This is a genomic window from Nocardioides aquiterrae (assembly GCF_039526625.1).
Classification (GTDB): Bacteria; Actinomycetota; Actinomycetes; order Propionibacteriales; family Nocardioidaceae; genus Nocardioides; species Nocardioides aquiterrae.
This window is the reverse complement of sequence record NZ_BAAAJE010000010.1, coordinates 62,875-117,234: the sequence shown is the minus strand read 5'-3', so window position 1 is coordinate 117,234 and position 54,360 is coordinate 62,875. Positions and strand designations below refer to the sequence as shown.

Here is a 54,360-nt window from a genome sequence, read left to right as displayed (position 1 = left end):
CCAGCGTTCGTCCTGAGCCAGGATCAAACTCTCCGTTGAAAACAACACCCAACCAACCCCCACAAAAAGGAGCCAGCCGGAAAAAGAGATGCCTGACAGGAGACACTGACAAGTTGTCAGAATCATTGTCAAAGAAATCCGAAGACATCAACCCACCCGAAGGCAAGGTTTCAGTCAACGGGGCATTACAAACTAATTCGTCGACTATGACACACTGTTGAGTTCTCAAGAATCAGACGCACCCGTCCCGGACCCTTGCGGGCCAGGCGGCGGGGCAACCTGCAAAAACTTACCGGTTCGGTCCAGCCCCGTCAACTCGGGGCGATCCTCGCCGGCGCCGGGCGCGACAACTCCGTCCGATTTGGCCTTGCGGCCCGAGGAGGGAGTCGCTCACCGCGACGAGAAGAACAGTACCAGCGGTCCGGTCAGGTGCCCAAATCGGGTCGCCGCCGGCTCCGCAGCGGGCTCGCCGGGCGGTACGCCGACACGGTCGGCTCCCCCGTCGCCCAGAACCGCCAGGGGTGGTCGGCGGCCGCGCGGAGCCCGACCCGGGGGCCGGTGGAGACGTCGGCCGGCGGGGTGTCCAGGGTGAGCGTGACCGGGCCGGCGGCCAGGTCGGTGCCATCGTGCTCGAGCGTGATCCCGAGGGCGTTGCACAACCGCGCCGGGCCGCGGGCCAGGTCGCGGTCGGACGACCTCGGTCGCCGCTCGCGGGCCAGCTCGATCCCGTCGACGACCTCCCCGGCGCGCAGCAGGACCGCGCTCGCGGTGCCCTCGGGGCCGCAGACCACGTTGCAGCACACGTGCATGCCGTAGGTGAAGTAGCAGTAGAGCCGACCGCTCGGGCCGAACATCACCGCGTTGCGGCGGGTCGGGCCCCGGAACGCGTGCGAGCCGGGATCGTTCGCGCCGTCGTACGCCTCGACCTCGGTGAGGCGCACCGCGACGTCACCGTGCCGGAGCACGGCGTTCAGCAGCCGGGGGGCCTGCTCGAGGACCGGCCCCGAGAGGTCAAGCGATCCGGGCACGATGTCCGTCGACGCGGGAGGTGAGCTCGGCCAGCTGCTCGCGGACCCGCACCGGAGCGGTGCCGCCGCGGCCGTCCCGGGAGGCGACCGAGCCCTCGACGGTGAGCACCTCGCGCACCGCCGGGGTCAGCGCCGGAGAGACGTCGGCGAGCTGGTCGTCGGTGAGCTCGTCGAGCTCGACTCCGAACTCCTCGCAGCGGCGGACGCACGCCCCGGCGACCTCGTGGGCGACCCGGAACGGCACGCCCTCACGGACCAGCCACTCGGCGACGTCGGTGGCCAGCGAGAACCCCTGGGGGGCGAGCTCGGCCAGGCGCGCGGTGTCGAAGGTCAGCGTCGCGACCATGCCGGTGAACGCCGGCAGCAGCACCTCCAGGGTGTCGACCGCGTCGAAGACCGGCTCCTTGTCCTCCTGCAGGTCCCGGTTGTAGGCGAGCGGGAGCGCCTTGAGCGTGGCGAGCAGCCCGGACAGGTTCCCGATCAGCCGACCGGCCTTGCCGCGGGCGAGCTCGGCGATGTCGGGGTTCTTCTTCTGCGGCATGATGCTCGACCCGGTCGACCAGGAGTCGTGGAGCGTCACGAACGCGAACTCGCGGGTCGACCACAGGATCACCTCCTCGGCGATCCGGCTGACGTCCACGCCGACCTGTGCCGTGACGTAGGCGAACTCGGCGACGAAGTCCCGGGACGCCGTGCCGTCGATGGAGTTGGCACTCGACCCGGTGAACCCGAGCTCGGCGGCCACCCCCTCCGGGTCGAGGCCGAGGCTGGAGCCGGCCAGCGCCCCGGAGCCGTACGGCGAGTCGGCGGCCACCCGCGCGTCCCAGTCACGGAGCCGCTCGACGTCGCGGAGCAGCGCCCAGGCGTGGGCGAGCAGGTGGTGCGACAGCAGCACCGGCTGGGCGTGCTGCAGGTGGGTGCGGCCGGGCATCACCACGTCCAGGTGCTCGCGCGCCTGGGCCGTGAGCGCGTCGACGAGGTCGAGGACCTGACCGGCGACCACGCGCGCGTGGTCGCGGAGGAAGACCTTGAACAGCGTGGCGATCTGGTCGTTGCGTGACCGCCCGGCCCGCAGCCGGCCGCCCACGTCCGCGCCGACCTCCTCGACCAGCAGCCGCTCGAGCGCGCCGTGCACGTCTTCGTCGGCCGGGTCGGGGACGAGGTCACCGGCGGCGTACCGCTCCCCCAGCGCGGCCAGGCCGCGCAGCAGCGCGGCGTGGTCGTCGTCGGTCAGCAGCCCGGCGCGGTGCAGCGCGTTGGCGTGCGCGCGCGAGCCCGCCAGGTCGTACGGCGTGAGCCGCCAGTCGAAGTGCGTCGACCTCGAGAGCGCCTCGAGCTCTGGCGACGGGCCGCCCGCGAAGCGGCCACCCCAGAGCTTGCCGGTGTTGGTGCCACCCATCAGTCGGTCCCGAACTCCATGGCCGCATTCTCCAGGGCGGCCTCGTCCGGCTCCGCGGCGGCCGCCGGGTTGGAGGCGATCCGGTCGGCGCCGCCCGCCTCCAGTTCGCCGTAGAGGGTGCCGTGCTCGACGAGCACCTGGCCCTGGTCGAGCGGCTGGGCGGCGTACTGCTCGAGCTTGGCGCGCGAGTCGGCGATGTCGAGATTGCGCAGGGTGAGCTGCCCGATCCGGTCCAGCGGGCCGAAGGCGGCGTTCTCGGTGCGCTCCATCGACAGCTTGTCCGGGTGGTAGGAGAACGCCGGGCCGTCGGTGCGGAGGATCGTGTAGTCCTCGCCGCGCCGCAGCCGCAGGGTCACCTCCCCGGTGACCAGCGAGCCGATCCAGCGCTGGATGGCCTCGCGCAGCATCAGCGCCTGCGGGTCCAGCCAGCGGCCCTGGTAGAGCAGCACGCCGAGCCGCCGGCCCTCGGCGTGGTAGCTGGCGATCGTGTCCTCGTTGTGGATCGCGTTCAGCAGCCGCTCGTAGGCGATCCAGAGCAGGGCCATGCCCGGCGCCTCGTAGATGCCGCGGGACTTGGCCTCGATGATCCGGTTCTCGATCTGGTCGGACATGCCCAGGCCGTGCCGGCCGCCGATCGCGTTGGCCTCCTGCACCAGCGCCACCGGGTCGTCGTACGACGTGCCGTTGATCGAGACCGGGCGACCCTCGCGGAACGCGATGGTGACGTCCTCGGTCTCGATCTGCACCGCCGGGTCCCAGAACTTCACGCCCATGATCGGCTCGACGGTCTCCAGCGAGACGTCGAGGTGCTCGAGGGTCTTGGCCTCGTGGGTGGCGCCCCAGATGTTCGCGTCCGTCGAGTACGCCTTCTCCTGGGAGTCCCGGTACGGCAGGTCGCGCTCGGTCAGCCACTGGCTCATCTCGGTGCGGCCACCGAGCTCGGTGACGAAGTCGTGGTCCAGCCACGGCTTGTAGATGCGCAGGTCGGGGTTGGCGAGCAGCCCGTAGCGGTAGAAGCGCTCGATGTCGTTGCCCTTGAAGGTCGAGCCGTCACCCCAGATGTCGACCCCGTCCTCGTGCATCGCACGCACCAGCATGGTGCCGGTGACCGCCCGCCCGAGGGGGGTCGTGTTGAAGTACGCGCGGCCGCCGGACCGGATGTGGAAGGCGCCGCACGCGATCGCGGCCAGGCCCTCCTCCACCAGCTGGCGCCGGCAGTCGACGGCGCGGGCGATCTCGGCGCCGTACTGGAACGCCCGGCTCGGCACGCCGGAGATGTCCGGCTCGTCGTACTGGCCGATGTCGGCGGTGTAGGTGCACGGGATCGCGCCGTGGGCGCGCATCCACGCGACCGCGACCGAGGTGTCCAGCCCACCCGAGAACGCGATGCCGACGCGTTCGCCGACCGGGAGGGACGTGAGGACCTTGCTCAAGATGGTGTTCCTTACTGGGAGTGGGACTCGGCGAGGGCGAGGAAGCGGCGGGCGAGGTCGTCGCCCCCCGCCGGCTCGCGGCCGATCACGAGGACGGTGTCGTCCCCGGCGATGGTGCCGAGGACCTCGGGGAACTCGGCCTTGTCGAACGCGGAGGCGAGGAACTGGGCGGCGCCCGGCGGGGTCCGCAGCACGACCAGGTTGGCACTGGCGTCGGCGCTCACGAGGAGCTCTCCGCACAGCCGGGCCAGCCGGTTCGCGGCGGCGGCCGTCTCGACGGGCGCCGCGGGTCGTCGGTCGCCGCCCTCGGCCGGCACGGCGTAGATCAGCGCGCCGGACGGGGCGCGGACCTTGATCGCGTCCAGCTCGACCAGGTCGCGCGAGAGCGTCGCCTGGGTCACCCGGATGCCACTCTCGGTCAGCAGGTCGGCCAGCTCGGCCTGCGAGCGGACCTCCTGGTGGGTCACCAGCTCGACGATCCGCTGGTGCCGGGCGTTCTTGGTGCCGGGGCGGAGGGCGGTGTTCACGTCGCCTCCTCGATCAGGAACGTCAGGATCGCCTTCTGGGCGTGCCGGCGGTTCTCGGCCTCGTCCCAGACCACGCTCTGGATGCCGTCGATCACCTCGGCGTCGACCTCCTTGCCGCGGTACGCCGGCAGGCAGTGCATCGCGATCGCGTCGGGCTTGGCGTGGTCGAAGAGGGCGGACGTCAGCGAGAACGGCGCGAGGACCTGCTCGCGCGCGGCTGCCTCCTCCTCCTTGCCCATGGAGACCCAGGTGTCGGTGACGACGACGTCGGCGCCGGTGACGGCGGCGACCGGGTCGGTGCTCACCGACACCGAGCCGCCGGTCGTCGCGGCGATCGCGGCCGCGCGCTCGACCATCGCGGGCTCCGGCTGGTAGCCCTCCGGCGACGCGATCCGCACGTGCATCCCGGCGGTGGCGCCGGCGACCAGCCAGGAGTTGCCCATGTTGCACGCGCCGTCCCCGACGAAGGTGACGGTGAGGCCGGCGAGCTGCGGCTTGTGCTCCCGGATGGTGAGCAGGTCCGCGAGCAGCTGGCACGGGTGGAAGTCGTCGGTGAGGGCGTTGACGACCGGGACGCCGGCGTTCTCGGCCATCTCCTCGAGCCGCGACTGGGCGTAGGTGCGCCAGACGATGATCGAGGCCTGCCGGCCGAGCACCCGGGCGACATCGTGCACGGACTCGCGCACGCCGATCCCCGCGAGCGCGCCGTCCACCAGCATCGGGAAGCCGCCGAGCTCGGCGATGCCGGCCGCGAACGACGCCTGGGTGCGCAGCGTCTGCTTGTCGAAGATCATCGCGACCGTGCGCGGCCCGGCGAGCGGCTTCGCGTCGTACGGGGCCTGCTTGAGCTCGAAGGCGAGGTCGAGGACCCGCGCCTGCTCCTCCGGCGTGAGGTCGTCGTCGGCGAGGAAGTGCCGGATCCGGGGGGCGGTCACGACCGCTCCCCCATCGCCGCGTCGAGGATGCCCGGCCAGGCCGCGAGGAACGCGTTGACGTCGTCCTCGGTCAGCACCAGCGGCGGGGCCAGCCGGATCCGGCTCGGCGTGGGGCTGTTCACGATGAAGCCCGCCTCCTGGGCCGCCGCGACCACGTCGGCCGCCGACTCGGCGGACAGGTCGAGCCCGATCAGCAGGCCCTCGCCCCGGACCTCGGTGACCCGCGGGTCCGCGGCGAGGCCGTCGCGCAGCTTCTGGCCGAGCACGGTGACGTGCTCGAGGAGGTCGTCGTCCTCGATGGTCCGGATCACGGCGAGCGCGGCCGCGCAGGCGACCGGGTTGCCCCCGAACGTCGTGCCGTGGTTGCCCGGCTGGAGGAGGTCGCCCGCGGCGCCGACGCCGATGCAGGCGCCGATCGGGAGGCCGCCGCCGAGGCCCTTGGCGATCGTGACGACGTCGGGGGTCACGCCGGCGTGCGCGAACCAGCGGCCGGTGCGCCCGATGCCGGTCTGCACCTCGTCGAGCCACAGCAGGGCGCCGTGCTCGTCGGCGACCGCCCGGGCGGCGGCGAGGTAGCCCTCGGGAGGCACGACGACGCCGGCCTCGCCCTGGATCGGCTCGAGGAGGACGGCGGCCGTCTCGTCGGTCACCGCGGCGGCGAGTGCGTCTGCGTCGCCGTACGGGACGAACGTGACGTCGCCCGGCAGCGGCTCGAACGGCGTCCGGTAGGCCTCCTTCGAGGTGAGCGCGAGCGCGCCCATGGTGCGGCCGTGGAAGGAGCCCTCGGCGACGACCACGTGCGTGCGGCCGGTGCGCCGGGTCAGCTTGAACGCCGCCTCGTTGGCCTCGGTGCCGGAGTTGGTGAAGAACACCTTGCCGCCGCCGGCGCCGACGCCGAGCAGCTCGAGCAGCTTCTCGGCGAGCTCGACCTGGGGCGCGGTCGTGAAGAAGTTGGAGACGTGGCCGAGCGTCTGCAGCTGGGACGTGACCGCATCGACCAGCGCCGGGTGCCCGTGGCCGAGCGCGTTGACCGCGATGCCGCCGAGCAGGTCGACGTACTCCTTGCCGTCGGCGTCCCAGACGTGCGCACCCTCGCCCCGCACCAGCACCAGCAACGGCTTGCCGAAGGTGTTCATCAGGCTGGCGGCGTAGCGCTCCTGGTAGTCGGTCACTGCCTCGTTCACTGGGAGTCCCTCGCCTTCCGGGTCTTCGTCTCGACGCCGGGCAGCACCTGGGTGCCGACGCCTTCCTTGGTGAAGAGCTCGAGCAGGACGGCGTGCTCCTCGCGGCCGTCGACGACGGTCGCGCGCGGGACGCCGTTCTGGACCGCCTGGAGGCAGGCGTTCATCTTCGGGATCATCCCGGAGGCCAGCGTGGGGATGATCTCGGCGAGCGCGCCCGGGCTGATCTCGCCGATCACGTCGTCGGAGTCCGGCCAGTCGAGGTACAGCCCCTCGACGTCGGTGAGGACCAGCAGCTTCTCCGCCTTGAGCGCGACCGCGAGGGCCGCGGCGGCGGAGTCGGCGTTCACGTTGTGCACCCGGCCGGCGGCGTCGGGGGCGACGCTCGAGACGACCGGGATCCGGCCGGCCTCGATCAGGTCGAGGACCGACTCGGGGCGGACCTCCGTGACCTCGCCGACCAGGCCGAGGTCGACCTCCTCGCCGTCGATGACGGTGCCGGTGGTCGTCGCGGTGAACAGGCCGGCGTCCTCGCCGGAGCAGCCGACCGCGAGCGGCCCGTGCTCGTTGATGAGGCCGACCAGCTCGCGCTGGACCTGCCCGACGAGCACCATCCGGACGACGTCCATGGCCTCGGGGGTCGTCACCCGCAGGCCGCCGCGAAACTCCGACTCGATGCCGAGCCGGTCGAGCATCGTGGAGATCTGCGGGCCGCCGCCGTGCACGACGACCGGCTTGAAGCCGGCGAAGCGCAGGAACGCGATGTCCTCGGCGAACGCCCGCTTGAGGGTGTCGTCGGTCATGGCGTTGCCGCCGTACTTCACCACGACGATCTTGCCGTGGTAGCGCTTGAGCCAGGGCAGCGCGGCCGCGAGGGTCCGGGCCTTCGCCGGGTCGGGCTTGCTGGGGTCGTGGTGGACGTGTTCGATCGTCATGAGGAGTACGCGCTGTTCTCGTGGACGTAGGCGTGGGTCAGGTCGTTGGTCCAGACGGTGGCCCGCTCGGAGCCGGACTTCAGGTCGATGGTGACGCTGACCTCGCGCGGCTTCAGGTCGACGGTGGCGGGGTCGGCGTGCGGCGTGGACTGCTTGCACACCCACACGCCGTTCATCGCGACGTCCAGGTCGGCGGGGTCGAACTGGGCGCTCGTCGTCCCGATGCTGGCCAGCACGCGACCCCAGTTCGGGTCGTTGCCGAACACCGCGGCTTTGAAGAGGTTGGAGCGGGCGACGCTGCGGCCGACCTCGACCGCCTCGTCCTCGGTCGCGGCGTGCAGGACGGTGATCGCGATCTCGTGGTCGGCGCCCTCGGCGTCCTCGAGCAGCTGCATCGCGAGGTCGGTGCACGCCTGGGTCAGCGCCGCCGTGAAGTCCTCGGGGGTCGGCGTGATGCCGCTGGCCCCGCTGGCCAGCACGGTGACGGTGTCGTTGGTCGACATGCAGCCGTCGGAGTCGAGCCGGTCGAAGCTGACCCGGGTGGCGGCGCGCAGCGCCGTGTCCAGGTCCCCGGCCGGTACGACGGCGTCGGTGGTCAGCACGACCAGCATGGTCGCGAGCTGCGGGGCGAGCATGCCGGCGCCCTTGGCCATGCCGCCGATCCGCCAGCCGGCGCCCTCGACCACGACCTGCTTGCTGACCGAGTCGGTCGTCATGATCGCGTGGGCCGCGTCGTCTCCCCCGTCGGCGTCGAGCGCGTCGAAGGCGGCCGCCGCGCCGGCGAGGACCTGGTCGCGGTCGTTGGTGAGGCCGATCAGCCCGGTGGAGCAGACGACCACGTCGATCGCGCCGATGCCGAGCTTGGCGGCGACCTCCTCGGCGACCGCGTGGGTGGTCTGGAAGCCCTCGGGGCCGGTGTAGCAGTTGGCGCCGCCGGAGTTGAGGAAGACCGCGCGGACGGTGCCGTCCTTGACGACCTCCTGGCTCCACAGCACCGGGTTGGCCTTGCAGCGGTTGGCGGTGAAGACGCTGGCGGAGTCGAAGCGCGGGCCGTCGTTCACGACGAGCGCGACGTCCTTGGCGCCGGTGGACTTGAGGCCGGCGGCGACGCCGGCGGCCCGGAAGCCTGCGGGGGCGGTGACGGTCATGGGGCGATTCCTACGGTGGTGAGGCCCCGGCCTTCGTCGAGGCCGAGCGCGAGGTTCATGCACTGGACGGCGGCGCCGGCGGTGCCCTTGGCCAGGTTGTCCACGGCACCGACGGCGACGAGTCGTCGGGCGTCCTCGTCGACCGTGACCTGGACGTGGACGGCGTTCGACCCGGTGACGGACTTGGTCTGCGGCCACTGGCCCGGCGGGAGCACGTGCACGAACGGCTCGTCGGCGTACGCCTTGGCGTAGACGTCGTAGGCCTCGTCGGCCGTCAGGTCGGCGGTGAGCCGCGCGCTGCAGGTGGCCAGGATGCCGCGCGGCATGGGCACCAGCAGCGGCGTGAAGCTGACCCGGACGGCGCCGTCGACCAGCGAGGAGAGGTTCTGGGTGATCTCGGGCGTGTGCCGGTGGACGCCCCCGACGCCGTACGCGCTCGCGTTGCCCATCACCTCGCTGCCCAGCAGGTGCGGCTTCGCGGCCTTGCCGGCGCCGCTGGTGCCGGAGGCGGCGACCACGGTCACGTCGGGCTCCACGATGCCGGCCGCGACGGCCGGAGCCAGGGTCAGCGTGGACACCGTCGGGTAGCAGCCGGGCACGGCGATCCGCGTCGCGCTGCGCAGCACGTCGCGCTGCCCGGGCAGCTCGGGGAGCCCGTACGGCCAGGTGCCCGCGTGGTCGCCCCCGTAGAACTTCTCCCAGGCGGCGGCGTCGGCGAGGCGGAAGTCCGCGCCGCAGTCGATGACGACCGTGTCGTCGCCGAGCTGGGCCGCGAGGGCGCCGGACTCGCCGTGCGGGAGCGCGAGGAAGACCACATCGTGGCCGCGGAGGGTTTCGACGGTCGTCTGGTCGAGCACCCTGTCGGCGAGGGGCACGAGGTGCGGCTGCAGCGCTCCGAGCGGCTGGCCCGCGTTGGAGGCGCCGGTGAGGGCGCCGATCTCCACGTCGGCGTGGCCGAGGAGCAGGCGCAGCAGCTCGCCCCCGGCGTACCCGCTGGCTCCGGCGACGGCGATCCTGGTCGGCATGTGCATGACTATACAGTCATCCGTATCTCTATGTAACTCGGGTGCGCGTGTCGACGCTCACCCCTAGGTTCGCGACCATGGCGCGCCTCTCCAACGACGACTACCTCCGGCACATCCGGGCCGACTCGGCGCGCTTCCGCGCCGTGCTCGCCGACTGCGATCCTGCCGCACGGGTGCCCAGCTGCCCCGACTGGGACGCGGCCGACCTGCTGTGGCACCTCGGCGAGGTGCAGCACTTCTGGGCCACGATGCTGCGGCAGCGCCCGGCCGGACCCGACGAGTACGCCGAGCCGGCGCGCCCGGACTCCTACGCCGGCCTGCTCGACCACTTCGACCGCGGCTCGGAGCTGCTGCTCGGCGAGCTCGACGGCGTCGACCCGGCCGCGGAGACCTGGACGTGGTCGCAGGACCACACCGCCGGGTTCATCTACCGGCGCCAGGCGCACGAGGCACTGATCCACCGCCTGGACGCCGAGCTGACCACCGGAGCGGTGACCGCGCTGGACCCGGCCCTGGCGGCCGACGGGGTCGACGAGGCGCTCGACGTGATATTCGGCGGCTGCCCGCCGTGGGGCACGTTCACGCCGGACGACCGGTTTGTGCGGGTGGACGTCACCGACACCGGCGACACCGTGTGGGTGCAGCTGGGGCGGTTCACCGGCACCGATCCCGACGGCCGGGAGCACGACTCCGCGGACCTCCACGTGGTCCCCGCGCCGGACGCCGAGCCGGGTGCGGTGGTCAGCGGCCCGGCGGGAGCCCTCGACGCCTGGCTGTGGCGCCGGGGCGACGACCGCGAGGTGACCGTGACCGGTGACCCCGAGGTCTACGACCACTTCCGGGCGTGCGTTGACCACCCCATCAACTAGCGGAACCGAGGTCGGTCAGCTGCGCTGGACGGCCCCGGTCCGCTCGGCGGCGAGCGCCACGGCCGCGTCGCGCGCGGCCGCCGTCTCCTCCTCGGTGAGCGTCCGGTCGGGGGCGCGGAAGCGGAGCGCGAAGGCCAGCGACTTGCGGCCCTCCCCCACCTGGTCGCCCGTGTAGACGTCGAAGAGTCGCACCGACTCCAGCAGCGGGCCGGCGCCCTCGCGCAGGGCGGCCTCGACGTCGGCCGCGGGGACGTCGTTCGCCACGATCAGCGCGACGTCCTCCTTGGCCAGCGGGTACGTGGAGAACTCCGGACCGGGGACGACGTCCCGCGCCCGGCGCATCAGCGCGTCCAGGTCGAGCTCGACCGCCGCGCTGCGCGCCGGCAGGCCGAACGCCTGGCAGACCTTCGGGTGCAGCTCGCCGGCGTACCCGATCGGCTCGCCGGCGACCGCCAGCTGCGCGCAGCGCCCGGGGTGCCACGGAGCGCGGGTCGAGGCCGAGACCTCGACGTCGAGCCCCAGCTCGGTGCCGAGACGGCGCACCAGCGCGACCGCGTCGGACCAGCCGGCCGCGCGCCCGCCGCCCCACCAGCCGGCGCGCTCACGCTCGCCGGCGAGCACCACGGCCAGGTACAGCGGCTGCTCGGGGATCGCGTCGAAGAGCTTGGCGAGCTCGTCGTCGCTCGGCCGCCAGTCGACGCCGTAGATCGGCGCGGGACCGCGGTCGACCGGGAACGCCACCGTGCCGGTCTCGAACAGCGACACCCCGGTGGCGCCGCGGCCGATGTTGCGGGCCGCGGCCTTCAGCAGGCCCGGCAGCAGCGTGGTGGTGTACGACGGCTCCTCGCTGGAGAGCGGGTTCGCCAGCCGGACCGTGTGGCGCCGCGGGTCGTCGGCCGGGAGGCCGAGCGCATCGAAGGCGGCGTCGCCGACGAACGGGAAGCTGATCACCTCGACGCAGCCCGCGCCGGCCAGGGTGCGCCCGACCCGCCGGCGCAGCCGCTGCTCGCGGGACAGGCCGCGGCCCGCCGCCTCGCGCGGCAGCACCGACGGCACCCGGTCGTAGCCGACGATCCGGGCGACCTCCTCGACCAGGTCGAACGGGTCGACGAGGTCGGGCCGCCACGGCGGCGGCGTCGCGGTGAGGGTGGAGTCGGCCTTGTCGAGCGTGCAGCCGACGGCCTCGAGGTTCGCGACCGTGGTGGCCGCGTCGATCGCGATCCCGGTCACCCGCGCGGGCAGGTCGTAGGAGATGGTGATCCGCGGCTGCGGCGGGGGCGAGCCGACGACCGTGACACCCGGGTCGGCCGTGCCGCCGCCGTACGTCACCAGCAGCTCGACGACCCGGTCGGCCGCGGCGGGGGTGATCACCGGGTCGACACCGCGCTCGTTGCGCTTGCCGGCCTCGGAGCTGATCTTGTGGCGCTTGCCGGTGCGGAACATCGAGACCGGGTCCCAGTGGGCCGCCTCGACGAGGACGTTCGTCGTGGTGTCGGACATCTCGGTGGTCTCGCCGCCCATCACGCCGCCGAGGCCGATGATCCCGGAGTCGTCGGTGACGACCAGGTCCTCCGGCGACAGCACCCGGTCGGTGCCGTCCAGCGTCCTGAGCCGCTCGCCCTCCCGAGCCCTCCGCACCCGGATCGGACCGGCGAGCTTGTCCGCGTCGTACCCGTGGATCGGCCGGCCGGTCTCGAGCATCACGTAGTTCGTCACGTCGACGGCCAGCGAGATCGGGCGCATGCCGGCCTGCTGGAGGCGGCGCGCCATCCAGTCGGGCGTCGGCGCGGCCGGGTCGAGGCCGGTGACCGTGCGGGCCACGAAGACCGGGCAGCCGGCCGGGTCGTCGACGAACACGGGGTACCCGGCGTCGTTGGGCGCGGGCACGGGGCGGTCCGCGGGGTCCCGGAACGGCGCGCCGAACGCCAGCGCGGCCTCGCGGGCGATGCCGCGCAGCGACAGCGCGTAGGCGCGGTCCGGGTTGATCTCGAACTCGATGACCTCCTCGCGGAGGCCGAGCACGTCGAACGCGTCGTCGCCGGGCTCGCCGGCGTCGGCCGGCAGCACGATGATCCCGTCGTGGTCGTCACCGAGGCCGAGCTCGCGGGCCGAGCAGATCATGCCCGCGGATAGGTGGCCGTAGGTCTTGCGCGCGGAGATCTCGAAGTTCCCTGGCAGGACGCCGCCGGGCAGGATCACCACGACCAGGTCGCCGGGCGCGAAGTTGTGGGCGCCGCAGACGATGCCCTGGGGCTCGCCGGTGCCGTTCGCGGCGCCGACGTCGACCGTGCACCAGTTGATGGTCTTGCCGTTCTTCTGCGGCTCGGGCTCCATGGTGAGCACCCGGCCGACCACCAGCGGGCCGCTGATGCCCGCGCCGGCGCTCTCCACGCCCTCGAGCTTGAGCCCGAGCGCGGTGAGCCGGCGGGTGAGCTCGTCCGTGGTGACGTCGGCCGGCAGGTCGACGTACTCGCGGATCCAGCTGACGGGGGCCTTCATGGGGTCACAGCTCCGTTCCGAAGGCGGTGGTGAAGCGGACGTCGCCCTCGAAGAGCGCCCGCAGGTCCTCGATGCCGTGGCGGAACATCAGGGTCCGGTCGATGCCCATGCCGAACGCGAAGCCGGTGTAGCGCTCCGCGTCGACGCCGCACGCGGTGAGCACGCGCGGGTTCACGACGCCACAGCCGCCCCACTCGATCCAGCCCTCGCCGCGGCAGGTCCGGCAGGTCGCGCCGTCCAGCTTGCCGGCGCCGCGGCACACGAAGCAGACCAGGTCGACCTCGGCGCTCGGCTCGGTGAACGGGAAGTACGACGGGCGGAACCGCGTGCTGATGCCCTCGCCGAACATCTGCGCGGCGAAGTGGTCGAGCGTGCCCTTGAGGTGGGCCATCGTGATGCCCTCGTCGACCGCCAGCCCCTCGACCTGGTGGAAGACCGGGCTGTGCGTGGCGTCGTACTCGTCGGTGCGGAACACGCGGCCCGGGCAGACGACGTAGATGGGGGGCGTGCGGGAGAGCATGGTGCGCGCCTGGACCGGGCTGGTGTGCGTGCGGAGCACCAGGTGGTCCTCGGGCGGGTCGGTCCAGAACGTGTCCTGCATGGTGCGGGCCGGGTGGTCCGGCCCGAGGTTGAGCGCGTCGAAGTTGAGCCACTCGGCCTCGATGACCGGGCCCTCGGCGACCTCCCAGCCCATCGCGACGAAGATGTCGGCGATCAGCTCGGAGCCGGTGGTGAGCGGGTGCCGGGCGCCGGTGGGGACGCGGTCGGTCGGGAGCGTCACGTCGACGGTCTCCTCGACCAGCATCCGCTGCTCGTGCTCGGCCTCGAGCACCTCCTGGCGAGCGGCCAGGGCCTGGTTGACGGCACCGCGGGCCTGCCCGATCCGCTGGCCGGCCTCCTTGCGGGCGGCCGGCGGCAGCGCCCCGATCTCGCGGTTGGCCAGCGCCAGCGGCGAGCGGTCGCCGGTGTGCTCGATGCGCACCTGCTTCAGCTCGTCGAGGTCGGCGGCGGCCGCGATCGCGGCGAGCGCCGCGTCGCGCGCGGCCTCGACCTCCTCGGGCTTCAAGGGGGTGACCTCCACGGGGTCGTAGTCGGTGTTCGGGCCAGACACGAGGACGAGTCTAGGAAGGCGCGCCCACCGCACGCGAACCGGTTCACAATCGTCGGGTGAGGACTCCTCGTGTGGACACCCGGATCGCACCCCCCGCTCTCGTCGTCGCGCTGCTCTGCCTGCTGGGCGGGGCCGGCGCCGCCGCGGCCCTGGAGTCGGACACCGTGCCGAGCTTCTGGGGCGGGCTGTGGTGGGCGGTCTCGCTGATGACCAACCTCGGGTACGTCTACGGAACGCCGCACACCACCACCGCGACCGTCATCTCGGTCGTGCTGATGGTGACCGGCTTCCTGCTCATGTCGCTGCTCAGCGCCACCCTGGCCGCGCGGTTCATCCGGTCCGACGCGGAGCCGGCCGAGCGGCTGAGCACCGACCTCGAGCGCGAGATCCTGACCCGCCTCGAGGAGATCTCGCAGCGGGTCGAGGCGCTGGAGCGGCGACTACCCCGCCGGGAGTGAGTCGACCGGCAGGGTGACGGTGATCCGCGCCCCGCCGGCGTCCGCCTCCCCGATCGCCACCGTGCCGCCGTGCGCCTCGACCAGCCCGTTCACGAGGTAGAGCCCGAGGCCCGACCCGCCCGTGTGGCCGGACTTCCAGAACTTGGTGAAGACGCGGCGGCGCAGGTCCGGCGCGATCCCGTCCCCTTCGTCCTCGACGGCCAGCCGCAGGCCGGTGCGCGCCTCGGCCGGGCCGACCGGGTCGAGGGTGACCGTGACGGTGCCGGAGCCGTGGCGGACGGCGTTCTCGACGAGGTTGGTGACGACCTGCACGAACTTGTCGGGGTCGACGGTGACCTCGGGCAGTCCGGCGGCGGCGTGGGCGACGACCGTCCGGCTCGTGGCCGCGGAGACGGAGTCGACGACGCGCCGGACCAGCACCTCGGCGTCGACGGGCCGCGGGTACAGCTGGAGCCGGCCGGTGTCGATGCGGGCGACGTCGAGCAGCTCGGCGATCAGCCGGCTGAGCCGGTCGGAGTCGGCGCTGACCGTCCGCAGCATCAGCTTCTTCTGGTCGTCGTTGAGCTTGTCCCAGCGGTTGAGCAGCGCCTGCACGAAGCCCTTCACCCCGGTCAGCGGCGACCGCAGCTCATGGGCGACGGTCGCGACCAGGTCGGACCGCTCGCGGTCCAGCCGGGCGCGGCCGCGACCCGACCGGATGCTCACGGCGATGCAGTCGACCGGCTGGTGCAGCGCGGCGCGGTGCAGCCGGGCCACGACGAGCACCTCGGTGCCGTCGGGCAGCAGCCAGGACTGCTCCGGGACGGCGGTGCGGGTCGGGAGCCCGTCGTACGGGCGGTTCGTCGAGAACCAGTCGCGACCGTCCTGGTCGCGCAGGGCCAGCACGTCGGCCAGCGGGCGCCCCACGGCGTCGTCGACGCCGAGGAGGCGGCCGGCCGCGGCGTTGATCGCGGTCACCCGGCCGTCGGGCCCGGCCAGCACGGCCCCGTCGGCGAGCGCGTCCAGGCCATCCACGGGCCCACCCTAGTGGCGGTGCTGCACCCGGGCGGAGGCGTAGAGGCACAGTGCGGCCGCCGTCGACAGGTTCAGGCTCTCGGCCCGGCCGTGGATCGGGATCCGCACGCGGTGGTCGGCCAGGCCGGCGACATCGGGGCTGAGCCCGTGCGCCTCGTTGCCGAGCAGCCAGGCGGTCGGCCGCGCGAGGATCTCGTCGGCCTCGAAGAGGTCCACCTCGCCGCGCGCGTCCGTCGCCAGCACGGTGTACCCGGAGGCCTGCGCGGCGCGGACCGCATCGGCGGCGGCGGCGCCGGTGGCGATCGGCAGGTGGAAGGCGCTGCCGGCACTGGCCCGGACGGTCTTGCCGTTGTACAGGTCGACGGACTTCCCGGCCAGGACCACCCCGCCCGCGCCGGCGGCGTCGGCGCACCGGATGACGGTGCCGGCGTTCCCGGGGTCACTGACGTCGGCACAGATCGCGACGTAGCCGCCGACCAGTGCCTGCTCGACCGGGACGTCCATGAACCGGCACAGGGCCACGACACCGGCGGGTGAGACGGAGTCGCTGAGCGCCTTCAGGGCGCGCTCGTCGACGAACGTGAGCGGCACGCCGTCGGGGATCGGCGGCAGCAGGTGGTCGCGGTAGGGCTGCGCGAACACCTCGAGCACGGCCCCCGCGTCGATCGCCGCCTCGACGGCGTTGCGGCCCTCAGCGAGGAAGAGCCGCCGCTCGGATCGCTCCGAGCGGCGGCTCAACCGACGCAGCTGCTTGACCCGAGCGTTGCTCGCGGTCAGCACCGGGACGCTCAGGCCGAGACCTTGGGCGCGTTGACGTCCTCGGGCAGGGCGGCCTTGGCGGTCTCGACGAGCGCGTTGAACGCGGCGATGTCGTTGACAGCCAGGTCGGCCAGGATCTTGCGGTCGACCTCGACACCGGCCAGGTTCAGACCCTGGATGAACCGGTTGTAGGTCAGGCCCTGCGCACGCGCGGCGGCGTTGATGCGCTGGATCCACAGGCGACGGAAGTTGCCCTTGTTCTTGCGGCGGTCGTTGTAGCTGTAGACCAGGGAGTGGGTGACCTGCTCCTTGGCCTTGCGGTAGAGCCGCGAGCGCTGGCCGCGGTAACCGCTGGCGCGCTCCAGGACGACCCGGCGCTTCTTCTGGGCGTTCACTGCCCGCTTGACGCGTGCCACTGTCTTACTCCTTGTTGCTGATTACAGATCGGGGGCGGGCGAGGGTCAGAGACCCAGCATCTTCTTCGCGCGCGGGACGTCGGCCTTGGCGACCTCGGTGGTGCCGCTCATGCGCCGGGTGACCTTGGAGGGCTTCTTCTCCAGGTTGTGACGCTTGCCGGCCTTCTCGCGCAGGATCTTGCCCGAGCCGGTCACGCGGAAGCGCTTGCTCGCACCGGAGTGCGTCTTGTTCTTCGGCATCTCTGTCGTATCTCTCTGTCTCGTCCTGCTGGGCTGCGCAGGCGGGACCAGGGGTCCCACCCGTGCGGCGTGGTGGTCTCAGGCCTCGATCTCAGGATCGAGGTTCTCGGAGCGGCGGCGCTCCTTCTTCTGCGCCACCGGTCCGGCGGCGTGGGCGGCGTCGCGCTCGGCGCGCTCCTCGGCCTCGAGGGCGGCGCGCTCGGCGGCCCGGGTCTCCTTGGCCGCCTGCATGTCGACCTTGGCGTCGGCCTTCTTCTTGTGCGGACCGAGGACCATGATCATGTTGCGGCCGTCCTGCTTGGGCGCCGACTCCACGAAGCCCAGGTCGGTGACGTCCTCGGCGAGCCGCTGGAGCAGCCGGAAGCCCAGCTCGGGGCGGTGCTGCTCGCGACCGCGGAACATGATCGTGATCTTGACCTTGTCCCCCGCCTTCAGGAACCGGACCACGTGACCCTTCTTGGTCTCGTAGTCGTGCGCGTCGATCTTCGGACGAAGCTTCATCTCCTTGATGACGACGTTCGTCTGGTTGCGGCGCGCCTCACGGGCCTTCTGCGCGTTCTCGTACTTGAACTTGCCGTAGTCCATGAGCTTGCAGACGGGCGGCTTGCCCTGCGGGGCGATCTCGACGAGGTCGAGGTCCGCCTCCTGGGCGAGCTTGAGCGCCTGGTCCGTGGGAACGATGCCCACGGTCTCCCCGTTGGGTCCAACGAGCCGGACCTCCGGAACCCGGATCCGATCGTTGATTCGCAGCTCGGTGCTGATGTGTCCTCCTGGTGGCAATGTGGCCGGTCGCCTCCGCGTCCCGCCGCCCCCGAGGGCCCCGAAATCGACAAAGGCTTCCGCTGTCAGCAAGCGGAAGCCAGTCCGACGTCTCCCACACAGGGGCACGCCACCATCCGAGGCCGTAGCCTCTTCAGGACCGGACCCGACGACCTGTGGAGCAGGGCGGTCGATGCGGGTGGGAGGCGATCGTGCGAGCCTCCGCTTGTGGATCCGTCCCGTCACGGGTGTGGCGGAACGTATCGGTCAACGCTCGATGGTAGCCGAAGATTCCCCCTCCGGCCGAATCCAGAGGACCCGCTCCCCCGCCTGCGCGAGGGTCCACCCACCGGCCAGCCGGTCGAGGTCGTCGCCCTCGACGACGAACCGCACCGGGCCGGCGACGTCGACCACCAGCGCGACCGCGCCGTCCTGGAGCGCGGACCGCGCCGCGAGCGCGGTCGCCACGGGCACCGGGCGGCCGTCCGGGTTCCAGGCCCGCAGCGCCTCGGTGCCGGTGAAGGCGAGCAGCGCGAGCCGCCCGTCGGCGCCCTGCAGCAGGACGGTGGCCATGTCGCTCGTCTTGTCGTGGGCGAGACCGGCCTCGTCGTACTCCACCTCGCCGAGCACCGCGACGACCGGCACCAGCAGCCGGGCCTGCGCCAGCGCGGCCAGCGCCTCGGCGTACGACGCGCCGCCGGCGGCCCACGCCGCGAGCGCGTCCACCACTCCGGCGGGCGCGGAGCCGTCGTCCCCGGCGAACCCGGGGTCCGGGATCACGCGGTCCTCACCGGGCTCGATCACGCGCCCATTGTCCCGTGCCGACCCGGCCGCTCCAATTCGGGCGGTGTGGGATTCTGGACGCGTGGACGACGCAGCCTGGGCAGCCCTCACGCTGAGCCTCACCGTGCTCGGCGGCGTCTGGACGTGGCTGGCCTTCCGCCGGCACGGTGCGGTCGCCGCGCTGCGCGCGCTGGGCTTCACGCTGCTGCCGCTGGCGGCGTACCTGACCAAGACGCTGCAGATGTTCACCCGCATCGTGAACGCCGTCACCGACTGGGCCACGAACGTGGCGTTCAGCCCGGTGGTGTGGCTCGGGATGCTGCTCGGCGGGGTGGGCATCGTGCTGATCGTCGTGTCGGGCATGATCCGGTCGCGCCAGCTCGGGAAGGGGCCGGACGGCACGGCGAAGGAGCTGCCCGCAGCGCGCGGGTCGCGGTCGGCGCCGGTCGTCACCGACACCGACCCCGAGATGGCGGAGATCGAGGCCATCCTGCGCAAGCGGGGCATCAGTTGAGCTCGAGCCCCGTCGAGCGGAACCGGCTCTGGTCGCGGCTGAACGACGCCGTCGCGAAGCAGGGGGTGCCGCTGCCCACGCCGGTCTTCGCCGTGGACCTCGACGCGTTCGACGCCAACGCCGACGACCTCGTGCGCCGCGCGCACGGCAAGCCGGTCCGGGTCGCGTCGAAGTCGCTGCGGGTGCCGGCCCTCCTCGAGCGCGCGCTGCAGCACGACGGGATGCGGGGCGTGCTGGCCTACACGCTGCGCGAGGCGCTCTGGCTGCACGCCCAGGGCATCGGCGACGACCTCCTGGTCGCCTACCCCACTGTCGACCGGGGGGCGCTCGCCGAGCTGGTCGCCTCGCCCGCGGCGCTCGCCGCGGTCACGCTGATGGTCGACGACGTCGCCCACCTCGACCTCGTCGACTCGGTGCGCGTCACGGTCACCGAGCCGGTGCGGATCGCGATCGACGTGGACGCCGGCCTGCGGCTCGCGCGGCAGCACGTCGGCCCGAAGCGCTCGCCGCTCGGCGACGCCGGCTCGGTCCTGCGCCTGGCCCGCGAGATCACCGCCCGTCCCGGCTTCGCCCTGGTCGGCGCGATGACCTACGAGGGGCAGGTGGCCGGCGTCCAGGACGCGGTGCCGACCGCGCGGGCCCGGTCGGCGGTCGTGCGCCGGCTCAAGGCGCTCTCGATCGACCAACTCGCCGTACGCCGCCGCGAGGTGGCCGCCGCCCTCGCCTCGGTCGCCGAGCTCGAGTTCTGGAACGGCGGCGGGTCGGGGTCGGTCGAGGAGACCGGCGCGGACCCGGTCGTCACGGAGGTCGCGGCCGGCTCCGGCCTCCTGGTCCCCACGCTCTTCGACCACTACCGCTCGTTCACGCCGCGGCCCGCGTCGTACTTCGGGCTCCCCGTGACCCGCAAGCCCACGCCCGCGACGGCCACCGTGCACGGAGGCGGGCTGATCGCGTCGGGTCCGGCGGGCGCCGACCGGCTGCCGACGCCGTGGGCGCCGGCGGGGCTGGAGCTGACCGGCCTGGAGGGCGTCGGCGAGGTGCAGACCCCGCTCACCGGCCCGTCCGCGGCGCAGCTGCAGATCGGCGACCTGGTGTGGTTCCGGCACGCGAAGTCCGGCGAGCCGTTCGAGCACGCGACCACCGTCCACCTGCTGTCCGGCGCCGAGTTCGTGGACTCGGCGCCCAGCTACCGCGGGTGTGGGCAGTCCTTCTGAGGTCCTGGCGCTGGCGCGGTCACGACCGCCGACGCTGGGGCCGGGCCGCCTGATCTGCATCGACGGACCGTCCGGCTCCGGCAAGACGACGCTGGCCGGCTCGCTCGCCGGGCCGGGCGTCCGGGTGGTGCCCATGGACGACCTGTACGACGGCTGGGGCGGGCTGCCGTCGGTGGACACCCAGCTGGCGACGCTGCTGGTGCCGATGGCCTCGCGGTCGGCGGGCACCTACCGCCGCTACGACTGGGCGGCCGGTGAGTACGCCGAGACCGTGGTCGTGCCGCCGACGCCGGTCCTGGTGCTGGAGGGCGTCGGGTCCTACTCCCCCGCCTTCGACCCGTTCGCGACGGTGGTGGTGTGGGTCGAGGCGCCCGCGGCGGAGCGGCTGGCGCGCGCCCTGGCGCGCGACGGCGCGGCGTACGAGGCCGAGCTGCGGCAGTGGGCGGTCGACGAGCAGGCGCACTTCCGGCGTACCGGCGCGCGGGAGCGGGCGGACCTCGTGATCCAGCCCTAGGCTGCGCCCATGCTCGCGCCCAGTGGAGACCAGTACGAGATCAGCGCCGACGGCTACCGGGCGGTCGTCACCGAGAGCGGCGGCGCGCTGCGGGTGCTCCAGCACGACGGGCGCGACCTGGTCGACGGGTTCGGCGCGGACGAGATGTCGCCCGGTGGGCGCGGCCAGCTGCTGATGCCGTGGCCGAACCGGATCGGGGACGGCGCGTACTCCTTCGGCGGGCACGACCTGCAGCTGCCGCTCACCGAGCCGGCGCTGCGCAACGCGTCGCACGGGCTCGTGCGCTGGGTCGCGTGGACGCTGGAGGAGCACACCCCGAGCTCCGTGGCGCTGACCTACCGGCTGATGGCACAGACCGGCTACCCGTGGACGCTCGACCTGAGCGTGGTCTACGACCTCTCGGCCGACGGCCTGACCGTGACGCAGTCCGCGACCAACCTGGCCGGCTCCCCCGCGCCGTACGCGAGCGGTGCCCACCCGTACCTGTCGGTCGGCCCCGGCCCCGTGGACGGGTGGGAGCTCACGCTGCCCGCCGCGACCCGGTCCCTGGTCGACGACCGGCTGCTGCCGGCCGGGCGCGAGGACGTGACCGGCACGCCGTACGACTTCCGGATCGCGCGGCCGGTCACGGACGTCGGGTTCAACGACGCGTTCACCGACCTGGAGCGGGACGGGTCGGGCGTGGCCACGGTGGTGGTGCGCGACCCGGCGTCCGGAGACGCGGTGGCGCTGTGGGTCGACGAGTCGCACCGCTGGCTGCAGGTCTTCAGCGCCGACGACGTCCCGGGCACGGCGCGGCGGTCGCTGGCGGTCGAGCCGATGACGGCGCAGGCCGACGCGTTCCGTACCGGCGAGGACCTCACCGTACTGGAACCCGGCGCGGACTTCTCGGCGTCCTGGGGGATCCGGGTCGTCTGACGGGTCCGACGAGACCGTCAGCCCGACTGCGTCTGCCGGTCGATGACCGACCGCAGCTCGCGGACCGCCTGCTTGGCGCGGCTGCCGTCGGAGCCCTGGATGCCCATGGCGGCGACGGTGGTGCCGTCGGCGAGGTCGAGGGTCACCCACGGGGCGCCGGGCGGGAGGTGCACGGCGAGGACCTGGGGCCAGGCGTACTCCCGGCGGCGGTAGCCGTTCACGACGACCAGGCGCTGGTCCTCGGCGACCACGCGCGAGCGCACCAGCGCGAACCACAGCAGGAACGCGAGCAGGCCGACGACGAACAGCGTGAGCCGCTGGAACGTCGTGAACCGCGCCTGGGTCTCCTCGTCGAAGCCGATCCAGGCGAGCGCGCAGACCACGAGGAGGCCGACGCCGAGCACGCTGCCGGCCAGGCGGACGCCGAAGGGCCGCCAGGTGCGCGGGAGCTGGACGGGCGCGGGCGACGCGGACGACATCAGAGCCGGCAGGCGTGGATGTCGGTGAGCAGGATGCCGCGGGCGCCGATGTCGAACAGCTCGTCCATCAGCCGCTGGGCGCCGTCGCGCGGAACCATCGCGCGCACCGCCGACCAGCCCTCGCGATGCAGCGGCGCGACCGTGGGGCTTTCGATGCCGGGCGTGAGGCGCACCGCGTCGGTGACCCGGTCGGTCGGGATGTCGTAGTCCATCATCACGTAGCTGCGCGCGACGAGGACGCCCTCGACCCGCCGCTTGAAGACCTCGAACCCGTCCGGGACCGCGCCGGACCGGGTGATCAGCACCCCCTCGGACTCCAGGATGGTCTCGCCGAAGACCTCCAGACCCGCCTGCCGCAGCGTGCCGCCGGTCTCGACGACGTCGGCGATCGCGTCGGCGACGCCGAGCTGGATGCTGGTCTCGACGGCACCGTCGAGACGGGTCACCGTGGCGTCGATGCCGCGCTCCTCGAGGAACGACCGCACGATGCCGACGTACGACGTGGCGATCCGCTGGCCGGCGAGCTGGGTGAGGTCGGTGAAGACGCCGCGCGGTCCGGCGAACCGGAACCGGCTGCGGCCGAACCCCAGGCCCATCACCTCCTCGGCCTTGGCGCCGGAGTCCTTGAGCAGGTCGCGGCCGGTGATGCCGACGTCGAGGGTGCCCTCACCCACGTACAGGGCGATGTCGCGCGGACGCAGGTAGAAGAACTCGACGCCGTTCTCGGTGTCGGTGAGCGTCAGCTGCTTGGCGTCGTCGCGCTGCCGGTAGCCGGACTCGCGCAGGATGTCGGACGCGGACTGGGACAGCGACCCCTTGTTCGGGACCGCGATGCGGAGCAGGGACATGGCTGCCAGAAATCCAATCCGGTCTCAGAGGTGTGCGTAGACGTCGTCGAGCTCGATGCCGGTCGCCAGCATCAGCACCTGGGCGTGGTAGAGCAGCTGGCTGATCTCCTCGGCGGCGCGGTCGGCGCCCTCGTGCTCGGCGGCCATCCAGGACTCCGCGGCCTCCTCGACCAGCTTCTTCCCGCAGGCATGCACACCGGCGTCGAGCTGACGCACGGTGCCGGATCCCTCGGGGCGGGACCGGGCCTTCTCGCTCAGCTCGGTCCAGAGCTCGTCGAACGTCTTCACGGTCGACCAGCCTACGGCGTGCCGCCGGCCAGCTCGCGCAGGGTCCGGGCGGTGAGCAGGGCCGCGGCGGTCGCCTCGTAGCCCTTGTCCTCGCGGGAGTGCGGCAGGCCGGCGCGGTCGAGCGCCTGCGCGTCGTTGTCGCAGGTGAGCACGCCGAAGCCGACCGCGACCGTGTGGTCGAGCGCGACCCGGGTGAGGCCGTCGGTGGCGGCGTTGCAGACGTACTCGAAGTGCGGGGTGCCGCCGCGGATCACGACGCCGAGGGCGACGACGACGTCGTACCCCTGCCCCGCGAGCGCGGACGCCACCACGGGCAGCTCGAAGGTGCCGGGCACCCGTACGACGCGGGCGTCGCGCACGCCGAAGTCCCCGAACGCGCGCTGGGCGCCGCCGAGCAGGCCGTCGATGACCTGGGTGTGCCAGCTCGCGGCGACGACGGCGACCCGCAGGCCGCTCGCGTCGAAGGTCTCGGGCTCCGGGGATCCGTCTCCGGCCATGTCAGGCTCCGTCCTTCACGTGGTCCGGCACGTGCTCTGGCACGTGCTCGTTCGCGGACAGGTGGGGCAGGTCGTGCCCCATCCGGTCGCGCTTGGTCAGCAGGTAGGCGATGTTGTGGTCGTTGGGGTGCGGGGTGAGGGGCACCCGCGCGGCGACGTGGATGCCGAAGTCCTCGAGGTTCTCGACCTTGTCGGGATTGTTCGTCATCAGCCGCACGCTGCGCACGCCGAGGTCGCGCAGCACCTGGGTGGCGGTTCCGTAGTGACGCGCGTCCGCGGGCAGCCCGAGGTCGAGGTTGGCGTCCACGGTGTCGCGGCCGCCGTCCTGGAGCTGGTAGGCCTGCAGCTTGGCGACCAGGCCGATGCCCCGGCCCTCGTGGCCGCGCAGGTAGATCACCACGCCGCGGCCCTCGTCGACGACGCGCTGCAGGGCCTCCTCGAGCTGGGGGCCGCAGTCACAGCGGTGGCTGCCGAACACGTCGCCGGTCAGGCACTCCGAGTGCACCCGGGTCAGCACCGGGTCCGGGCCGGACACGTCGCCGTACACGAGCGCGATGTGCTCGGAGTCGTCGACGGTGATCCGGTAGCCGTACGCCGTGAAGTCGCCGAACTTGGTCGGCAACCGGGTCTCGGCGACCCGCTCGACGAGGTTCTCGTGCCGCCGGCGGTACCGCACCAGGTCGTCGATCGAGATCATCGCCAGGCCGTGCTCGTCCGCGAACGCGCGCAGCTCCGGTCCGCGCTTCATGGTGCCGTCGTCGTTCACCACCTCGACCAGCACGCCGGCCGGGGTCAGCCCCGCGAGCGTCGCGAGGTCGACCGCCGCCTCGGTGTGGCCGCGACGGACCAGCACGCCGCCCTCGCGGTAGCGCAGCGGGAAGACGTGGCCGGGCCGGGTGATCTCCCACGGCTCGGTGGCGGAGTCGGCGAGCGTGCGCACGGTGTGCGCGCGGTCGGCGGCGGAGATGCCGGTCGTGACGCCGTCGCGCGCGTCGACCGAGATCGTGTACGCCGTGCGCAGCCGGTCCTTGTTGTGCGGCGTCATCAGCGGGATCTCGAGGCGGTCCAGCATGTCCGCGGGCATCGGCACGCAGATCACGCCGCTGCTGTAGCGGATCGTGAACGCCATCAGCTCCGGCGTCGCCTTGCTGGCGGCGAAGATGATGTCGCCCTCGTTCTCGCGGTCCTCGTCGTCGACGACGACCACCGCCCTGCCCGCGGCGATGTCGGCGATCGCTCGCTCGACGGTGTCGAGCCGGACCTTCTCACTCATGCGGCCACTCCTTCGGGTACCGGGTCCGCGCTCGCGGCCCGCGTGGCCCGCCACCAGGTGACGAAGCCGGCGACGCACAGGGCGCCGTAGAACACGTAGAGGATCGCCGACGGGTAGTAGCCGGAGTGCCACAGCAGCGGCACGCCGACCAGGTCGACCGCGATCCAGGCCAGCCAGAAGTCGTTCCAGCCGCGGGCCATCGCGTAGGTCGCGAGCATCGAGCCCACGAAGATCCAGGCGTCGCACCAGTAGTACCAGCGCGGCGCCGGCCAGCCGGCGCCGACGATGCTGAACGCCCACTGCGCGACGAGGACGGCGGCCGCCGCGGTGAGCAGGTACGCGACCCGCTCCCGGGCGGTGGCCCAGCGGGGCACGATCGCGGGCGCGTCTCCCCCGCCGTCCTGCTGCTGGTGCAGGCGCTTCTGCTCGTTCCAGCGGTACCAGCCGTAGACGCTGGTCACGATGAAGAACACCTGCCGGCCGGCCTGGCCGAACAGCGGCTGCTGGGCCTGGGCGTCGAAGGTCGCGGCGATGAACACCGTGAACAGCAGCACGTTGCCGACGATGCCGACCGGCCAGGCCCACACCCGGCGGCGCAGGCCGCCGACCGCGGAGGCGAAGCCGAAGGCGTTGCCGAGGATCTCGCGCCAGGTGATCGGGTGGCCCGCGATGGTCAGGTGGGCGTCGTACAGCGAGGAGAGGAAGCTCATGCGCTCTCCTTGCTCGTGAACGGCAGCAGGCGCTCGACGTACTTGGCGATCACGTCGACCTCGAGGTTGACGCGGTCCCCGGGCTGCCGGGTGCCGAGGGTGGTGCGGGCGAGGGTCTCGGGGATGAGGCTGACCGTGAACCGGTCGTCGTCGGCCTCGACCACCGTGAGGCTGACGCCGTCCACGGTGATCGAGCCCTTGTCGACGAGGTAGCGGGCGAGCGCGGTCGGCATGGCGATCTCGACGACCTCCCAGTGCTCGCTGGGGGTCCGGCTCACGACGGTGCCGACGCCGTCGACGTGGCCCTGGACGATGTGGCCGCCCAGCCGCTTGTCCGCGGTGACCGCCCGCTCGAGGTTCACGGTGTCGCCGGGGCGCACGCCGTACAGGCTGGTCTTGTCGAGGGTCTCCTGCATCACGTCCGCGGTCCAGGTGTCGCCGTCCAGGGTCGCGACGGTCAGGCAGCAGCCGTTGACCGCGATCGAGTCGCCGAGGCCGGCGTCCTCGAGCACGGTGGTGGCGCGGATGCTGAGGCGGATCGCGTCGCCCTGGTCCTCGACCGCGGCGACGGTGCCGAGCTCCTCGACGATTCCGGTGAACATCTATCGGTCCTCTCCAGGCGCGAGGGTCAGGCGCACGTTCGGTGCGTCCCCCTCGAGCACGGTGATGTCGGTGACGCGGGGACGGAACGCGTCGGCGATGGTGGTGATTCCGAGGTCGGCGACCGCCGACCGGCCGGCGCCGAGCAGCATCGGCGCGACGTACGCGACGATCTCGTCGACCAGGCCCGCCCGCAGGAACGCCGCCGCGAGGGTGGGTCCGCCCTCGAGGAACACGTGCCGGCGGCCGAGGTCGAACAGCTCGACCAGCGCGAACTTCGGGTCGCGGGTGCGCAGGTGCAGGCTCGCGGCGTCGTCGTTGAAGACCCGGCGCCCGGGGTCGAGGTCCCGCTCCCCCATCACCACGCGTAGCGGCTGGTGCGCGAGCGGGAGGTCGTGCTCGTCGCGGACGGTGAGCAGCGGGTCGTCGACGGCGATGGTGTTGGTGCCGACGAGCATCACGTCGCAGAGCGCCCGCAGCCGGTGCGTGTCGTGGCGAGCGGCGGGTGAGCTGACCCAGCGGCTGGTGCCGTCGGCGGCGGCGCTGCGGCCGTCGAGCGTGGTGGCGAACTTCCAGGTGACGAACGGGCGGCCGTGGGCGAGGCCGAAGGCCCAGAAGCGGTTCAGGAGACCGGACTCGGCCGCAAAAAGCCCCGCCTCGACGTCGACGCCGGCGGCGCGCAGGGTGGCGGCGCCGCCGGACGCCTCGGGGTTCGGGTCCGGCTCGGCGAACACCACCCGTCGTACGCCGGCCTCGACGAGCGCCTCCGCGCACGGGCCGGTGCGGCCGTGGTGGTTGCACGGCTCGAGGGTGACGACGGCGGTCGCGCCCCGCGCCCGGTCGCCGGCGTTCGTGAGCGCGTCCGCCTCGGCGTGCGGGGTGCCGGCACCGCGGTGGTACCCCGTGGCGATCGTGGCGCCGTGCTCGTCGAGGAGCACGCAGCCGACACGCGGGTTCGGGCCGAGCGGGACGCCCGGCGTCGCGGCGAGCTCGAGGGCGCGGCGCATCGCGGCCTGCTCGGCTGCGCTGAATGCCATGTCGTCCTGCCCCTCCGGTCCGGTCGCGGACTCCGGGGCTGGACGGGTCACCCACGTACGACGTACGTGAGGACACCTGCGTGCGCTTCCCATCCGGACTTTGACCGTCGGTCCAGGAGTTCCACCTGGTCAACCGATCGCTGGCTGCGACCGGGTCGCGGACTGTTACCGCCGGCTCGGAATTTCACCGACCCCAGAGCACGCGAGCTTGGTAGCTCGTCGCGACGAGTCTGCCACAAGGACCGGCGCCCGACTCCGTGGGGCGGGTCACACCGCGGCTTCGGCGGTCAGCCGCGAGCCGCCTCCGCGCGGGCGCGGAGCTCGGCGACCATCCGGTCGGGGTCGTCGGCGGAGTAGACCGCGGAGCCGGCGACGAACACGTCGGCGCCGGCCTCGGCGCAGCGCTCGATGGTGTCCAGCGAGACGCCGCCGTCGACCTGGAGCCAGGTCTCGACGCCGTGCTTGTTCATCAGCTCGCGGGCGCGGCGGATCTTGGGCAGGCACAGGTCCAGGAACTTCTGGCCGCCGAAGCCGGGCTCGACGGTCATCACCAGGAGCATGTCGAGCTCGGGCAGCAGGTCCTCGTAGGGGTCGACCGGCGTGGCGGGTTTGAGGGCCATCGCGGCGCGGGCGCCGTGCGCACGGATCTCGCGGGCCAGCCGGACCGGCGCCTTGGCGGCCTCGACGTGGAAGGTCACCGACCGCGCACCGGCCTCGACGTACGCCAGCGCGTTGCGGTCGGCGTCCTCGATCATCAGGTGCGCGTCGAGGGGGACGTCGGTGCTGCGGGCCAGCGCCTCGACCATCGTGGGGCCGAAGGTCAGGTTCGGCACGAAGTGGTTGTCCATGACGTCCACGTGCACCCAGTCGGCGCTCCCGATCCGCCCGACCTCCTCGCCCAGGCGGGCGAAGTCGGCGTTGAGGATGCTCGGCGTGATCTGGATGTGGCCCACGGGCGGTCAGTCTAGGGCGTGCAGGAGGCCGTCCTCGACGAGCTCGAGGGAGAGCGTGCGGTAGCCCACCTGGTCGAACAGCACGGTCAGGCGGTCCTCCTCGACGTCGGTGACGACGCCCGGGCCGAACTCCTGGTGGCGGACCCGGCCCTGGACGACGTACGGCGCGCCGGCCGAGTCGACCGGGTCGGCGGCCGTGCCCGCGCGGCACGTGTCGCACGCGCCGCACCGGCGTTCGAGGCGCTCGCCGAAGTAGCCGACGAGGAACTCCGCGCGGCAGCGGGCGGTCTCGGCGTACGCGCGCACCATCTCGACGCGGGACCGCTCGAGGTTGCGGTGCGCCTCGGCGAGCTCGAGGACGCCGTCGACGGGCTCGGCGTCGGGGCGGGACTGCCGGACCAGCTCCAGCAGGTTCAGGATCCGGCCGGCCTTGCGTGGCCCGAAGCCGGCGGCCTCGGCGACGGCGCGGGGCTCGTCGCCGACGTCGGCCGCGGCCGTGACGACCGCCTCGACGTCGGCCCGCTTCGGCACGCCCGCGCTGAAGAACCGGCCCAGGCCCAGGTCCTCCGGCCGGTAGTGGAGCGTGCCCGTCGCCGGCTCGCCGTCGCGCCCCGCGCGGCCGACCTCCTGGTAGTAGGTGTCGAGGGACTCGGGCGCCTGCGCGTGCAGCACCCAGCGGACGTCCGGCTTGTCGATCCCCATCCCGAACGCCGAGGTCGCGACGACGACGTCCTCCTTCCCCGTCATGAACGCCTCCTGCGTCGCCGAGCGGCGCCGGTGGCCGAGGCCGGCGTGGTACACCGTGGCCCGACGGCCACGCTCGAGCAGCGCGGCGGCGTACTCCTCCGCCGCCGGCCGGGTGCGGCAGTAGACGATGCCCGACCCCTCGGCGTCGGCGGCCGCGTCGAGGACGGCCGCACGCTGGCCGGCGGCGTCCGCGTGCCGCACGACGGAGAGCGCGAGGTTCGCGCGCTCGAAGCCGGTCACGATCGTCTCGGAGTCGGCCAGGCAGAGCCGGGCGAGCACCTCCTCGCGCACCGGCGGTGCCGCGGTCGCGGTCATCGCGACGACCCGCGGTCGGCCGAGCTCCTCGAGCAGGTCGCCGAGGCGGAAGTAGTCGGGCCGGAAGTCGTGCCCCCACGCCGACACGCAGTGGGCCTCGTCGACCGCCACCAGGCTGGGGCGCAGCTCGGCGACCTGGTGGCGGACGTCCGGGTTCGCGAGCTGCTCGGGCGCCAGGAACAGGAACTCGAGCGAGCCGTCGGCCGCTGCCGCCAGCACCTCCCGGCGGGCCGCCTCGGACTCCGCCGAGCTGATCCGGCCCGCCCGCACCCCGGCGCCCGAGGCCTCGATGCTCTCGATCTGGTCCTGCTGGAGGGCGAGCAGCGGTGACACCACGACGGTGGGGCCGTCGATCAGCAGGCCGGCGAGCTGGTAGACCAGCGACTTCCCGGACCCGGTCGGGGCGATCAGCAGGACGTCGTGACCGTCGAGCAGCGCTGCGGTCGCCTCCGCCTGTCCGGGCAGCAGGGACGCGTGCCCGAAGGCCTGCTTCGCGGTGTCGCGGACGGTGCGGACGAGGCCGGTGCGGGTGCTCACGGCGATGGGTTCCCCCTGACCGGGTGCGCCAGACCCGCCCGAGCGGGTGAACGGCTCGCGCGCGGCCCGGACCTCTGGGCCGATCCCTGACGTTCTGGGGTGAAGTTTCGGCCGAGAACGTCAGGTTTCCCCGGTGGGCCGGGGAAACCGCCACGGCGTCCCTCAGTCGTCGGGGTCGGCGGGGGGCTCCGAGCCCTGCGCCTCGTCGCGCTCGGCCCAGTCCAGCAGCGGGGCGATGTCGAAGGGGTGGTCGTCGATGTCGGCGTGCAGGTCGCCGAGCTCGGCGAACCGGGCGGGGACAGTGAACATCGTGAGGTCCCGCGGGTCGACGTCGTCGACCTCGTCCCACCGGATCGGGGTGGACACGCGCGCGTCGGGCAGCCCGCGGACGGAGTACGCCGCCGCGATCGTGTGGTCCCGGGCGTTCTGGTTGTAGTCGACGAACAGCTGGTGCGGGTCCCGGTCCTTCTTCCACCACGTCGTGGTGACGTCGGGCGACCGGCGCTCGACCTCGCGGGCGAAGGCCAGCGCCGCCCGGCGTACGTCCTTGAAGCCGTGCTCCGGCTTGATCCGGACGTAGACGTGCATGCCCTTGCTGCCGCTGGTCTTCGGGTAGCCGACCGCGCCGAGCTCGTCGAGGACCTCGTGGGCGACGTGGGCGACCCGGCGGACGGTGTCGAAGTCGCAGAGCGGCCCGGGGTCGAGGTCGATGCGCCACTCGTCGGGGAGCTCGGTGTCCGGGCGGCGGCTGTTCCACGGGTGGAACTCGACGGTCGACATCTGCACCGCCCAGATCACCGAGGCGAGCTCGGTGACGCACAGCTCGTCGGCGGTCCGGCCCCAGCGCGGGAAGTACAGGCGCACGGTCTCGACCCACGGCGGGGCGCCGGCGGGCAGCCGCTTCTGGTGCACCTTCTCGCCGGCCAGCCCCTTCGGGAACCGGTGCAGCATGCACGGCCGCTCGAACAGCGCGTTGACGATGCCGGGGCCGACGGCGAGGTAGTACTCGACCAGGTCCAGCTTCGTCGCGCCGGACTCCGGGAAGTAGACCCGGTCCGGGTTGGTCAGCCGCACGACCCGATCGTCGACCTCGATCTCGACCGACGGGGACTTCGAGGCCATGGCCCCAATCTAGGAGCCCGCCGGACAATCCGCGCGGCTACGCGCCGCCCGCTCGCGTTCGCCCGTCTTGTCCGGCGGGCTCCTCCAGGGGTGCCTGGACGTACGGTTCGGACGTGGACTTCGACCAGCCGCCGGTGGTCCGGGTGTGGGTGGAGCGCGAGCGCGCCCTGCCCGACGGCGAGTGGCCGATGACCATCCCCGCGGTCGCCCAGCTCGCGCGCGACGGGCTGGAGCTGTCGCCGTTCGTGACGTTCCTGGTCGGCGAGAACGGCTCGGGCAAGTCCACGATCGTCGAGGCGGTGGCCGAGGCGTTCGGGCTGTCGCCCGAGGGCGGGTCCGTGCAGAGCCACCACTCGACGCGGGTGAGCGAGTCGCCGCTCGGCGGGGCGCTCCGCCTCCAGCGCGGGCTCGCGGCGTCCCGGTGGGGCTTCTTCCTGCGGGCCGAGACCATGCACGGCTGGTACACCTACTTCGAGGAGAGCGGCCGTGACCTGCCACCGGGCCGGCCGCCGGACCCGGACTACCACGAGATGAGCCACGGCGAGTCGTTCCTCGAGGTGCTGCGCACCCGGTTCGACTCCCCCGGCTTCTACTGCCTGGACGAGCCGGAGGCGGCGCTGTCGTTCTCGTCGACGCTGGCCCTGGTCGGCGCCCTGGGCCGGGTCGTCGAGGCGGGCGGCCAGGTGCTCTGCGCGACGCACTCCCCCGTGCTGGCGGCGATGCCCGGCGCCACGATCCTCGAGGTGGGCGAGTGGGGGCTGCGGCGTACGACGTGGGAGGAGCTGGAGCTGGTGCAGCACTGGAAGGCCTACCTCGACGCCCCGGGTCGCTACCTGCGGCACGTACTCGACTGACCGGAACTCTCGACTCGAGTGGCGAGAAGTCTCGACTCGACCGTCAGGCGGTGCGGCGGAGCAGGGCCAGGAACATCGCGTCGGTGCCGTGCCGGTGCGGCCAGAGCTGGATCGTGCCCGGCACCGGGCCGGCGCAGTCCGGGACGCCCGGCAGCAGCGGCCCGGCGTCCTCCAGGACGACGTCGCGGCGGGTCTCGAGCACCGACCCGACCACACCGCGGGTCTCGGAGAGAACCGGCGAGCAGGTGGCGTAGAGCACGACCCCCCCGGGCCGGACCAGGTCGAGCGCGGCGGACACCAGGCGTCGCTGGAGCAGCACCAGGCCGAGCAGGTCGTCGGCGCGACGGCGCCACCGCGCCTCCGGGCGGCGGCGCAGCGCACCGAGGCCGGTGCACGGGGCGTCGACGAGGACCCGGTCGAAGGACGCGGACCGGTACGGCGGCACCGTGCCGTCCGCGGTCACGATCCCCGCGACCCCGCCGGCGCCGCGCAGCGCCCGCCGCACCAGGCCGGCGCGGTGCTCCTGCCGCTCCGAGGCCACGAGCGCGGCGCCCCGCTCGGTGGCCAGGGCGGCCAGCAGCGCGGCCTTGCCGCCAGGCCCGGCGCACAGATCGAGCCACCGCTCGTCGCGGCCCTCGACCGTCGCGGCGGCCAGGGCCATCGCGACCAGCTGCGAGCCCTCGTCCTGGACGCCGGCGCGGCCCTGCGCCACCGCGGCGACCTCGCCCGGGTCGCCGCTCGGCAGCACGACGCCGTACGGCGAGTACGGCGTCGGCTCGCCCGGCAGCTCGTCGCGCGTGCTGCGCCCGGGCCGGGCGACCAGCGTGACCCGGGGCGGCTCGTTGTCGGCGGCCAGCAGGGCGAACAGCTCGTCGGCGCCGACGGCGGAGCGCAGCTCGTCGACGATCCAGCGGGGGTGGCTGTACGCGATCGAGGCGTAGCGGGTCGGGGACACCCGCGGGTCGGGGGCCACCTGGGTCAGCCAGCCCTCCAGGTCCTGCTGGGAGACCCGGCGCAGCACGGCGTTCGCGAACCCGCCGGCGCCCGAGCTGCCCTTCGCGCGGACCAGGTCCACGGTGGTGCTGATCGCGGCGTGCGACGGGACCCGCATCGACAGCAGCTGGTGGGACCCCAGGCGCAGCGCGTCGAGCACCTTCGCCTCGACCTTGCTGAGCGGTCGGTCGATGCACGCACCGAGGATCGCGTCGTAGGTCCCGCGGCGTCGGATGGTGCCGGACGCGAGCTCGGTGGCGAACGCGGCGTCGCGGCCGGTGAGGCCGAACTGCCGCAGCACCGAGGGCAGCACCAGGTTCGTGTAGGCGTCGTCGACGCGCACCGACTTGAGGACCTCGAGGGCGGCCAGGCGCACGGGGTCGACGCCGGGTCGGGCCACGCGGCGGACCGGGACGTCAGTCATCCGCGAGTTGCTTCCTCGATCCCCGAGATCCGTCCCGTCCCCACCCACTCATGCGAGGACCGTATCGACAGCGGCATCATCTTTCACCGCTGTCCCCCAGAGTGGACCCCGACGCGACCCGCACGCCGCGCGCCCAGTCGGCCGCGGGCATCTGCTTCTTGCCGACCGCCCGGACGTCGCCGAGGCGGACGGCGGAGGTGCCGGTGCCCACCACCACGTCGTGCTTCCCGACGGCGAGCTCGCCGGCCGGCAGCGCCCCGTCGATGATCGTGACCGGGCCGAGCTTGAGCCGCTCGCCGCCGTACGTCGTCCACGCGCCGGGTGCGGGTGTGCAGGCCCGCACCTGCCGGTCGATGGCGACCGCGGGCAGGCTCCAGTCGATCCGCGCGTCCTCGACCTCGACCTTCGGCGCGTACGAGACGCCCTCGGCCTGCTGGGGCCGGGCCTCCAGCGAGCCGTCGGCGATGCCGTCGAGCGTCGCGACCAGCAGCCCCGCGCCGCCCTCGGCCAGCCGGGCGAGGAGGTCGCCGGCGGTGTCGGTGGGCCGGATCCGCTCGGTCATCACGCCGAACGTCGGCCCGGCGTCCAGCTCCTTGACGATGCGGAAGGTGGTCGCGCCGGTCACCTCGTCGCCCGCCCAGATCGCGTGCTGCACCGGCGCGGCGCCGCGCCAGTGCGGCAGCGCGGAGAAGTGCAGGTTCACCCAGCCGTACGGCGGGATGTCGAGCGCCGACTGCGGCAGCAGGGCGCCGTAGGCCACCACCGGGCAGCAGTCCGGCGCGAGCGCCCGCAGCTCCCTTTGGAAGTCCGGGTCCCGGGGGTGCTCCGGCTTGAGGACCGGGACGCCGAGCTCCTCGGCGCGCTGCGCCACCGGGCTCGCCGTCAGCCGGCGGCCGCGGCCGGCGGGCGCGTCGGGACGGGTCACCACGCCGACCAGCTCGTGGCCGGACGCGGCGACGGCGTCGAGGGACGGCACGGCCACCTCGGGGGTGCCGGCGAAGACGAGCCGCATCAGGACATCACAGCGCGCGGCCGAAGGTCGGGTGCGGCGAGACCTTCACGGCCGGCTGCTCGAGCCCGAACCACGCGGCCTCGCGGATCGCCTTCATCGCGGCCTTGCGGGCGTCGGTGTCGAGCCGGTCGATGAACAGGACGCCGTCGAGGTGGTCGGTCTCGTGCTGGATCGCCCGGGCCAGCAGCTCGGAGCCTTCGACGACCACGGGGTCGCCGTACATGTTGAAGCCGCGGGCCACGACCGACAGGGCGCGCTTGCAGTCGAAGGTCAGGTCGGGGATGGACAGGCAGCCCTCCGGGCCGTCCTGCAGCTCCTCGGAGAGGTCCAGCCGCGGGTTGATCAGGTGGCCGACCTCGCCGTCGACGTACCACGTGAACGCCCGCACGCCCACGCCGATCTGCGGCGCGGCGAGGCCCGCGCCCGGCGCGTCGAGCATGGTGTCGGTGAGGTCCTCGACGAGCCTGCGCAGCTCCTTGTCGAAGTCGACGACCTCGAGGGCGGGCTTGCGCAGGATCGGGTCTCCGAACAGGCGGATCGGCTGGATGGCCACGCGGTCAGTCTAGGGAGGCGCTCACAGGGTCGGCGGGTCGACCTGGATCCGGACGGCGTCCAGCTTGCGGCTGGACCGCACCCGCTGGAGCTCCAGCAGGGCCGCCGACAGCCCGGCGCCGTGGGCACGGGGCACCCGGACGACCACCCGGCTCTCCTGGTCGTCGGGGGGGCCGACCTCCACCGGCCCCAGCACCTCGGCCCCGGGGGGCGCGTCGAGCAGGGTCACCGCGTCGTCGACCGCGCCCGGCTCGCCGGTGATCGTCGCCAGCCGGCTGGCCGGCGGCAGGTGCGCCTCCATCCGCTGGGTGGTCTCGCGGGCCGCGAAGCCGGCCGGGTCCCAGCGCACGAGCGCCTGCAGCGCGGGGTGGGCCGGGTCCCCCACCGCCGCGACCCGGCCGCCGGGACGGGCCAGGGCGGCCGCGTTCGCCCAGCGGCGCAGGGCCTCCTCCTCCGCGCGCAGGTCGATGCGGGAGAGCAGCAGCCAGGTGTCGAGGAGGACGACGGCGGCGTAGCCGCCCTCGGCGACCGGCTCCGCGCCCGGCGTGGCGACGACGACCTGGGGCGCCGCGCCGACCGTGGCGAGCACCCGCTCGCCGGAGCTGGTGCGGACCGTGGTCCCGGGCAGCGACCGGCCGAGCTCCTCGGCGGTGCGCGCGTCGCCGAGCACGGGCGCGCGCAGCCCGCGGTGGCCGCACTCGGGGCAGGCCCAGCGGTCGGCAGCGGTGCCGCACCAGCGACACGACGGCGGCGTGGTCGGCCCGGTGAGCGCGAGCGGGCCGGTGCAGGCCGGGCAGCGGGCGGGTGTGCGGCAGCGCTCGCAGGCCAGCGCGTTGACGTAGCCGAGCCGCGGGGTCTGCACCAGCACGGGGCCGGCGGCGAGCGCGTCGCGCACCAGCACGTGGACGTCGTGCGGGATCCGGCCTCCACGGCTGCGGGCGTCGCCCTCGTCGACGACCGTGACCGTCACGGCACGGCGGGACGCGCGGTCGGCGGCGAGCTCGTGCGCCCACCCGGTGCGCAGGAGGTACTCCCCCTCGACGGTCCGCACGAAGCCCCCCACCAGGGCTGCGGCCCCTTCGCGCTCGGCGCGCAGCAGCAGCGTCTCGCGGGTGTGGGGGTACGGCGCGCGCGGCTCGGCGTGCAGGTCGTCGCCGTCGTCCCAGACCACGACCAGCCCGAGGTCGTGCACGGGCGCGAACGCCGCGGCGCGGGTGCCGACCACGATCCGCCGCGCGCCCCGGCGGACCGCGAGGAAGTCGGCGTACCGGCGGGCCGGTCCGACGTCGGCGGTCAGGGCCACGTGCCGGTCGGGGCCGAGGACCGCCGTGAGCGCGGCGTCGACGCGCGCGACGTCCTTGCCGTCGGGCACGCAGACGAGCGCGCCACGGCCGGAGGCCGCGGTCGCTGCGACGGCGTGGGCGAGCAGCAGCGCCCAGTCCGTGGCGGGCGCGGCGGCCCACACGGCGCGCGGGCTCCCGCCCTCGGCGAGGTGGCGCAGGTACGCCGCCCCCGGCTCGTGCCCGGCCCAGGCGGCCTCGGCCGCCGAGGCGTCGTACGGCGGTCCCTCATCCACCGGAGGCGACGGGCGCTTCTCCGTGGTGGCGTGCCGAGCGGGGATCGCCAGGCGGAGGACGTCGGAGCGGGTGCCGGCGTACCGGCGCGCGAGCTCGCCGGCCAGCGCGGCCACCTCGGGCGCGAGGACCGGCTCGGCGCTGACCGCGCGGCGCAGCGGCGCCAGCCGCCCGGGATGGTCGGAGGTGGCGGCCCGCTCCAGCACGTACCCGTCGACGTCCTGGCCGGCGAAGCGGACCTTGACCCGCGCGCCGGGCACGGCGGCGTCGGCCATCGCCGCCGGCACCGCGTAGTCGAAGGTGCGGTCGAGGTGGGCGAGCGGGACGTCGACGAGCACCCGTGCGACCGGGTCGACGGTCGCGGGCTCGGCCTCCGCGGCCTTGCGGGCCCGCGTCTCGCGGGCCCTGGCCTGGGAGGCCTTGACCTGCGCCCGCACCAGCCCGGGCAGGAGCTCGGGCTGAGCCTGCTCGGGGTCGGTCATGGGCGCAGTTCTACCAGCGCCTCCCGACGCCGGGGTCAGCGGCCGGCGGCCGCCTTGAGCGCCTCGGCGCGGTCGGTGCGCTCCCAGGTGAACTCGGGGAGCTCGCGGCCGAAGTGGCCGTACGCCGCGGTCTTGGCGTAGATCGGGCGCAGCAGGTCGAGGTCGCGGATGATCGCCGCCGGCCGGAGGTCGAAGACGTCGAGCACCGCCTGCTGGATCTGCGCGTCGGCGACCGTGCCGGTGCCGAAGGTCTCGACGAAGACGCCGACCGGCTGGGCCTTGCCGATGGCGTAGGCGACCTGGACCTCGCACCGGCGGGCCAGGCCCGCGGCGACGACGTTCTTCGCGACCCACCGCATGGCGTACGCCGCGGAGCGGTCGACCTTCGACGGGTCCTTGCCCGAGAAGGCGCCGCCGCCGTGGCGGGCCATGCCGCCGTAGGTGTCGACGATGATCTTGCGGCCGGTGAGCCCGGCGTCGCCCATCGGGCCGCCGACCACGAAGCGTCCGGTCGGGTTGACCAGCAGGCGGTAGCCCTCGGAGGGCAGGTTGAAGCTGGCGAGCACCGGGTCGATGACGTGCTTCTTGACGTCGGACTCGAGGGTGCCCAGCTCGGTGTCCTCGTCGTGCTGGGAGGACAGCACGACGGTGTCGACCCGGACCGGCCGGTTGTCGTCGTCGTACTCGATGGTGACCTGGGTCTTCCCGTCCGGCCGGAGGTAGGGCAGCGTGCCGTCCTTGCGGACCGCGGTGAGCTGCTCGGCGAGGCGCTGCGCGATCACGATCGGCAGCGGCATCAGCACGTCGGTGTCGTCGCAGGCGTAGCCGAACATCAGGCCCTGGTCGCCGGCGCCCTGCTTGTCCATCGCGTCGACGGAGCCGGTGCGGCTCTCGTGGCCGCTGTCGACGCCCTGGGCGATGTCACCGGACTGGCCGCCGATCGCGACCATCACGCCGCAGGAGTGGCCGTCGAAGCCCTTGACCGAGGAGTCGTAGCCGATGTCGACGATGCGCTTGCGGACGATGTCCTTGACGTCGACGTACCCGGTGGTGGTGACCTCGCCGGCGACCACCACCAGACCGGTCGTCAGCAGCGTCTCGACGGCGACCCGGCTGTGCGGGTCCTGCTCGAGCATCGCGTCGAGCACGGAGTCGCTGATCTGGTCCGCGATCTTGTCGGGGTGGCCCTCGGTGACTGACTCCGAGGTGAAGAGGCGTCCGCTCATGCGGACACCCTAACCAGAGGGAAGTCGCCGTGTTACTTCATCCCAGATCACGTGGGCGAGCGCGCTCTTCGAGCCGCGCGGTACCTCGACGGTCGCGCCGTCGGCGCCCAGGATGACGGCCTCGTTCTCGGGGCTGCCGAAGACCGCTCCCCCGCTCACGTCGTTGACGACCAGCAGGTCGCAGCCCTTGCGGGCCAGCTTGGCCACCGCGAGGTCCAGCACCGACCCGGTGTCGTCACCGGTCTCCGCCGCGAAGCCCACGACCACCTGCCCGGGGCGGGCCCGGTCGGTGCTCAGCTCGTGCAGGATGTCGGGGTTCTGGGTGAGGGCGATCGCCGGCGCCGAGCCGTCGGCCGCCTTCTTGATCTTGGTGCCGCTGGGGTCGACCGGGCGGAAGTCCGCGGGCGCGGCGGCCATCACCACCGCGTCGGCCGAGGCGGCCGCGGCGAGGACCTCGTCGCGGAGCTGGCCGGTCGTCTCCACGCGGACCACCTTCACCCCGGCGGGGTCCGGCAGCGTGGAGTTGGCCGCGACCAGCGTCACCTCGGCGCCCCGGGCCGCGGCGGCGCGGGCCAGCGCGTAGCCCTGGAGGCCGGACGAGCGGTTGCCGAGGAAGCGGACCGGGTCGAGGTACTCGCGGGTGCCACCCGCGGACACGACGACGTGCCGCCCGGCGAGGTCGCGCTCCGCCGTCCCCCTCGCGAGGAGCTCGCGGCAGGCGTCGAAGATCTCGGCCGGCTCGGGCAGCCGGCCCTTGCCGGTGTCCTTGCCGGTGAGCCGGCCCTCCGCGGGCTCGATCACGACCGCGCCGCGCTCGCGCAGGGTCGCGACGTTCGCCTGGGTGGCCGGGTGCTCCCACATCTCGGTGTGCATCGCCGGGGCGAAGACCACCGGGCAGCGCGCGGTGAGCAGGGTGTTGGTGAGCAGGTCGTCGGCCAGGCCGTGCGCCGCCTTCGCGAGCACGTCGGCCGTCGCCGGGGCGACGACCACCAGGTCCGCCGACTGGCCGATCCGGACGTGCGGCACCTCGTGCACGTCGGTCCACACGTCGGTGGCGACCGGCTTGCCCGACAGCGCCGACCAGGTGGGCGCGCCGACGAACTCCAGCGCGGCCGCGGTCGGCACGACGGTCACGTCGTGGCCGGACTCGGTGAACAGCCGGAGCAGCTCGCAGGCCTTGTACGCCGCGATGCCGCCCGCGACACCGAGGACGACCCTGGTCAGGGGTGGGCCTTCCGGCTCAGGCGTCGCCGGCGTCCGCGGCGGCGGCCTGGGTGGCGGCCTCCTCGGCGGCGAGCTCGGCGGGGTCGATGTCCTCGCAGGTCAGCAGGTCCTCGTTGATCTCGCGGAGCGCGATCGACAGGGGCTTCTCCTGGACGTGGGTGTCGACGAGCGGGCCGACGTACTCCAGCAGGCCCTCGCCGAGCTGGGAGTAGTACGCGTTGATCTGGCGGGCTCGCTTGGCGCTGTAGAGGACCAGCTTGTACTTGCTGTCGGTCTTGGTCAGCAGGTCGTCGATCGAGGGGTTGGTGACACCCTCAGCGGCGATGGTGGGTCCGGACACGCTGTTGCCTCACAGATCTGTTGGGGAATGCGTCATCAAGGCTACCAACTGCTCCGCGGCAGCATGAACTTCGTGGTTGACGATCGTCACGTCGAACTCGGTCTCGGCGGCCAGCTCCTCGCGCGCGGTCACCAGCCGGCGCTCGCGCTCCTCGGCGCTCTCGGTGCCGCGGCCGACCAGTCGACGGACCAGCTCCTCCCACGACGGCGGCTTGAGGAACACGAACAGCGCGTCGGGCATCGTCTCGCGGACCTGGCGGGCGCCCTGGAGGTCGATCTCGAGCATCGCCGGGCGTCCCGACGCCAGCGCGAGGTCGACGGGCTGGCGCGGCGTGCCGTACCGGGCCGCCTGGTGCACGACCGCCCACTCCAGCAGGTCGCCCTCGGCGATCATCCGGTCGAACTCCTCGTCGGAGACGAACCAGTAGTGGACGCCGTTCTCCTCGCCCGGGCGGGGCTTGCGGGTCGTCGCGGACACCGAGATCCAGACCTCGGGGTGGCTGCGCCGCACCTCGGCGGCGACGGTGCCCTTGCCGACCGCAGTGGGGCCCGCGAGGACGACGAGACGGGAACGACGCTCATGCGCGTCAGTCACGCGCGGCGAACTCCTTCTCGAGCGCCGCGACCTGCTTGGCGCCCAGGCCCCGGACCCGGCGGCTCTCGGCGATGCCGAGCCGCTCCATCAGCTGGCGGGCGCGGACCTTGCCCAGGCCCGGCATCGACTGCAGCAGGTCGACGACCCGCATCTTGCCGATCACCTCGTTGCGCTGGCCCTCCTCGAGGACGTCGACGATCGACGCTCCGGAGTTCTTGAGCCGGTTCTTCACCTCGGCCCGCTCCCGGCGGGAGGCGGCGGCCTTCTCGAGTGCCGCCTGGCGCTGTTCGGGCGTGAGCGGGGGCAGAGCCACGGGCAGATCCTTCTTCAGGTGAGGTCGCGGTCGGCCGGAACCGGCCGGTGAGAGGTCACACTAGTCAGAAGTGTTCGGGGCCAGCAATCGAGGGCACCGGCGGGCGCCGGCGGAAGCCGTCACCATTCCCTACAGCGTCAGCGGGGTCTTGCACACGTCGCGGGCCTGCTGGTCGAGGTCCTGGAAGGCGCGGAGGGTGGTGCCGCTGCCGAGCGCCTTCGCGGCGGCGTCGATCCGGGCCTTGTCCTCGGCGGACAGCCCGGCGGGCGGGTGCGCGCGGTCGTACGTCGCCGGGTCGACGCCGGCGTCCTCGAGCGCCTTCTGCAGCCCCTCGATGCTGGTGACCACCTGCTGCCACTCGTCGGTGATGTCGCCGGGCGCCTTGTCCTGGAGGTCGCGGAAGATGTCCAGCGCCCGCAGCAGCGCGTCCGGGCCGCCACTGCCGACGATGTCGCTGAGCTCGGTCTGGTGGTCCTTCACCGCGCCGCAGTACTCGTCCTGCTTCGACCCGCAGCCCGCGAGCAGCGGGAGCAGCAGCACGGCGACCAGGAGACGCCTCACGAGCGCAGCTCCTCGTTGGTGCGCAGCACCGCGTCCCGCATCGCGGCCGGGTCGGGACCGAGACGGAGCACCTCGCGCGAGGAGCTCGGCAGCACCGCGGCGGCGGCGCCGAAGAGGCGGCGTACGTCGGCGACCGTCCCGCCCTGCGCCCCGAACCCCGGCGCCAGCACCGGGCCGTTGAAGGCCAGGTCCTCGTCGGTCGAGCCGATCGTGGCGCCGACCACCGCACCGAACGACCCCAGCGGCGACGCGTCGGCGTTCAGGCGGCGGAGATGGTCGAGCATCCGGCCGGCGACCGTGCCCCCGTCGACCCGGGCGTGCTGCACCTCGGGGCCCTCCTTGTTGGAGGTGAGGGCGAGCACGAACACCCCGGCGTCGTGGCGGCGCGCCGTGTCGACGATCGGGTCGAGCGAGCCGAACCCGAGGAACGGGCTGACCGTGATCGCGTCGGAGGCGAGGGGCGAGGTGGGGTCGAGGTACGCGTCGGCGTACGCCTGGCTGGTGGAGCCGATGTCGCCGCGCTTGACGTCCAGCAGCACCAGCGCGCCGGCCGCGCGCGATTCGGCGACCACGCGCTCCAGGACGGCGACGCCGCGGCTGCCGAAGCGCTCGTAGAAGGCCGATTGCGGCTTGACCACGGACACGTGCGGGGCGACCGCCTCGACCACGGTGAGTGCGAAGGTCTCGAGCCCGGCCACGTCGTCGGCCAGCCCCCACTCCTGCAGGAGCCCCGCGTGCGGATCGATCCCGACGCAGAACGGGCCGCGGTCCTCGATCGCGGCGTGGAGCCGGGTGCCGAAGCTGCTCATGACTGCACTCCCCTGATGATCCGGCGCGGCCACAGCGGGCCCTCGTAGACGAACGCGGTGTAGCCCTGCAGCAGGGTCGCGCCCGCGTCGATGCGGGCCCGGGCGTCCTCGACCGTCGTGATGCCGCCGACGCCGACCAGCGTGAGGTCGGGGCCGACCCGCTGGCGCAGCAGCCGCATCACCTCCAGGGCGCGCGCCGTCAGCGGCCGGCCGGAGAGCCCGCCGGCGCCGATCTCGGCCACCCGCGCGGCGGGGGTCCGCAGCCCTTCGCGGGAGATGGTGGTGTTGGTGGCGATGATGCCGTCCAGCCCGATCGCGAGCGCGAGGTCGGCGACCCCGAGGACGTCGTCGTCGGCCAGGTCGGGGGCGATCTTCACCAGCAGGGGCACCCCCTCGGCGATCCGCTGCACCGCGGTCAGGATCGGCTCGAGCTTCTCCACGGCCTGCAGGTTGCGCAGCCCCGGGGTGTTGGGCGAGCTGACGTTGACGACCAGGTAGTCGGCGTGCGGCGCCAGCAGCCGCGCGGACTTCTCGTAGTCGCGGACCGCCTCCTCCTCCGGGACCACCTTCGACTTCCCGATGTTGACGCCCAGGACCGGCCCCGGGCGCCGACCACGCGCCGCGAGCCGCCGCGCGACCACCTCGGCGCCGTCGTTGTTGAAGCCCATCCGGTTGACCACCGCGCGGTCGTCGGGCAGCCGGAACAGCCGCGGCCCCGGGTTGCCGGGCTGCGGCTCGCCGGTGACCGTGCCGACCTCGACGTGGCCGAACCCGAGCGCGCCGAGGCCGTCGATGCCCACGGCGTTCTTGTCGAAGCCCGCGGCCAGGCCCAGCACGTTCGGGAACGTCAGGCCGAGCGCCCGCACCGGGGTGCCCGGCGTACCCACGAGGCGCGCGGCCGGCCGCGCCGCCCGGATCGCCCGGAAGGCGGCGTGGTGCGCCTTCTCGGGATCGGTCCGGGTCAGGACGTGGTCGAACAGCGCCCGGTAGGTCACGCCCGCGTCGCCCAGTCCTGCAGTGAGCGGACCCCGATCTCGCCGCGCCGGATCGCCTCGATGCCCTGGACCGCGGCCCCCAGCCCCTGGACCGTGGTGATGCACGGGATGTTGGCCACGACCGAGGCGGTGCGGATCTCGTAGCCGTCGGCGCGGGTCGAGCCGCCGCTCGCGGAGCCGTTCGGCGTGTTGATCACCAGGTCGATCTCGCCGTCGAGGATCAGCTCCACGGTGGTCTTCTCGCCCTGCGGTCCGGCGCCCTCCCAGTGCTTGCGCACCACGGTCGCCGCCACGCCGTTGCGGCGCAGCACCTCCGCGGTCCCCTGGGTCGCGAGGATCTCGAAGCCGTGCTCGGCGAGCACCTTGATCGGGAAGATCATGTGCCGCTTGTCGCGGTTCGCCATGCTCACGAAGACCTTGCCGGACGTGGGCAGCGGCCCGAACGCGCCGGCCTGCGCCTTCGCGAAGGCGGTGCCGAAGTCGGCGTCGAAGCCCATCACCTCGCCGGTGGACTTCATCTCCGGCCCGAGCACGGTGTCGACCTGCTTGCCGTCCGGGGTGCGGAACCGGTTGAACGGCATCACGGCCTCCTTGACCGCGATCGGCTGGTCGGCCGGGAGGTCGCCGCCGTCGCCGGTGGCGGGCAGCAGCCCACCGGCCCGCAGCGAGGCGATCGACTCGCCGAGCATCACCCGGGCCGCCGCCTTGGCCAGCGGCGTGGCCGTCGCCTTCGACACGAACGGCACGGTGCGGCTGGCGCGCGGGTTGGCCTCCAGGACGTACAGGACGTCGGAGCCGAGCGCGAACTGGATGTTGAGCAGGCCGCGCACCCCGACCCCGCGCGCGATGGCCTCGGTCGCCTCGCGGATCCGGGCGATCTCGGCGTGACCCAGCGTGATCGGCGGCAGCGCGCACGACGAGTCGCCGGAGTGGATGCCGGCCTCCTCGATGTGCTCCATCACGCCGCCGAGGAAGAGCTCCTCGCCGTCGTAGAGCGCGTCGACGTCGATCTCGACGGCGTCGTCGATGAACCGGTCCACGAGCACGGGGTGGGCGGGCCCGATCTCCGTCGAGCGGGCGATGTAGTCCTCGAGGGCGGCGTCGTCGTACACGATCTCCATGCCGCGGCCGCCGAGGACGTACGACGGGCGCACCATCACCGGGTAGCCGATCTCGGCCGCGATCCGCTGGGCGTCCGCGAAGCTGGTCGCCATGCCGTACTTCGGCGCCGGCAGCCCGGCGTCGGCGAGCACGGCGCCGAACGCGCCCCGCTCCTCCGCGAGGTGGATCGCCTCCGGCGAGGTGCCGAGGACGGTGACGCCGTTGTCCTTGAGTCCCTGCGCGAGCCCGAGCGGGGTCTGGCCGCCCAGCGAGCAGATCACGCCCGCGACCGGGCCGGCCTGCTCCTCGGCGTGCACGACCTCCAGCACGTCCTCGAGCGTCAGCGGCTCGAAGTAGAGGCGGTCGGAGGTGTCGTAGTCGGTCGACACCGTCTCCGGGTTGCAGTTGACCATGATCGTGTCGTAGCCCGCCTCGGACAGCGTCAGCGAGGCGTGCACGCACGAGTAGTCGAACTCGATGCCCTGGCCGATCCGGTTCGGCCCGGACCCGAGGATGATCACGGCGGGCCGCTCGCGCGGCTCGACCTCGGTCTCCTCGTCGTACGACGAGTAGTGGTACGGCGTGGCCGCCGCGAACTCGGCGGCGCACGTGTCGACGGTCTTGTAGACCGGCCGGATGCCGAGCGCGTGCCGGACCCCGCGGACGACGTCGGCCGTCATCCCGCGGATCTTGCCGATCTGCACGTCGGAGAAGCCGTGCCGCTTGGCCTTGCGCAGCAGCTCGGGCGTGAGCTCCGGGGCCGCGGTGACCTCGGCGGCGACCTCGTTGATCAGCATCAGCTGGTCCACGAACCACGGGTCGATGCCGGTGGCCTCGAAGATCTCCTCGGGGGTGGCGCCGGCGCGGATCGCGTCCATGACCTTCTTGAGCCGGCCGTCGTGCGGCGCGCGGATCTCCTCCAGCAGCGCGGCCTTGTCCAGGTCGACCCACTCCTGGTGCCAGTCGAACAACGCGTCCTGCCGCTCCAGGGAGCGCAGCGCCTTCTGGAGCGCCTCGGTGAAGTTGCGGCCGATCGCCATCGCCTCACCGACCGACTTCATGTGCGTGGTGAGCACCGGGTCGGCACCCGGGAACTTCTCGAACGCGAACCGCGGCACCTTCACGACCACGTAGTCGAGCGTCGGCTCGAAGCTCGCCGGCGTCTCCCGGGTGATGTCGTTGGGGATCTCGTCGAGGGTGTAGCCGATCGCGACCTTGGCCGCGATCTTCGCGATCGGGAAGCCGGTGGCCTTCGACGCCAGCGCGGAGGACCGCGAGACGCGGGGGTTCATCTCGATCACGATCACCCGGCCGTCGACCGGGTTGACGGCGTACTGGATGTTGCAGCCGCCGGTGTCGACCCCGACCTCGCGGATGATGCCGATCGCCAGGTCGCGCAGGTGCTGGTACTCGCGGTCGGTGAGCGTCATCGCCGGTGCCACGGTGATCGAGTCGCCGGTGTGCACGCCCATCGGGTCGAGGTTCTCGATCGAGCAGACGATCACGACGTTGTCGGCCTGGTCGCGCATCACCTCCAGCTCGTACTCCTTCCACCCGATGATCGACTCCTCGATCAGCACCTCGGTGGTGGGGCTCGCCGCCAGGCCGGCCCCGGCGATGCGGGCCAGGTCGCCCTCGTCGTACGCGATGCCCGAGCCGGTGCCGCCCATGGTGAACGACGGCCGCACGACCACCGGGTAGCCGAGCTCGGCCACGGCCTTCTCGCAGTCCTCGAGCGTGTGGCACACGAAGCTGCGGGCGACCTCGCCGCCGACCTTCTCGACGATCCCGTTGAACAGCTCGCGGTTCTCGCCGCGGTGGATCGCGTCGAAGCTCGCGCCGATCATCTCGACGCCGTACTTCTCCAGCACGCCGCGCTCGTGCAGCGCGATCGCCGCGTTGAGAGCGGTCTGCCCGCCCAGCGTCGGCAGCAGCGCGTCCGGGCGCTCCTTGGCGATCACCTTCTCGACGAAGTCGGGCGTGATCGGCTCGACGTACGTCGCGTCGGCGAACTCCGGGTCGGTCATGATCGTGGCCGGGTTGGAGTTGACCAGGATCACCCGCAGGCCCTCGGCCTTGAGGACCCGGCAGGCCTGGGTGCCCGAGTAGTCGAACTCGCAGGCCTGACCGATGATGATCGGCCCGGAGCCGATCACCATCACGGACTTGATGTCGTCGCGCTTCGGCATCAGGCGTTCCCCCCCATCAGGTCGGTGAAGCGGTCGAAGAGGTACGCCGCGTCGTGCGGGCCGGCCGCGGCCTCGGGGTGGTACTGCACGGAGAAGCCCGTGAGCCTCCCGTCCGCGCCGCGGAGCTCGAGGCCCTCGACGACGTCGTCGTTGAGGCACACGTGGCTGACGCTCGCCTCGCCGTACGGCGTGGTCGTGCTGCCGTCGAGCGGGGCGTCCACGGCGAACCCGTGGTTGTGCGCGGTCACCTCGACCTTGCCGGTCGTGCGGTCCATGACGGGCTGGTTGATGCCGCGGTGGCCGTACTTGAGCTTGTAGGTGCCGAAGCCGAGCGCCCGGCCGAAGAGCTGGTTGCCGAAGCAGATCCCGAAGTACGGGATGCCCGCACCGAGCGCGCCCTGGAGCACCTCGATCTGGTGGGTGGTCGCGGCCGGGTCGCCGGGGCCGTTGGAGTAGAACAGGCCGTCCGGGTTCGTGGCCCGGATGTCGTCGAGGCTCGCGGTGGCCGGCAGCACGTGCACCTCGATGCCCCGCTCGGCCATCCGGTGCGGGGTCATGGACTTGATGCCCAGGTCGAGGGCGGCGACGGTGTACCGCTTCTCGCCGACGGCGGGCACGACGTAGGGCTCCTGCGTGGAGACCTCCGAGGCCAGCTCGGCACCGGCCATCTCGCCGGACGCGCGGACCCGCTCGAGCAGCGCGGCCGGGTCGGTCTCGGTGGAGGAGATGCCGACCCGCATCGCGCCGCGCTCGCGCAGGTGGCGGGTGAGCGCACGAGTGTCGACGCCGGAGATGCCGACCACGCCCTGCTCACGCAGCTCGTCGTCGAGGGTGCGGCGCGCGCGCCAGCTGGACGAGCGGCGCGCGGGATCGCGCACGACGTACCCGGCCACCCAGATCCGGCGGCTCTCCGGGTCCTCGTCGTTGACGCCGGTGTTGCCGACGTGCGGTGCGGTCATCACGACGACCTGGCGGTGGTAGGAGGGATCGGTGAGCGTCTCCTGGTAGCCGGTCATGCCGGTGTTGAAGACGGCCTCGCCGAACGTCTCGCCCTCGGCGCCGTACGACTCGCCGTGGAAGGTCCGGCCGTCCTCGAGGACGAGGATCGCGCCGGTCGGTGCAGTGGCATGCAGCGGCACGCCGTACCTCCTTCTCCGCCTCACAGGACGGATCGTTAAAGGATGTTCGAGCTGGGGTAACCCTACCAACCGCCCGTGACGAACTCCTCGATGATGTCCAGGGTGGTCAGGTCGTCCTCGAGGTGCGGCAGGTGGGCCACTCCGGGGAGGATGCGCTGCTCGGCGCCGGTGATTGCGTCGGTGAGATGGCGCGCCCGGTCGTGGAAGTGCCGCAGGTCGTGCTCGCCGACCAGCACCAGTGTGTGAACGCGGATCTCGCCGAGCCGCGGCCAAGCCGGCTCGAGGTCCGCCTGAGCACCGGGGTCGACGGCAGCGAGCGCGATGCCGTTCATCTCCAAGAAGAGCTCGCGAGCCGCACCCGCGACCCGACCTTCCGCCTCGAGCGGGCCGTCGAGCCAGAGGTGGGCCTCGAGCCGATTGACCTCGACGAGGTCACCCGCCTCGTCGGCCGCGTCGATCAGTTCGTCCAGCTGTCGGACCGGCTCGTCGACGTCGTCGGACGTCAGCGCCGGTGCACCGCTGATCGCCGGCGCGATGAGCACCAGACCGGCCACGCGCTCCGGGTGCGCGAGGCTCAGGTCGAGTGCCGTCCGGCCGCCCATCGAGCAGGCGACCACGACCGCCTGCTCCACACCGACCGCGTCGAGCACGGCGAGGGCGTCGCGCACCGGCGACCAGCCGTCCTCACGGTCGTACGTCGTCAGCCCGTAGCCTCGCGCGTCGAAGGACACGCAGCGCGCCGAGCCGGCGAGCCGGTCGACCACGGACCGCCACGAGCGCTGGTCGGTGACGCCCGCGTGCAGGAGCAGGACGTCAGGGCCGGTCTCACCGTGCTGCTCGACGGCGAGCGCTGCGCGTCCGTGCGCGACCCTCACTGCAGCTTGCCGTCGAGGACGGTCGCCCTGCCCCGCAGGAACGTCGCGACCACCCGGCCGGGCAGCTCCATCCCGCGGTACGGCGTGTTGCGGCTCAGGCTCGCGGACGCGGCCGGGTCGATGGTGCGGCGCGCGGCCGGGTCGTACAGGACGACGTTCGCGGGCTCGCCGGGGGCCACCGGCCGGCCGTGCCGGTCCGAGACCCGCCCGATCCGGGCCGGCGCGTAGGACATCCGCTCGGCCACGCCCGCCCAGTCGAGCCGGCCCGTGTCGACCATCGTCTGCTGGACGACGGACAGCGCGGTCTCCAGGCCGAGCATCCCGAAGGCGGCGGCGGCCCACTCGCAGTCCTTGTCCTCGTGCGGGTGCGGCGCGTGGTCGGTGGCGACGATGTCGATGGTGCCGTCGGCCAGGCCCGCGCGCAGGGCCTCGGCGTCGGCGGCCGTGCGCAGCGGCGGGTTGACCTTGTAGATCGGGTCGTAGGTCGCCGCGAGCTCGTCGGTGAGCAGCAGGTGGTGGGGGCACGCCTCGGCGGTCACGTCGACGCCCTTCGACTTCGCCCACCGGATCAGCTCCACGGACCCGGCGGTGGAGACGTGGCAGACGTGCAGCCGCGAGCCGACGTGCTCGGCGAGCAGCACGTCGCGGGCGATGATTGCCTCCTCGGCGACCGCCGGCCAGCCGGCCAGGCCGAGCCGCCCGGAGAGGTCGCCCTCGTTCATCTGGGCGTCCTCGGTGAGGCGCGGCTCCTGGGCGTGCTGGGCGACGACGCCGTCGAACGCCTTGACGTACTCGAGCGCGCGGCGCATCAGCACCGCGTCGCTCACGCACTTGCCGTCGTCGGAGAACACCCGGACCCGGGCGGCCGAGTCGGCCATCGCGCCCAGCTCCGCGAGCTGCTCGCCGCGCAGGCCCACCGTCACGGCGCCGACCGGGAACACGTCGCAGTACCCGGCCTCCCGGCCCAGGCGGAACACCTGCTCGACCACGCCCGCGGTGTCGGCGACCGGCTCGGTGTTGGCCATCGCGTGCACGGCGGTGAAGCCGCCGAGCGCTGCGGCGCGGGTGCCGGTCTCGACGGTCTCGGCGTCCTCGCGGCCGGGCTCGCGGAGGTGGGTGTGCAGGTCGACCAGGCCGGGCAGCGCGACCAGGCCGGTCGCGTCGACGACCTCGGCGTCCGCGGGCGCGTCGCCCGCGGCGGCGATCACGCCGTCCTGCAGCAGCAGGTCCGTCGGCGTACCGCCGAGGACGGAGACGTTCTTGATCAGGTAGCTTCGCTCGCTCACTCTTCTCCTCCGACGGCGGGCTCGGAGCCGCCCAGCAGCAGGTACAGGACGGCCATCCGGACGGCGACGCCGTTGGTGACCTGCTCGACGATCACGGACCGGTCGCTGTCGGCGACGTCCGCGGTGATCTCCATGCCGCGCACCATCGGGCCGGGGTGCATGACGATCGTGTGGTCCTGCAGGGTCGCCATCCGGCGGCCGTCGAGCCCGTAGCGACGGGAGTACTCGCGCGCGGTGGGGAAGAACCCGCCGTTCATCCGCTCGCGCTGGACCCGCAGCATCATCACGGCGTCCGCCTTGGGCAGCACGCCGTCGAGGTCGTACGACGTCTCGACCGGCCAGCTCTCGACGCCCACCGGGAACAGCGTCGGCGGCGCGACCAGCGTCACCTCGGCGCCGAGCGTGTTGAGCAGCAGCGCGTTGGAGCGGGCGACCCGGCTGTGCAGCACGTCGCCGACGATCGCGACCCGGCGGCCGTCCAGGCTCCCCCCGCTCGAAGGGGCGAGATGCCGCCACATCGTGAACGCGTCGAGCAGCGCCTGGGTGGGGTGCTCGTGGGTGCCGTCGCCGGCGTTGACGACGCTGGAGCGGACCCAGCCGGAGTGCGCGAGGCGGTGCGGGGCGCCGCTGGCGCCGTGCCGGACGACGACCGCGTCGGCGCCCATCGCCTCGAGGGTCAGCGCGGTGTCCTTCAGGCTCTCGCCCTTGGACAGGCTGGAGCCCTTGGCGGCGAAGTTGATGACGTCCGCGGAGAGCCGCTTGGCCGCCGCCTCGAAGCTGATCCGGGTGCGGGTGGAGTCCTCGAAGAACAGGTTGACCACCGTGCGGCCGCGCAGCGCGGGCAGCTTCTTGATCGGCCGGTCGGCGAGCTCACGCAGCTCGGCGGCGGTCTTCAGGACCAGCTCGGCGTCGTCGCGGCTCAGGTCGGCCGCGCTGAGCAGGTGCCGCTTCATGCGCCCACCGTCCCCTCGATCGTCACCGCGTCGGCGTCGTCGACGCCCGCGAGGGTCACCCGCACCCGCTCGACCAGCGAGGTCGGGAGGTTCTTGCCGACGAAGTCGGCGCGGATCGGGAGCTCGCGGTGGCCGCGGTCGACGAGGACCGCGAGCTGGACCGCCCGCGGCCGGCCGATGTCGTTCAGCGCGTCCAGCGCGGCGCGGATGGTGCGGCCGGAGAACAGCACGTCGTCGACCAGGACGACCGTGCGGTCGTCGATGCCGCCGTTCGGGATCTCGGTCGGGAGCAGCGCCCGGGCCGGCTTCAACCGCAGGTCGTCGCGGTACATCGTGACGTCGAGCGAGCCGACGGGCACGTCGAACCCCTCGACGGAGGCGATCCGCTCGGCGATCCGGCGGGCCAGGGGGACGCCGCGGCTCGGGATGCCGAGGAGGACGAGGTCGGCGGCGCCCTTGTTGCGCTCGAGGATCTCGTGCGAGATGCGGGTCAGCGCCCGGGAGATGTCGCGCTCGTCGAGGACGACGCGCTCGGTGGCAGGTGCAGGCAAGTGCCTCGGACCTCCTTCTCCGCCTCACGGGACGGCTCGTTAAAGGATGTCGATGTCGAGAGGAACCCTACCCCAGCCTGGGATGGGTCGTCCGCCTCTCGCGCTTGCATACGCCGCCCTCGGGCGGACGACCCGGTCAGGAGACGTCGAGCAGCGCCTTGCCGACGGCGCCGCCCTCGACCGAGTCGTGCGCGGCCGCCGTCTCCTCGAGCGGGTAGTGGCGCAGCGGGAGCCCGGCGTCCTCGCCGACCCGGAACGCGCCGTCGGCGACCGCGCGACGGATGTCCTCGGTCGCGGCCGCCACCAGCTCCTCGGCGAGCGTGTAGAGGATCAGGAACTGGAAGCGCAGGTTCTTGGAGAACGCCGCGCGGAGCGGCATCGTCATCTCGTCGCCGCCGTTGTTGGCGTAGATGCTCACCAGGCCGTGGACCTTCACGACGTCCACGTCGAGCCCGATGTTCTGGGCCGGGGCCACCTCGACCACGATGTCGACGCCGTCCGGGCAGAACGTCCGGATCGCCTCGGCCGGATCGCCGGCCCGGTAGTTCACGGTGTGGTGGGCGCCCGCGGCGACGGCCAGGGCACCCTTCTCGTCGCTGCTGACCGTCGCGACGACGGTCGCGCCGGACCAGCGGGCGAGCTGGATCGCGGCGTTGCCGACGGCGCCCGCTCCCCCGGCGACCAGGACGACCCGGCCGTCGAGGGCGCCCGGGCCGAGGCGCGTGGGCCCACCCTCGTGTGCCGTCAGCGCCCGGTGGGCGGTCACCGCGGGTACGCCGAGGCTGGCGCCGAGGTCGAAGTCGGCGTTGTCCGGGAGCGGGATCACGTGGCTCGCCGGCTGGACGGTGTACTCGGCGGCGGTGCCGTACGCGCGGCCGTGCTGGGCGAGCACCAGCCAGACCCGGTCGCCGACCGAGAGACCGGTGACGCCGGGGCCGACGGCGTCGACCACGCCGCTGCCGTCCTGGCCGGGCGTGACCTCGTCGTACCCGCTCATCATCCCGGCGCGGAACTTCCAGTCGGTCGGGTTGACCCCCGCCCGGACCAGCCGGACCCGCACCTCCCCCGGGCCGGGCTCGGGGAGGTCGCGCTCGACGACCTGCAGGACGGAGGACGGACCGGGCTCGTGGTAGACGACTGCGCGCATGACTTCCTCTTCTCGGGACACCTGTGGAGGTAACCCGACAGCAGGAGGTTCCATGCCCGAGCTCCCGTTCCCCGACGACGTGCGAGCGCTGCTGGAGAGGCCGAACCCCTCCGTGGTGGGGACGCTGCGGTCCGACGGCGCACCGGTCACGGTCGCGACCTGGTACCTGCTCGACGGCGACCGGATCCTGCTCAACATGGACCACACCCGGGTCCGCCTGCAGCACCTGCGCCGCGACCCGCGGGTGTCGCTCACCGTGCTCGACGAGGCGGACTGGTACACCCACGTCTCGCTCGTCGGCCGGATCGAGGAGATGTACGACGACGAGGGGCTCGTCGACATCGACCGGCTCAGCACCCACTACACGGGTCGGCCCTACCCGGACCGCGAGTCGCCGCGGGTCTCCGCCTGGATGGCGATCGAGCGGTGGCACGGCTGGGGCGAGGCGCGCTAGGGCTAGCCCCGCGGCGGTAGCGGGACCGCCCACACGTGGCCGTACGGGTCCATCTCGAGGCGCACCCGGTCGTACCGGCGGTTCACCGCGACCACGATCCACACGACTCCCCAGAGCCCGCCGGTGAGCAGGGTGAGCAGCGCGTGCAGGAGGTGGGAGACCGGACGCTGGTAGGCGAGCACCACGCCGTGCGGACCCTCGTGGTCGACGCGGGCGGCGTTCTCGCCGACCTGGCGCTCGACGGCCAGGGCGAGGCCCCGGTCCAGCCGGTCCAGCCGGTCCTGCGGCAGGCGCGGCCAGGTGTCCGGCCCGGCCTCGCGGACGAGCAGCTCGGGTTGGAGCGAGAACACCGGCTTGGCCCAGCGGCGGCCCGACCAGCGCCGCCACGACGTCCGGTCCCAGGCGAACGCGCCGCGCTCGGGGCGCGGGCGCCGGCGCAGCAGGCCGCGGCGCTCGGGGATCTGGACGACGGTCACGACGACGAGGGTACGTCGACGCCGGACCGGTCGTCCGACGAGCACCGGCCCGCCGCTTCTGACTCCCCGAGAAAACCAGAAGCGGCGGCCCGGCGGATCAGAGGGCGGCCGCCATCCCGGCGCAGGCCTTGAGCCACTGCATCCGGGTGTTCTCGGACAGCTGGGCGTAGGGCACCACCGAGCCGGCCACCAGCGCCGGGTCGTAGGGCACCCGGTACACCCCGCGGGTGCGCTGCTGGTAGACGTCGACCAGGTCGTCGGCGAGCTTGCTGTCGACCTGCGCGGACGGGTCGGAGAGCACCGTGACCGCCTTGTACTTCAGGTTCTGGTACCCGGCGTCCTGGAGCGCGTCCAGCATCCACAGACCGCTGTAGCCGGTGTCCTCGCGGACGGTCGAGGTGACGACGAGCAGGTCGGCGGCGCCGGCCGCGGCGAGCCAGTTCTCGGCCCGCATGTTGTTGCCGGTGTCGATGAGGATCACCCGGTAGAAGCGCTCCAGCAGCTTGTGGACCGCGTCGAAGTCCTGCGCGCGGATCGTGCCCGTGACGTCGGGACGCTCGTCGGAGGCGAGGACGTCGAAGTGCGCGTCGCCCTGGGACCGGACGAAGGCGCCCAGGTCGCCGATCCGCGACTGGTAGACGTCGGTGAACCGCTCGAGGTCCTCGAGCAGCTCGCGCGTGGTGTTGCGGTGCGTGCTGCGGGTGCCCCGGATGCCGAGGGTGCCGCGGGTCTCGTTGTTGTCCCACGCGACGACGCCGCCACCCCGGACGGTGCCGAACGTGTAGCCGGCGGCCAGCACGCCGGTGGTCTTGGCGGCCCCGCCCTTGGGGTTGATGAAGGCGATGGTCCGGGGGCCGTCGAAGTCCCGCTGGATGGTCCGGCGGTTGTCCTCGTACTCGCGCTCGGCCGGCCCCATCTTCGGGTTGACCAGCCCGCCGCTCCAGCGGCGCAGGGCGCCCCGCCAGCCCCAGGTCGCCGGACCGTGATCCTGCTCGGCGTCGCGGCGGTCGAGGAAGTCGGTCGCGGTCATGAACCGCCGGACCTCGCCCTCCCCCGCCGGCGTCGCCGGGTCGGCGGGCACCGGCTCCGCGGCGACCGGCTGGGCCTGGACGGGCGGCCGGTACGCCGGCGGCGGGGACGACGGCGGCGGC

Annotated in this window: 58 protein-coding genes and 1 riboswitch; of the genes, 9 read left to right on the top strand and 49 right to left on the bottom strand. The window is 73.1% G+C overall.

Translation table 11 applies throughout. The features are described from left to right. Positions 1–221: hypothetical protein (locus ABD086_RS12320; RefSeq protein ID WP_343907825.1), on the top strand; the 221-nt coding region annotated here is incomplete at its 5' end. Positions 222–425: 204 nt separating this feature from the next. Here ABD086_RS12320 and ABD086_RS12315 read toward each other — a convergent pair. Genes ABD086_RS12315 through argC form a run of 9 tightly spaced genes read right to left on the bottom strand, consistent with a single transcriptional unit; the run spans position 426 to position 9,617 of the window. After that, positions 426–1,028 (bottom strand): DNA-3-methyladenine glycosylase, encoded by a 603-nt coding sequence (locus ABD086_RS12315; protein ID WP_343907824.1) that lies wholly within the window; start codon positions 1,026–1,028, stop codon positions 426–428. Continuing rightward, complete coding sequence (argH, locus tag ABD086_RS12310; RefSeq protein ID WP_343907823.1) at positions 1,012–2,427, bottom strand: argininosuccinate lyase; 1,416 nt, start codon at positions 2,425–2,427, stop codon at positions 1,012–1,014. The genes ABD086_RS12315 and argH overlap by 17 nt, the downstream gene beginning before the upstream one ends. Then, a complete protein-coding gene (argG, locus tag ABD086_RS12305) occupies positions 2,427–3,860 on the bottom strand; it encodes an argininosuccinate synthase (RefSeq protein WP_343907822.1) in 1,434 nt (477 codons plus the stop codon). The genes argH and argG overlap by 1 nt, the downstream gene beginning before the upstream one ends. Positions 3,861–3,871: 11 nt before the next feature. Beyond that, on the bottom strand, positions 3,872–4,387 hold the full coding sequence (locus ABD086_RS12300; protein WP_343907821.1) for an arginine repressor: 516 nt from the start codon (positions 4,385–4,387) through the stop codon (positions 3,872–3,874). Next, positions 4,384–5,322: an ornithine carbamoyltransferase gene (argF, locus tag ABD086_RS12295; RefSeq protein WP_343907820.1), complete on the bottom strand. Its 939-nt coding sequence runs from the start codon at positions 5,320–5,322 to the stop codon at positions 4,384–4,386. The genes ABD086_RS12300 and argF overlap by 4 nt, the downstream gene beginning before the upstream one ends. After that, a complete protein-coding gene (locus tag ABD086_RS12290; RefSeq protein WP_425571607.1) occupies positions 5,319–6,506 on the bottom strand; it encodes an acetylornithine transaminase in 1,188 nt (395 codons plus the stop codon). Before ABD086_RS12290 ends, argF begins: the two co-directional genes overlap by 4 nt. Next, a complete protein-coding gene (gene argB, locus ABD086_RS12285) occupies positions 6,503–7,438 on the bottom strand; it encodes an acetylglutamate kinase (protein WP_343907819.1) in 936 nt (311 codons plus the stop codon). The genes ABD086_RS12290 and argB overlap by 4 nt, the downstream gene beginning before the upstream one ends. Beyond that, positions 7,435–8,586, bottom strand: coding sequence for a bifunctional glutamate N-acetyltransferase/amino-acid acetyltransferase ArgJ (gene argJ, locus ABD086_RS12280; RefSeq protein ID WP_343907818.1), 1,152 nt, complete (start codon positions 8,584–8,586; stop codon positions 7,435–7,437). The genes argB and argJ overlap by 4 nt, the downstream gene beginning before the upstream one ends. Beyond that, positions 8,583–9,617, bottom strand: coding sequence for an N-acetyl-gamma-glutamyl-phosphate reductase (gene argC, locus ABD086_RS12275; RefSeq protein ID WP_425571604.1), 1,035 nt, complete (start codon positions 9,615–9,617; stop codon positions 8,583–8,585). Before argC ends, argJ begins: the two co-directional genes overlap by 4 nt. A gap of 71 nt (positions 9,618–9,688) precedes the next feature. On the opposite strand from argC, the gene ABD086_RS12270 reads away from it, so the two are divergent. Then, the gene (locus ABD086_RS12270) at positions 9,689–10,480 is read left to right on the top strand and encodes a maleylpyruvate isomerase family mycothiol-dependent enzyme (protein WP_343907816.1); all 792 of its coding nucleotides are present in this window, start codon (positions 9,689–9,691) and stop codon (positions 10,478–10,480) included. A gap of 15 nt (positions 10,481–10,495) precedes the next feature. On the opposite strand, the gene pheT is transcribed toward ABD086_RS12270, so the two are convergent. Together pheT and pheS are read right to left on the bottom strand one after the other, a co-directional pair. Further along, complete coding sequence (gene pheT / locus ABD086_RS12265) at positions 10,496–12,979, bottom strand: phenylalanine--tRNA ligase subunit beta (protein WP_343907815.1); 2,484 nt, start codon at positions 12,977–12,979, stop codon at positions 10,496–10,498. A 4-nt stretch (positions 12,980–12,983) separates the two neighbouring features. Beyond that, positions 12,984–14,090: a phenylalanine--tRNA ligase subunit alpha gene (pheS, locus tag ABD086_RS12260; RefSeq protein WP_343907814.1), complete on the bottom strand. Its 1,107-nt coding sequence runs from the start codon at positions 14,088–14,090 to the stop codon at positions 12,984–12,986. Between the two features lie 56 nt (positions 14,091–14,146). Between pheS and ABD086_RS12255 the strand changes: the two genes are divergently transcribed. Beyond that, a complete protein-coding gene (locus ABD086_RS12255; protein WP_343907813.1) occupies positions 14,147–14,548 on the top strand; it encodes a potassium channel family protein in 402 nt (133 codons plus the stop codon). Here the strand turns inward: ABD086_RS12255 and ABD086_RS12250 are convergent. The 6 genes from ABD086_RS12250 to ABD086_RS12225 all read right to left on the bottom strand — a co-directional run bounded on the left by ABD086_RS12250 (position 14,531) and on the right by ABD086_RS12225 (position 18,540). Continuing rightward, entirely contained in the window at positions 14,531–15,562 is a 1,032-nt protein-coding gene (locus ABD086_RS12250; RefSeq protein ID WP_343907812.1) for a sensor histidine kinase, read from the bottom strand. The genes ABD086_RS12255 and ABD086_RS12250 overlap by 18 nt on opposite strands. 9 nt (positions 15,563–15,571) lie before the next feature. Continuing rightward, a complete protein-coding gene (locus tag ABD086_RS12245; RefSeq protein WP_425571603.1) occupies positions 15,572–16,342 on the bottom strand; it encodes a TrmH family RNA methyltransferase in 771 nt (256 codons plus the stop codon). Between the two features lie 8 nt (positions 16,343–16,350). Continuing rightward, positions 16,351–16,737 (bottom strand): 50S ribosomal protein L20, encoded by a 387-nt coding sequence (gene rplT, locus ABD086_RS12240; protein WP_343907810.1) that lies wholly within the window; start codon positions 16,735–16,737, stop codon positions 16,351–16,353. 45 nt (positions 16,738–16,782) lie between these two features. After that, positions 16,783–16,977: a 50S ribosomal protein L35 gene (gene rpmI / locus ABD086_RS12235; protein ID WP_343907809.1), complete on the bottom strand. Its 195-nt coding sequence runs from the start codon at positions 16,975–16,977 to the stop codon at positions 16,783–16,785. 78 nt (positions 16,978–17,055) lie between these two features. Further along, positions 17,056–17,757: a translation initiation factor IF-3 gene (gene infC / locus ABD086_RS12230; protein ID WP_343907808.1), complete on the bottom strand. Its 702-nt coding sequence runs from the start codon at positions 17,755–17,757 to the stop codon at positions 17,056–17,058. 246 nt (positions 17,758–18,003) lie between these two features. After that, positions 18,004–18,540: an SseB family protein gene (locus ABD086_RS12225; protein WP_343907807.1), complete on the bottom strand. Its 537-nt coding sequence runs from the start codon at positions 18,538–18,540 to the stop codon at positions 18,004–18,006. Between the two features lie 61 nt (positions 18,541–18,601). Here ABD086_RS12225 and ABD086_RS12220 point away from each other — a divergent pair, with 61 nt between their 5' ends. From ABD086_RS12220 to ABD086_RS12205, 4 genes are read left to right on the top strand one after another with little or no spacing between them, the layout of a single operon-like run. Beyond that, positions 18,602–19,033 carry a hypothetical protein gene (locus ABD086_RS12220; RefSeq protein ID WP_343907806.1) on the top strand — a complete coding sequence of 144 codons (432 nt, stop codon included), beginning with the start codon at positions 18,602–18,604 and terminating at the stop codon, positions 19,031–19,033. Further along, positions 19,030–20,247: an amino acid deaminase/aldolase gene (locus ABD086_RS12215; protein ID WP_343907805.1), complete on the top strand. Its 1,218-nt coding sequence runs from the start codon at positions 19,030–19,032 to the stop codon at positions 20,245–20,247. The genes ABD086_RS12220 and ABD086_RS12215 overlap by 4 nt, the downstream gene beginning before the upstream one ends. Beyond that, the gene (locus ABD086_RS12210; protein ID WP_343907804.1) at positions 20,231–20,761 is read left to right on the top strand and encodes a nucleoside/nucleotide kinase family protein; all 531 of its coding nucleotides are present in this window, start codon (positions 20,231–20,233) and stop codon (positions 20,759–20,761) included. Before ABD086_RS12215 ends, ABD086_RS12210 begins: the two co-directional genes overlap by 17 nt. Before the next feature lie 9 nt (positions 20,762–20,770). Continuing rightward, complete coding sequence (locus ABD086_RS12205) at positions 20,771–21,679, top strand: aldose 1-epimerase family protein (protein ID WP_343907803.1); 909 nt, start codon at positions 20,771–20,773, stop codon at positions 21,677–21,679. A gap of 17 nt (positions 21,680–21,696) precedes the next feature. Here the strand turns inward: ABD086_RS12205 and ABD086_RS12200 are convergent, their stop codons facing one another. From ABD086_RS12200 to ligD, 11 genes are all read right to left on the bottom strand, one after another. Then, positions 21,697–22,158 (bottom strand): PH domain-containing protein, encoded by a 462-nt coding sequence (locus ABD086_RS12200; RefSeq protein ID WP_343907802.1) that lies wholly within the window; start codon positions 22,156–22,158, stop codon positions 21,697–21,699. Then, positions 22,158–23,006 (bottom strand): ATP phosphoribosyltransferase, encoded by an 849-nt coding sequence (gene hisG, locus ABD086_RS12195; RefSeq protein WP_343907801.1) that lies wholly within the window; start codon positions 23,004–23,006, stop codon positions 22,158–22,160. The genes ABD086_RS12200 and hisG overlap by 1 nt, the downstream gene beginning before the upstream one ends. Before the next feature lie 24 nt (positions 23,007–23,030). Next, positions 23,031–23,294 carry a phosphoribosyl-ATP diphosphatase gene (locus ABD086_RS12190; RefSeq protein ID WP_343907800.1) on the bottom strand — a complete coding sequence of 88 codons (264 nt, stop codon included), beginning with the start codon at positions 23,292–23,294 and terminating at the stop codon, positions 23,031–23,033. Positions 23,295–23,305: 11 nt separating this feature from the next. Beyond that, a complete protein-coding gene (ribH, locus tag ABD086_RS12185) occupies positions 23,306–23,791 on the bottom strand; it encodes a 6,7-dimethyl-8-ribityllumazine synthase (protein WP_343907799.1) in 486 nt (161 codons plus the stop codon). Position 23,792: 1 nt separating this feature from the next. Next, positions 23,793–25,064, bottom strand: a complete 1,272-nt coding sequence (locus tag ABD086_RS12180; RefSeq protein WP_343907798.1) for a bifunctional 3,4-dihydroxy-2-butanone-4-phosphate synthase/GTP cyclohydrolase II — start codon at positions 25,062–25,064, stop codon at positions 23,793–23,795. Next, positions 25,061–25,774 carry a nicotinamide mononucleotide transporter family protein gene (locus tag ABD086_RS12175; protein WP_343907797.1) on the bottom strand — a complete coding sequence of 238 codons (714 nt, stop codon included), beginning with the start codon at positions 25,772–25,774 and terminating at the stop codon, positions 25,061–25,063. The genes ABD086_RS12180 and ABD086_RS12175 overlap by 4 nt, the downstream gene beginning before the upstream one ends. Next, on the bottom strand, positions 25,771–26,376 hold the full coding sequence (locus tag ABD086_RS12170; RefSeq protein WP_343907796.1) for a riboflavin synthase: 606 nt from the start codon (positions 26,374–26,376) through the stop codon (positions 25,771–25,773). Before ABD086_RS12170 ends, ABD086_RS12175 begins: the two co-directional genes overlap by 4 nt. Continuing rightward, positions 26,377–27,411, bottom strand: a complete 1,035-nt coding sequence (gene ribD / locus ABD086_RS12165) for a bifunctional diaminohydroxyphosphoribosylaminopyrimidine deaminase/5-amino-6-(5-phosphoribosylamino)uracil reductase RibD (RefSeq protein WP_343907795.1) — start codon at positions 27,409–27,411, stop codon at positions 26,377–26,379. A gap of 76 nt (positions 27,412–27,487) precedes the next feature. Beyond that, positions 27,488–27,617, bottom strand: a riboswitch (FMN riboswitch). Positions 27,618–27,698: 81 nt separating this feature from the next. Further along, positions 27,699–28,364 (bottom strand): ribulose-phosphate 3-epimerase, encoded by a 666-nt coding sequence (rpe, locus tag ABD086_RS12160; protein ID WP_343907794.1) that lies wholly within the window; start codon positions 28,362–28,364, stop codon positions 27,699–27,701. A gap of 6 nt (positions 28,365–28,370) precedes the next feature. Continuing rightward, a complete protein-coding gene (locus ABD086_RS12155) occupies positions 28,371–29,963 on the bottom strand; it encodes a RecQ family ATP-dependent DNA helicase (RefSeq protein WP_343907793.1) in 1,593 nt (530 codons plus the stop codon). Positions 29,964–30,125: 162 nt separating this feature from the next. Next, a complete protein-coding gene (gene ligD / locus ABD086_RS12150; protein ID WP_343907792.1) occupies positions 30,126–31,085 on the bottom strand; it encodes a non-homologous end-joining DNA ligase in 960 nt (319 codons plus the stop codon). A gap of 113 nt (positions 31,086–31,198) precedes the next feature. On the opposite strand from ligD, the gene ABD086_RS12145 reads away from it, so the two are divergent. Beyond that, positions 31,199–31,939: an AAA family ATPase gene (locus ABD086_RS12145; protein WP_343907791.1), complete on the top strand. Its 741-nt coding sequence runs from the start codon at positions 31,199–31,201 to the stop codon at positions 31,937–31,939. Positions 31,940–31,982: 43 nt separating this feature from the next. Here ABD086_RS12145 and ABD086_RS12140 read toward each other — a convergent pair whose 3' ends face one another. The 19 genes from ABD086_RS12140 to ABD086_RS12050 all read right to left on the bottom strand — a co-directional run bounded on the left by ABD086_RS12140 (position 31,983) and on the right by ABD086_RS12050 (position 52,279). After that, positions 31,983–33,356: an RsmB/NOP family class I SAM-dependent RNA methyltransferase gene (locus ABD086_RS12140; RefSeq protein WP_343907790.1), complete on the bottom strand. Its 1,374-nt coding sequence runs from the start codon at positions 33,354–33,356 to the stop codon at positions 31,983–31,985. 76 nt (positions 33,357–33,432) lie between these two features. Next, positions 33,433–34,368: a methionyl-tRNA formyltransferase gene (fmt, locus tag ABD086_RS12135; RefSeq protein WP_343907789.1), complete on the bottom strand. Its 936-nt coding sequence runs from the start codon at positions 34,366–34,368 to the stop codon at positions 33,433–33,435. 7 nt (positions 34,369–34,375) lie between these two features. Continuing rightward, complete coding sequence (gene def / locus ABD086_RS12130; RefSeq protein ID WP_343907788.1) at positions 34,376–34,921, bottom strand: peptide deformylase; 546 nt, start codon at positions 34,919–34,921, stop codon at positions 34,376–34,378. Positions 34,922–34,942: 21 nt separating this feature from the next. Continuing rightward, positions 34,943–36,976 (bottom strand): primosomal protein N', encoded by a 2,034-nt coding sequence (locus ABD086_RS12125; protein WP_343907787.1) that lies wholly within the window; start codon positions 36,974–36,976, stop codon positions 34,943–34,945. A gap of 35 nt (positions 36,977–37,011) precedes the next feature. Then, positions 37,012–38,202 carry a methionine adenosyltransferase gene (gene metK / locus ABD086_RS12120; RefSeq protein ID WP_343907786.1) on the bottom strand — a complete coding sequence of 397 codons (1,191 nt, stop codon included), beginning with the start codon at positions 38,200–38,202 and terminating at the stop codon, positions 37,012–37,014. Between the two features lie 9 nt (positions 38,203–38,211). Next, positions 38,212–39,426, bottom strand: coding sequence for a bifunctional phosphopantothenoylcysteine decarboxylase/phosphopantothenate--cysteine ligase CoaBC (gene coaBC, locus ABD086_RS12115; RefSeq protein ID WP_343907828.1), 1,215 nt, complete (start codon positions 39,424–39,426; stop codon positions 38,212–38,214). A 16-nt stretch (positions 39,427–39,442) separates the two neighbouring features. Beyond that, a complete protein-coding gene (gene rpoZ, locus ABD086_RS12110) occupies positions 39,443–39,766 on the bottom strand; it encodes a DNA-directed RNA polymerase subunit omega (RefSeq protein WP_343907785.1) in 324 nt (107 codons plus the stop codon). 9 nt (positions 39,767–39,775) lie between these two features. Next, positions 39,776–40,360 (bottom strand): guanylate kinase, encoded by a 585-nt coding sequence (gene gmk / locus ABD086_RS12105; RefSeq protein WP_343907784.1) that lies wholly within the window; start codon positions 40,358–40,360, stop codon positions 39,776–39,778. Continuing rightward, positions 40,353–40,673 carry an integration host factor, actinobacterial type gene (gene mihF, locus ABD086_RS12100; RefSeq protein ID WP_343907783.1) on the bottom strand — a complete coding sequence of 107 codons (321 nt, stop codon included), beginning with the start codon at positions 40,671–40,673 and terminating at the stop codon, positions 40,353–40,355. The genes gmk and mihF overlap by 8 nt, the downstream gene beginning before the upstream one ends. A gap of 129 nt (positions 40,674–40,802) precedes the next feature. Continuing rightward, positions 40,803–41,234, bottom strand: coding sequence for a hypothetical protein (locus ABD086_RS12095; RefSeq protein WP_343907782.1), 432 nt, complete (start codon positions 41,232–41,234; stop codon positions 40,803–40,805). After that, positions 41,231–42,043 (bottom strand): orotidine-5'-phosphate decarboxylase, encoded by an 813-nt coding sequence (gene pyrF / locus ABD086_RS12090; protein ID WP_343907781.1) that lies wholly within the window; start codon positions 42,041–42,043, stop codon positions 41,231–41,233. Before pyrF ends, ABD086_RS12095 begins: the two co-directional genes overlap by 4 nt. Then, entirely contained in the window at positions 42,040–43,038 is a 999-nt protein-coding gene (locus tag ABD086_RS12085) for a quinone-dependent dihydroorotate dehydrogenase (RefSeq protein ID WP_343907780.1), read from the bottom strand. Before ABD086_RS12085 ends, pyrF begins: the two co-directional genes overlap by 4 nt. After that, entirely contained in the window at positions 43,035–46,328 is a 3,294-nt protein-coding gene (gene carB / locus ABD086_RS12080; RefSeq protein WP_343907779.1) for a carbamoyl-phosphate synthase large subunit, read from the bottom strand. The genes ABD086_RS12085 and carB overlap by 4 nt, the downstream gene beginning before the upstream one ends. After that, complete coding sequence (gene carA / locus ABD086_RS12075; protein ID WP_343907778.1) at positions 46,328–47,467, bottom strand: glutamine-hydrolyzing carbamoyl-phosphate synthase small subunit; 1,140 nt, start codon at positions 47,465–47,467, stop codon at positions 46,328–46,330. The genes carB and carA overlap by 1 nt, the downstream gene beginning before the upstream one ends. 62 nt (positions 47,468–47,529) lie before the next feature. After that, positions 47,530–48,342 carry an alpha/beta fold hydrolase gene (locus tag ABD086_RS12070; protein ID WP_343907777.1) on the bottom strand — a complete coding sequence of 271 codons (813 nt, stop codon included), beginning with the start codon at positions 48,340–48,342 and terminating at the stop codon, positions 47,530–47,532. After that, the gene (locus ABD086_RS12065; RefSeq protein WP_343907776.1) at positions 48,339–49,628 is read right to left on the bottom strand and encodes a dihydroorotase; all 1,290 of its coding nucleotides are present in this window, start codon (positions 49,626–49,628) and stop codon (positions 48,339–48,341) included. The genes ABD086_RS12070 and ABD086_RS12065 overlap by 4 nt, the downstream gene beginning before the upstream one ends. Continuing rightward, positions 49,625–50,581, bottom strand: a complete 957-nt coding sequence (locus tag ABD086_RS12060; RefSeq protein ID WP_343907775.1) for an aspartate carbamoyltransferase catalytic subunit — start codon at positions 50,579–50,581, stop codon at positions 49,625–49,627. The genes ABD086_RS12065 and ABD086_RS12060 overlap by 4 nt, the downstream gene beginning before the upstream one ends. Next, entirely contained in the window at positions 50,578–51,132 is a 555-nt protein-coding gene (gene pyrR, locus ABD086_RS12055) for a bifunctional pyr operon transcriptional regulator/uracil phosphoribosyltransferase PyrR (RefSeq protein ID WP_343907774.1), read from the bottom strand. The genes ABD086_RS12060 and pyrR overlap by 4 nt, the downstream gene beginning before the upstream one ends. A 136-nt stretch (positions 51,133–51,268) precedes the next feature. After that, positions 51,269–52,279 carry an NADPH:quinone reductase gene (locus tag ABD086_RS12050; protein ID WP_343907773.1) on the bottom strand — a complete coding sequence of 337 codons (1,011 nt, stop codon included), beginning with the start codon at positions 52,277–52,279 and terminating at the stop codon, positions 51,269–51,271. Between the two features lie 52 nt (positions 52,280–52,331). Here ABD086_RS12050 and ABD086_RS12045 point away from each other — a divergent pair, with 52 nt between their 5' ends. After that, entirely contained in the window at positions 52,332–52,733 is a 402-nt protein-coding gene (locus ABD086_RS12045) for a PPOX class F420-dependent oxidoreductase (RefSeq protein ID WP_343907772.1), read from the top strand. A gap of 2 nt (positions 52,734–52,735) precedes the next feature. On the opposite strand, the gene ABD086_RS12040 is transcribed toward ABD086_RS12045, so the two are convergent. Both ABD086_RS12040 and ABD086_RS12035 read right to left on the bottom strand, forming a co-directional pair. Continuing rightward, complete coding sequence (locus tag ABD086_RS12040; protein WP_343907771.1) at positions 52,736–53,209, bottom strand: hypothetical protein; 474 nt, start codon at positions 53,207–53,209, stop codon at positions 52,736–52,738. A gap of 97 nt (positions 53,210–53,306) precedes the next feature. Then, the coding region (locus tag ABD086_RS12035) for a hypothetical protein (RefSeq protein ID WP_343907770.1) at positions 53,307–54,360 on the bottom strand (1,054 nt) is incomplete at its 5' end.

Excerpts from the sequence above, each read along its gene's own strand:
- ABD086_RS12270 (WP_343907816.1), top strand. The coding sequence starts at position 9,689 with ATGGCGCGCCTCTCCAACGACGACTACCTCCGGCACATCCGGGCCGAC.
- ligD (WP_343907792.1), bottom strand. The coding sequence starts at position 31,085 with ATGGCCTCGAAGTCCCCGTCGGTCGAGATCGAGGTCGACGATCGGGTC.
- fmt (WP_343907789.1), bottom strand. The coding sequence starts at position 34,368 with ATGCGGCTCGTCTTCGCCGGCACCCCCGAGGTGGCCGTGCCGTCCCTC.
- metK (WP_343907786.1), bottom strand. The coding sequence starts at position 38,202 with ATGAGCGGACGCCTCTTCACCTCGGAGTCAGTCACCGAGGGCCACCCC.
- argB (WP_343907819.1), bottom strand. The coding sequence starts at position 7,438 with ATGACGATCGAACACGTCCACCACGACCCCAGCAAGCCCGACCCGGCG.
- ABD086_RS12200 (WP_343907802.1), bottom strand. The coding sequence starts at position 22,158 with ATGTCGTCCGCGTCGCCCGCGCCCGTCCAGCTCCCGCGCACCTGGCGG.
- rpmI (WP_343907809.1), bottom strand. The coding sequence starts at position 16,977 with ATGCCGAAGAACAAGACGCACTCCGGTGCGAGCAAGCGCTTCCGCGTG.
- pyrF (WP_343907781.1), bottom strand. The coding sequence starts at position 42,043 with ATGAGCAGCTTCGGCACCCGGCTCCACGCCGCGATCGAGGACCGCGGC.
- ABD086_RS12045 (WP_343907772.1), top strand. The coding sequence starts at position 52,332 with ATGCCCGAGCTCCCGTTCCCCGACGACGTGCGAGCGCTGCTGGAGAGG.
- ABD086_RS12180 (WP_343907798.1), bottom strand. The coding sequence starts at position 25,064 with ATGAGTGAGAAGGTCCGGCTCGACACCGTCGAGCGAGCGATCGCCGAC.
- ABD086_RS12140 (WP_343907790.1), bottom strand. The coding sequence starts at position 33,356 with ATGACTGACGTCCCGGTCCGCCGCGTGGCCCGACCCGGCGTCGACCCC.
- ribH (WP_343907799.1), bottom strand. The coding sequence starts at position 23,791 with ATGGCCGGAGACGGATCCCCGGAGCCCGAGACCTTCGACGCGAGCGGC.
- carB (WP_343907779.1), bottom strand. The coding sequence starts at position 46,328 with ATGCCGAAGCGCGACGACATCAAGTCCGTGATGGTGATCGGCTCCGGG.
- ABD086_RS12125 (WP_343907787.1), bottom strand. The coding sequence starts at position 36,976 with ATGACCGACCCCGAGCAGGCTCAGCCCGAGCTCCTGCCCGGGCTGGTG.
- ABD086_RS12175 (WP_343907797.1), bottom strand. The coding sequence starts at position 25,774 with ATGAGCTTCCTCTCCTCGCTGTACGACGCCCACCTGACCATCGCGGGC.
- argJ (WP_343907818.1), bottom strand. The coding sequence starts at position 8,586 with ATGACCGTCACCGCCCCCGCAGGCTTCCGGGCCGCCGGCGTCGCCGCC.
- hisG (WP_343907801.1), bottom strand. The coding sequence starts at position 23,006 with ATGTCCCTGCTCCGCATCGCGGTCCCGAACAAGGGGTCGCTGTCCCAG.
- argH (WP_343907823.1), bottom strand. The coding sequence starts at position 2,427 with ATGGGTGGCACCAACACCGGCAAGCTCTGGGGTGGCCGCTTCGCGGGC.
- ABD086_RS12205 (WP_343907803.1), top strand. The coding sequence starts at position 20,771 with ATGCTCGCGCCCAGTGGAGACCAGTACGAGATCAGCGCCGACGGCTAC.
- ABD086_RS12060 (WP_343907775.1), bottom strand. The coding sequence starts at position 50,581 with ATGAAGCGGCACCTGCTCAGCGCGGCCGACCTGAGCCGCGACGACGCC.
- argC (WP_425571604.1), bottom strand. The coding sequence starts at position 9,617 with ATGCACATGCCGACCAGGATCGCCGTCGCCGGAGCCAGCGGGTACGCC.
- pheT (WP_343907815.1), bottom strand. The coding sequence starts at position 12,979 with ATGAAGGCCCCCGTCAGCTGGATCCGCGAGTACGTCGACCTGCCGGCC.
- ABD086_RS12170 (WP_343907796.1), bottom strand. The coding sequence starts at position 26,376 with ATGTTCACCGGAATCGTCGAGGAGCTCGGCACCGTCGCCGCGGTCGAG.
- ABD086_RS12050 (WP_343907773.1), bottom strand. The coding sequence starts at position 52,279 with ATGCGCGCAGTCGTCTACCACGAGCCCGGTCCGTCCTCCGTCCTGCAG.
- ribD (WP_343907795.1), bottom strand. The coding sequence starts at position 27,411 with ATGGCATTCAGCGCAGCCGAGCAGGCCGCGATGCGCCGCGCCCTCGAG.